55 protein-coding genes and 1 tRNA gene (2 of these 56 cut by a window edge) are annotated in these 55,968 nt (G+C 70.3%); 32 read left to right on the forward strand and 24 right to left on the reverse strand.

From position 1 onward, the window contains the following. Nucleotides 1–542, reverse strand: partial view of a magnesium transporter CorA family protein gene (locus ASF41_RS15630; RefSeq protein ID WP_056494761.1) — the 5' portion only. It extends 469 nt beyond the left edge of the window; the window shows 542 of its 1,011 coding nt (coding positions 1–542); it begins with the start codon at nt 540–542; its stop codon lies beyond the left edge, outside the window. A 213-nt stretch (nt 543–755) separates the two neighbouring features. On the opposite strand from ASF41_RS15630, the gene groES reads away from it, so the two are divergent. Both groES and groL read left to right on the forward strand, forming a co-directional pair. Further along, nucleotides 756–1,043 carry a co-chaperone GroES gene (gene groES, locus ASF41_RS15635; RefSeq protein WP_018042554.1) on the forward strand — a complete coding sequence of 96 codons (288 nt, stop codon included), beginning with the start codon at nt 756–758 and terminating at the stop codon, nt 1,041–1,043. Between the two features lie 85 nt (nt 1,044–1,128). Then, on the forward strand, nt 1,129–2,772 hold the full coding sequence (groL, locus tag ASF41_RS15640; protein WP_056273599.1) for a chaperonin GroEL: 1,644 nt from the start codon (nt 1,129–1,131) through the stop codon (nt 2,770–2,772). Nucleotides 2,773–2,911: 139 nt separating this feature from the next. On the opposite strand, the gene ASF41_RS15645 is transcribed toward groL, so the two are convergent. The 3 genes from ASF41_RS15645 to ASF41_RS15655 form a co-directional block, all read right to left on the reverse strand. After that, a complete protein-coding gene (locus ASF41_RS15645) occupies nt 2,912–3,169 on the reverse strand; it encodes a hypothetical protein (RefSeq protein WP_056494764.1) in 258 nt (85 codons plus the stop codon). A gap of 228 nt (nt 3,170–3,397) precedes the next feature. Next, the gene (locus ASF41_RS15650) at nt 3,398–4,423 is read right to left on the reverse strand and encodes an IS110 family transposase (protein ID WP_056494766.1); all 1,026 of its coding nucleotides are present in this window, start codon (nt 4,421–4,423) and stop codon (nt 3,398–3,400) included. A 634-nt stretch (nt 4,424–5,057) separates the two neighbouring features. Beyond that, the gene (locus ASF41_RS15655) at nt 5,058–5,690 is read right to left on the reverse strand and encodes a 2OG-Fe(II) oxygenase (protein WP_056494770.1); all 633 of its coding nucleotides are present in this window, start codon (nt 5,688–5,690) and stop codon (nt 5,058–5,060) included. 195 nt (nt 5,691–5,885) lie between these two features. Here ASF41_RS15655 and ASF41_RS15660 point away from each other — a divergent pair, with 195 nt between their 5' ends. Further along, complete coding sequence (locus ASF41_RS15660) at nt 5,886–6,179, forward strand: hypothetical protein (RefSeq protein WP_156389580.1); 294 nt, start codon at nt 5,886–5,888, stop codon at nt 6,177–6,179. Between the two features lie 138 nt (nt 6,180–6,317). Further along, nucleotides 6,318–8,429, forward strand: coding sequence for an ABC transporter ATP-binding protein/permease (locus ASF41_RS15665; protein ID WP_056494773.1), 2,112 nt, complete (start codon nt 6,318–6,320; stop codon nt 8,427–8,429). Between the two features lie 3 nt (nt 8,430–8,432). Here ASF41_RS15665 and ASF41_RS15670 read toward each other — a convergent pair whose 3' ends face one another. Genes ASF41_RS15670 through ASF41_RS15680 form a run of 3 tightly spaced genes read right to left on the reverse strand, consistent with a single transcriptional unit; the run spans nt 8,433 to nt 10,031 of the window. Beyond that, nucleotides 8,433–9,149 (reverse strand): LrgB family protein, encoded by a 717-nt coding sequence (locus ASF41_RS15670; RefSeq protein ID WP_056270712.1) that lies wholly within the window; start codon nt 9,147–9,149, stop codon nt 8,433–8,435. Beyond that, nucleotides 9,146–9,544 (reverse strand): CidA/LrgA family protein, encoded by a 399-nt coding sequence (locus ASF41_RS15675; protein ID WP_056494776.1) that lies wholly within the window; start codon nt 9,542–9,544, stop codon nt 9,146–9,148. Before ASF41_RS15675 ends, ASF41_RS15670 begins: the two co-directional genes overlap by 4 nt. 13 nt (nt 9,545–9,557) lie before the next feature. After that, entirely contained in the window at nt 9,558–10,031 is a 474-nt protein-coding gene (locus ASF41_RS15680; RefSeq protein ID WP_056218101.1) for a TerB family tellurite resistance protein, read from the reverse strand. A 225-nt stretch (nt 10,032–10,256) separates the two neighbouring features. Between ASF41_RS15680 and ASF41_RS15685 the strand changes: the two genes are divergently transcribed. Beyond that, nucleotides 10,257–10,332: transfer RNA gene (locus ASF41_RS15685), tRNA-Thr, on the forward strand. Between the two features lie 397 nt (nt 10,333–10,729). Here the strand turns inward: ASF41_RS15685 and msrA are convergent. Beyond that, the gene (gene msrA, locus ASF41_RS15690) at nt 10,730–11,248 is read right to left on the reverse strand and encodes a peptide-methionine (S)-S-oxide reductase MsrA (RefSeq protein ID WP_056494779.1); all 519 of its coding nucleotides are present in this window, start codon (nt 11,246–11,248) and stop codon (nt 10,730–10,732) included. Between the two features lie 736 nt (nt 11,249–11,984). On the opposite strand from msrA, the gene ASF41_RS24045 reads away from it, so the two are divergent. Then, entirely contained in the window at nt 11,985–12,419 is a 435-nt protein-coding gene (locus tag ASF41_RS24045) for a DUF3291 domain-containing protein (protein ID WP_082504581.1), read from the forward strand. Between the two features lie 254 nt (nt 12,420–12,673). Next, a complete protein-coding gene (locus ASF41_RS15695) occupies nt 12,674–13,054 on the forward strand; it encodes an energy transducer TonB (RefSeq protein WP_056494782.1) in 381 nt (126 codons plus the stop codon). Nucleotides 13,055–13,056: 2 nt separating this feature from the next. Here ASF41_RS15695 and ASF41_RS15700 read toward each other — a convergent pair whose 3' ends face one another. The 4 genes from ASF41_RS15700 to ASF41_RS15715 form a co-directional block, all read right to left on the reverse strand. Then, nucleotides 13,057–13,350 carry a hypothetical protein gene (locus tag ASF41_RS15700; protein ID WP_156649877.1) on the reverse strand — a complete coding sequence of 98 codons (294 nt, stop codon included), beginning with the start codon at nt 13,348–13,350 and terminating at the stop codon, nt 13,057–13,059. Between the two features lie 113 nt (nt 13,351–13,463). Continuing rightward, nucleotides 13,464–14,759 carry an arsenic transporter gene (locus ASF41_RS15705; protein ID WP_056494785.1) on the reverse strand — a complete coding sequence of 432 codons (1,296 nt, stop codon included), beginning with the start codon at nt 14,757–14,759 and terminating at the stop codon, nt 13,464–13,466. 94 nt (nt 14,760–14,853) lie between these two features. Beyond that, nucleotides 14,854–15,279, reverse strand: a complete 426-nt coding sequence (gene arsC, locus ASF41_RS15710; RefSeq protein ID WP_056494788.1) for an arsenate reductase (glutaredoxin) — start codon at nt 15,277–15,279, stop codon at nt 14,854–14,856. Beyond that, nucleotides 15,279–15,626, reverse strand: coding sequence for a helix-turn-helix transcriptional regulator (locus ASF41_RS15715; RefSeq protein ID WP_056494791.1), 348 nt, complete (start codon nt 15,624–15,626; stop codon nt 15,279–15,281). The genes arsC and ASF41_RS15715 overlap by 1 nt, the downstream gene beginning before the upstream one ends. Before the next feature lie 47 nt (nt 15,627–15,673). On the opposite strand from ASF41_RS15715, the gene arsH reads away from it, so the two are divergent. From arsH to ASF41_RS15730, 3 genes are all read left to right on the forward strand, one after another. Next, nucleotides 15,674–16,471: an arsenical resistance protein ArsH gene (gene arsH, locus ASF41_RS15720; protein ID WP_056494794.1), complete on the forward strand. Its 798-nt coding sequence runs from the start codon at nt 15,674–15,676 to the stop codon at nt 16,469–16,471. A gap of 84 nt (nt 16,472–16,555) precedes the next feature. Then, the gene (locus ASF41_RS15725) at nt 16,556–16,807 is read left to right on the forward strand and encodes a DUF2171 domain-containing protein (protein WP_056212438.1); all 252 of its coding nucleotides are present in this window, start codon (nt 16,556–16,558) and stop codon (nt 16,805–16,807) included. Between the two features lie 111 nt (nt 16,808–16,918). After that, entirely contained in the window at nt 16,919–17,800 is an 882-nt protein-coding gene (locus tag ASF41_RS15730; protein ID WP_056494797.1) for a triacylglycerol lipase, read from the forward strand. Nucleotides 17,801–17,988: 188 nt separating this feature from the next. On the opposite strand, the gene dps is transcribed toward ASF41_RS15730, so the two are convergent. After that, nucleotides 17,989–18,543, reverse strand: coding sequence for a DNA starvation/stationary phase protection protein Dps (gene dps, locus ASF41_RS15735; protein ID WP_056270740.1), 555 nt, complete (start codon nt 18,541–18,543; stop codon nt 17,989–17,991). 672 nt (nt 18,544–19,215) lie between these two features. On the opposite strand from dps, the gene ASF41_RS15740 reads away from it, so the two are divergent. Both ASF41_RS15740 and ASF41_RS15745 read left to right on the forward strand, forming a co-directional pair. Continuing rightward, the gene (locus ASF41_RS15740; RefSeq protein WP_244479674.1) at nt 19,216–20,481 is read left to right on the forward strand and encodes a glycosyltransferase family 4 protein; all 1,266 of its coding nucleotides are present in this window, start codon (nt 19,216–19,218) and stop codon (nt 20,479–20,481) included. 56 nt (nt 20,482–20,537) lie between these two features. After that, the gene (locus ASF41_RS15745) at nt 20,538–21,362 is read left to right on the forward strand and encodes a WecB/TagA/CpsF family glycosyltransferase (protein WP_056494799.1); all 825 of its coding nucleotides are present in this window, start codon (nt 20,538–20,540) and stop codon (nt 21,360–21,362) included. A gap of 13 nt (nt 21,363–21,375) precedes the next feature. On the opposite strand, the gene ASF41_RS15750 is transcribed toward ASF41_RS15745, so the two are convergent. Next, nucleotides 21,376–22,500 carry a glycosyltransferase family 4 protein gene (locus tag ASF41_RS15750; protein WP_056495040.1) on the reverse strand — a complete coding sequence of 375 codons (1,125 nt, stop codon included), beginning with the start codon at nt 22,498–22,500 and terminating at the stop codon, nt 21,376–21,378. Nucleotides 22,501–22,508: 8 nt separating this feature from the next. Then, nucleotides 22,509–23,288, reverse strand: a complete 780-nt coding sequence (locus ASF41_RS15755) for a polysaccharide deacetylase family protein (protein ID WP_056494803.1) — start codon at nt 23,286–23,288, stop codon at nt 22,509–22,511. A gap of 201 nt (nt 23,289–23,489) precedes the next feature. Between ASF41_RS15755 and ASF41_RS15760 the strand changes: the two genes are divergently transcribed. Both ASF41_RS15760 and ASF41_RS15765 read left to right on the forward strand, forming a co-directional pair. Beyond that, nucleotides 23,490–24,491, forward strand: a complete 1,002-nt coding sequence (locus ASF41_RS15760; RefSeq protein WP_056270742.1) for a GNAT family N-acetyltransferase — start codon at nt 23,490–23,492, stop codon at nt 24,489–24,491. 22 nt (nt 24,492–24,513) lie between these two features. Beyond that, nucleotides 24,514–25,818: a lipopolysaccharide biosynthesis protein gene (locus tag ASF41_RS15765; RefSeq protein ID WP_056494806.1), complete on the forward strand. Its 1,305-nt coding sequence runs from the start codon at nt 24,514–24,516 to the stop codon at nt 25,816–25,818. 40 nt (nt 25,819–25,858) lie between these two features. Here ASF41_RS15765 and ASF41_RS15770 read toward each other — a convergent pair whose 3' ends face one another. After that, nucleotides 25,859–26,920, reverse strand: a complete 1,062-nt coding sequence (locus ASF41_RS15770; protein WP_056494808.1) for a helix-turn-helix domain-containing protein — start codon at nt 26,918–26,920, stop codon at nt 25,859–25,861. A 427-nt stretch (nt 26,921–27,347) separates the two neighbouring features. Here ASF41_RS15770 and ASF41_RS15775 point away from each other — a divergent pair, with 427 nt between their 5' ends. Then, on the forward strand, nt 27,348–28,745 hold the full coding sequence (locus ASF41_RS15775) for an O-antigen ligase (RefSeq protein ID WP_056494812.1): 1,398 nt from the start codon (nt 27,348–27,350) through the stop codon (nt 28,743–28,745). Between the two features lie 155 nt (nt 28,746–28,900). Further along, on the forward strand, nt 28,901–31,012 hold the full coding sequence (locus ASF41_RS15780; protein ID WP_056494816.1) for an exopolysaccharide transport family protein: 2,112 nt from the start codon (nt 28,901–28,903) through the stop codon (nt 31,010–31,012). Between the two features lie 18 nt (nt 31,013–31,030). Here the strand turns inward: ASF41_RS15780 and ASF41_RS15785 are convergent, their stop codons facing one another. From ASF41_RS15785 to ASF41_RS15805, 4 genes are all read right to left on the reverse strand, one after another. Further along, nucleotides 31,031–31,996, reverse strand: coding sequence for a UDP-glucuronic acid decarboxylase family protein (locus tag ASF41_RS15785; RefSeq protein ID WP_056494819.1), 966 nt, complete (start codon nt 31,994–31,996; stop codon nt 31,031–31,033). A gap of 210 nt (nt 31,997–32,206) precedes the next feature. Continuing rightward, entirely contained in the window at nt 32,207–34,204 is a 1,998-nt protein-coding gene (locus ASF41_RS15790; protein ID WP_056494821.1) for a right-handed parallel beta-helix repeat-containing protein, read from the reverse strand. A gap of 192 nt (nt 34,205–34,396) precedes the next feature. Continuing rightward, nucleotides 34,397–34,606, reverse strand: a complete 210-nt coding sequence (locus ASF41_RS25450) for a hypothetical protein (RefSeq protein WP_056212464.1) — start codon at nt 34,604–34,606, stop codon at nt 34,397–34,399. Nucleotides 34,607–34,919: 313 nt separating this feature from the next. Next, nucleotides 34,920–36,791, reverse strand: coding sequence for an ABC transporter ATP-binding protein (locus ASF41_RS15805; protein WP_056494827.1), 1,872 nt, complete (start codon nt 36,789–36,791; stop codon nt 34,920–34,922). A 109-nt stretch (nt 36,792–36,900) separates the two neighbouring features. Here ASF41_RS15805 and ASF41_RS15810 point away from each other — a divergent pair, with 109 nt between their 5' ends. The 11 genes from ASF41_RS15810 (at nt 36,901) to hslU (ending at nt 46,740) form a co-directional block, all read left to right on the forward strand. Beyond that, entirely contained in the window at nt 36,901–37,368 is a 468-nt protein-coding gene (locus tag ASF41_RS15810) for a tRNA (cytidine(34)-2'-O)-methyltransferase (protein ID WP_056494830.1), read from the forward strand. 85 nt (nt 37,369–37,453) lie between these two features. Beyond that, entirely contained in the window at nt 37,454–38,143 is a 690-nt protein-coding gene (locus ASF41_RS15815) for a PspA/IM30 family protein (RefSeq protein WP_056212469.1), read from the forward strand. 236 nt (nt 38,144–38,379) lie between these two features. After that, on the forward strand, nt 38,380–38,649 hold the full coding sequence (locus ASF41_RS15820; protein WP_055948388.1) for a YiaA/YiaB family inner membrane protein: 270 nt from the start codon (nt 38,380–38,382) through the stop codon (nt 38,647–38,649). Between the two features lie 65 nt (nt 38,650–38,714). Beyond that, entirely contained in the window at nt 38,715–39,641 is a 927-nt protein-coding gene (hemF, locus tag ASF41_RS15825) for an oxygen-dependent coproporphyrinogen oxidase (protein ID WP_056212471.1), read from the forward strand. Continuing rightward, nucleotides 39,638–40,228: a suppressor of fused domain protein gene (locus ASF41_RS15830; RefSeq protein WP_056270778.1), complete on the forward strand. Its 591-nt coding sequence runs from the start codon at nt 39,638–39,640 to the stop codon at nt 40,226–40,228. Before hemF ends, ASF41_RS15830 begins: the two co-directional genes overlap by 4 nt. After that, nucleotides 40,228–41,349, forward strand: coding sequence for an ATP-dependent RecD-like DNA helicase (locus ASF41_RS15835; protein WP_056270781.1), 1,122 nt, complete (start codon nt 40,228–40,230; stop codon nt 41,347–41,349). The genes ASF41_RS15830 and ASF41_RS15835 overlap by 1 nt, the downstream gene beginning before the upstream one ends. A gap of 83 nt (nt 41,350–41,432) precedes the next feature. Further along, nucleotides 41,433–41,828 (forward strand): GFA family protein, encoded by a 396-nt coding sequence (locus ASF41_RS15840; protein WP_056494835.1) that lies wholly within the window; start codon nt 41,433–41,435, stop codon nt 41,826–41,828. 112 nt (nt 41,829–41,940) lie between these two features. Beyond that, on the forward strand, nt 41,941–42,477 hold the full coding sequence (gene hslV / locus ASF41_RS15845) for an ATP-dependent protease subunit HslV (protein WP_156389583.1): 537 nt from the start codon (nt 41,941–41,943) through the stop codon (nt 42,475–42,477). Between the two features lie 79 nt (nt 42,478–42,556). Further along, entirely contained in the window at nt 42,557–44,227 is a 1,671-nt protein-coding gene (locus tag ASF41_RS15850) for a methyl-accepting chemotaxis protein (RefSeq protein WP_056494838.1), read from the forward strand. A 129-nt stretch (nt 44,228–44,356) separates the two neighbouring features. Beyond that, complete coding sequence (locus ASF41_RS15855; protein WP_244479675.1) at nt 44,357–45,427, forward strand: hypothetical protein; 1,071 nt, start codon at nt 44,357–44,359, stop codon at nt 45,425–45,427. Beyond that, on the forward strand, nt 45,427–46,740 hold the full coding sequence (gene hslU / locus ASF41_RS15860; RefSeq protein WP_056212486.1) for an ATP-dependent protease ATPase subunit HslU: 1,314 nt from the start codon (nt 45,427–45,429) through the stop codon (nt 46,738–46,740). The genes ASF41_RS15855 and hslU overlap by 1 nt, the downstream gene beginning before the upstream one ends. 187 nt (nt 46,741–46,927) lie before the next feature. Here hslU and ASF41_RS15865 read toward each other — a convergent pair whose 3' ends face one another. The 3 genes from ASF41_RS15865 to ASF41_RS15875 form a co-directional block, all read right to left on the reverse strand. After that, entirely contained in the window at nt 46,928–48,004 is a 1,077-nt protein-coding gene (locus ASF41_RS15865) for an MBL fold metallo-hydrolase (RefSeq protein WP_056494843.1), read from the reverse strand. A gap of 79 nt (nt 48,005–48,083) precedes the next feature. Beyond that, nucleotides 48,084–49,169 (reverse strand): aromatic ring-hydroxylating dioxygenase subunit alpha, encoded by a 1,086-nt coding sequence (locus ASF41_RS15870; protein WP_056494847.1) that lies wholly within the window; start codon nt 49,167–49,169, stop codon nt 48,084–48,086. Between the two features lie 410 nt (nt 49,170–49,579). Beyond that, the gene (locus ASF41_RS15875) at nt 49,580–50,152 is read right to left on the reverse strand and encodes a hypothetical protein (protein ID WP_082487640.1); all 573 of its coding nucleotides are present in this window, start codon (nt 50,150–50,152) and stop codon (nt 49,580–49,582) included. Nucleotides 50,153–50,335: 183 nt separating this feature from the next. On the opposite strand from ASF41_RS15875, the gene pgeF reads away from it, so the two are divergent. The 3 genes from pgeF to ASF41_RS15890 all read left to right on the forward strand — a co-directional run bounded on the left by pgeF (nt 50,336) and on the right by ASF41_RS15890 (nt 53,240). Further along, on the forward strand, nt 50,336–51,124 hold the full coding sequence (gene pgeF / locus ASF41_RS15880; protein ID WP_056494850.1) for a peptidoglycan editing factor PgeF: 789 nt from the start codon (nt 50,336–50,338) through the stop codon (nt 51,122–51,124). A 264-nt stretch (nt 51,125–51,388) separates the two neighbouring features. Continuing rightward, the gene (locus ASF41_RS15885) at nt 51,389–52,264 is read left to right on the forward strand and encodes an outer membrane protein (RefSeq protein ID WP_056494852.1); all 876 of its coding nucleotides are present in this window, start codon (nt 51,389–51,391) and stop codon (nt 52,262–52,264) included. Between the two features lie 217 nt (nt 52,265–52,481). Beyond that, nucleotides 52,482–53,240 (forward strand): DUF2076 domain-containing protein, encoded by a 759-nt coding sequence (locus tag ASF41_RS15890; protein WP_056212494.1) that lies wholly within the window; start codon nt 52,482–52,484, stop codon nt 53,238–53,240. A gap of 97 nt (nt 53,241–53,337) precedes the next feature. Here the strand turns inward: ASF41_RS15890 and ASF41_RS15895 are convergent, their stop codons facing one another. After that, nucleotides 53,338–54,180, reverse strand: coding sequence for a L,D-transpeptidase (locus tag ASF41_RS15895; RefSeq protein WP_056494855.1), 843 nt, complete (start codon nt 54,178–54,180; stop codon nt 53,338–53,340). A 246-nt stretch (nt 54,181–54,426) separates the two neighbouring features. Between ASF41_RS15895 and ASF41_RS15900 the strand changes: the two genes are divergently transcribed. Both ASF41_RS15900 and uvrC read left to right on the forward strand, forming a co-directional pair. After that, nucleotides 54,427–55,161 carry a chemotaxis protein gene (locus ASF41_RS15900; protein WP_056212498.1) on the forward strand — a complete coding sequence of 245 codons (735 nt, stop codon included), beginning with the start codon at nt 54,427–54,429 and terminating at the stop codon, nt 55,159–55,161. Between the two features lie 78 nt (nt 55,162–55,239). Then, on the forward strand, nt 55,240–55,968 hold the beginning of the coding sequence (gene uvrC, locus ASF41_RS15905) for an excinuclease ABC subunit UvrC (RefSeq protein WP_056494859.1). It continues 1,365 nt past the right edge of the window; 729 of the gene's 2,094 nt are visible here — the first part of the coding sequence; the start codon lies at nt 55,240–55,242; its stop codon lies off the right edge, out of view.

A 55,968-nucleotide genomic window follows, 5' to 3' on the forward strand; every position in this document is an offset into this window, starting at 1 on the left:
GTGTGGTTGCGCAGCTTGGTGTCCCCGGCAGGCGCACCGCTGCGGACGTCGAAATCGAAGATCCGCGTGGACAACTCGTCGAGGTCGGCGCCCATGTCCTCGAGGGAATCGGCGAGGCTGTCGACGAGCTCCTCTATCAGGAGAAGGAAGATCTCGGTGGAGGTGGTGCCCGGCCCATCGCCGGTGTCGATGCGCTTCTTGACCTCCGCGAAAGCCCGCAATTCGTGGAAGCGCACGGTGACGAGGCGGTCCCGGGTCAGCACGAAGCCCAAGGGCTTCAACTGCGTATCGAGCTTGTCGAAGGTGACCATCGGGGTTGAGAGTGAGAACCCGGTCTTCAAACGCCTCAGGCGGCTCGAATTCTCCACCTCGCTAAGGGCCTTGCGCGAAGGGACCCGGATGCCGGTGCAGGCCTCGACCCGCTCGGCCTCCTCGGCGCTCGGATCATCGAGATCGATCCATACGACCTCCGACGGATAGGCTGTCGCGGGCGCCTGTGCCTCGGGCTCGACCGCGCCCTGCGGACCATGAAGCTTGATCATCCGCGAAGGACTTTCCGGCGGCTTGTGGGATCGGGGGATGATCCTGTCGCCGGATCGTCGTCGGAGCCTGCGACAGTCTTGACTCGAACGGCTTCCGCGCCTAACTCGACGCCATCGTTAGCACTCACCCAAGGCGAGTGCTAACGGCCTGGGTTGAGCGCGCTGCCGCGCCGCATCAACGCCATCCACGAATTTGAAGCAAGAGGGCAGCTCATGAAGTTCCGTCCGCTGCACGACCGTGTCGTCGTCCGCCGCATCGAAGGCGAAGAGAAGACCAAGGGCGGCATCATCATCCCGGATACCGCCAAGGAGAAGCCGCAAGAGGGCGAGATCGTCGCCGTCGGTCCCGGCGCCCGCGATGAGGCCGGCCGGGTGAACCCGCTCGACGTCAAGGCCGGCGACCGCGTCCTGTTCGGCAAGTGGTCCGGCACCGAGGTCAAGATCGACGGTCAGGACCTCCTGATCATGAAGGAATCCGACATCATGGGCGTCGTCGCCTAAGTCGGGTTTCGGTTCTCCTCCCGTTCACGAGCCCTTCGAGGGTGCCATCCGGCGCCTCGGGGCCCATCACTGACAAGGATCTGACATGGCAGCGAAAGAAGTCCGCTTCGCCTCCGACGCCCGCGAGAAGATGCTCCGTGGCGTCGACATCCTCGCCGACGCGGTGAAGGTCACGCTCGGCCCCAAGGGCCGCAACGTCGTCATCGAGAAGTCCTTCGGCGCCCCGCGCATCACCAAGGACGGCGTCACCGTCGCCAAGGAGATCGAGCTCGCCGACAAGTTCGAGAACATGGGCGCCCAGATGGTGCGCGAAGTGGCCTCGAAGACCAACGACATCGCGGGTGACGGCACCACCACGGCCACCGTTCTGGCGCAGGCCATCGTCCGCGAAGGCGCCAAGTACGTCGCCGCCGGCATGAACCCGATGGACCTGAAGCGCGGCATCGACCTCGCTACCACCGCCGCCGTGAAGGACATCACGAGCCGCGCCAAGAAGGTCGCCTCGTCCGAGGAAGTTGCCCAGGTCGGCACCATTTCGGCCAACGGCGACAAGGAAATCGGCGAGATGATCGCCCACGCCATGCAGAAGGTCGGCAACGAGGGTGTCATCACCGTCGAAGAGGCCAAGACGGCCGAGACCGAACTCGACGTCGTCGAGGGCATGCAGTTCGACCGCGGCTACCTCTCCCCGTACTTCATCACGAATGCGGAGAAGATGGTCGCCGAGCTCGAGGACCCCTACATCCTCATCCACGAGAAGAAGCTGTCTTCGCTCCAGGCGATGCTGCCGGTTCTCGAGGCCGTGGTGCAGACCGGCAAGCCGCTCGTCATCATCGCCGAGGACATCGAGGGCGAGGCGCTCGCTACGCTCGTGGTCAACAAGCTGCGCGGCGGCCTGAAGGTCGCGGCCGTCAAGGCTCCGGGCTTCGGCGATCGCCGTAAGGCCATGCTCGAGGACATCGCGATCCTGACCCAGGGTCAGATGATCGCCGAGGATCTCGGCATCAAGCTCGAGAACGTCACCCTCCCGATGCTCGGCCGCGCCAAGCGCATCCGCATCGAGAAGGAGACCACCACGATCATCGACGGTCTCGGCGAGAAGGCGGATATCGAAGCCCGCGTCGGCCAGATCAAGGCGCAGATCGAGGAGACCACCTCGGACTACGACCGTGAGAAGCTCCAGGAGCGTCTGGCCAAGCTCGCCGGCGGCGTCGCGGTCATCCGCGTCGGCGGCGCGACCGAGGTCGAGGTCAAGGAGAAGAAGGACCGCGTCGACGACGCGCTCAACGCCACCCGCGCTGCGGTGGAAGAGGGCATCGTCCCCGGCGGCGGCACCGCCCTCCTCCGTGCCCGTGAGGCCGTCCGTGCTCTCAAGAGCGACAACCCGGACGTCCAGGCCGGCATCAAGATCGTGCTGAAGGCCCTCGAGGCTCCGATCCGCCAGATCGCCGCGAATTCCGGCGTCGAGGGCTCGATCGTGGTCGGCAAGATCACCGACAACACGTCCTCGATCACCTTCGGCTTCAACGCCCAGACCGAAGAGTACGTCGACATGATCCAGGCCGGCATCGTCGACCCGGCCAAGGTCGTGCGCACCGCCCTGCAGGACGCCGCCTCCATCGCCGGCCTCCTCGTCACCACCGAAGCCATGATCGCCGATGCTCCGAAGAAGGACAGCGGCGCCCCGGCGATGCCAGGCGGCGGCGGTATGGGCGGCATGGACTTCTAAGGCGTCCGAACTGCACCTTATCGGAATGGGGGTCGCCGCGAGGCGGCCCCTTTTTTCATCCGCGGCACAGCCATCGGCGGCCTAATGGTCGGGACAGCAGCAGGCGCGTCAGGCGGCCTTGTCTATTGGGTGTTTCAGGTCAAGAGGGATTATCGCCAACCTGCTCTCGTCCGTGTTGGCGGATCAATTCGTTCAGGGCGTCTTGGTCGGATTCAAGGTCTTCCGTGCCTTTGAAGCGCGAGAACTCGACGTGACCATCCTCGAAGACATCGATCTCCAGGCGCTCGCCGACTAAAGTGACGGTGATCATCACAGTGTCGTCGCGCTGCCGGTCCACCCGGAACCATAGCCCCTGCTCTTCGAGGAGCCGCAAGATTCGGTAGAGCGGATGGGTCAAGGAGACCTCCTGTCCTTCAGGGCGATCTTAGCTCGACTGTCCCACCAAGTCTCTGGCTTCTCTCCGAAGTCGGCACGCCGGCCGCTTCATGGTTGGGTCCGACAGGAGGTGGATCAAGCTTTTTCGCGAAGTCGCCCGAAGGCCCTTCAACCCGCCCGCGATCTCACCGACCTTCGGTCCCTGGAGGGACACCGCTCCGCCTCGCGGCGGATTTCTACGACAGGTCGATTACGCCATCGCCGCCTCGATGCGGAACGGCGTTCCATCGACCCACATCCGGTGGAGGATCACCGCCAGCCGCCGTGCCACCGCGACCATGGCCTTGGCCGTCCCGCGACGCTTGGCGAGCTTCAGGCCCCATGCCTTCAGCGGCGAAGGCTTCGAGCCCAGCCGCAGCAGCAGCAGGGCTGCCTCGAACAGCGCGGCGCGTAGGGTCTCGTCGCCGTTCTTGGTGATGGGCCCGCGCCGGTCCAACTCGCCCGACTGGTGGGTTCGCGGCGCCAGTCCGAAGTGCGCGCCGACCGCGCGGGACTGGCGGAAGCGGGCCGGCTCGTCGACCGCCGCGCGATAGGTCAACGCGACGAACGGGCCGACACCGGGCGCACTCATCAGCAGGCGGCAGGGCTCGTCCGCGCGAGCCAGCGCCAGCATCCGCTTATGCAGGAGCACGTATTGCTCGCGCACCACGCGGCGCACGGTCAGCATCGGCTCGATCACGGCGATCAACCCGGCTCGGCCGTCCGTCAGTTCGCGGATGCGTTCCTCGTAGCGGGCGCGGGTCACGGTCCCGACCTTCAGGCCGAAGTTGCGCAGCAGCCCCCGGATGCTGTTCTCGATGTCCATGAGCTTGGCCTGCAAGGTCCGGCGCCCGCCGAGCAGGGCACGGATCTCCTGGCTGGCCAGGGTCTTCACGTGAACCGGCTTGTAGAGGCCGACCCGCATCATCTGGGCGATGCCGCGCGCGTCGTTGCGGTCGGTCTTGTTCACCTGGGCGCTCAGCACCGCCTTGGCGTGACGCTTCTCGATGCACACCACCGGCAGGCCCGCCTTCGCCAAGCCGGCATAGAGCAACTGGCAGAGCGGACCGGCCTCGATCCCGACCCGCCCGTAGGCCAGGCCGCGACCGCCCAGAAACGCCACGATGGTTTCCGGCTCGCTCTCCACCTTGCCCTCGCGCACGACCTGACCGGACGCGCTCAGGATGCAGATGCTCGTGCTGCGCACCGAGACATCGAGGCCGACATAGTGGTCCATCGCTCATCTCCCTGATCCGCCTGGGCTAGATCGGAGAACCGTAAGTCCCACTCCGGTCACCGTCACACCCGCTGCGTCGGACACGGCGGGAGCCCAATGACCCATCCTTTTTCGTGGTCCGCACCGCCTTCGCCGTAGTTGTAGGCGGTTCTCCCCCCAAAGTCGTTTCCCGTCGCTGTCGGTTGGGGCGGCAAGCCGCGGACCGGGGGGGCCAGGCGAACCGGACGCGCGAAACATGCGAGCGACGCAGATCGATGCGTCGCGCGTCGGCGTCCGGAAGGCATTTCCTGGCGGACACGGCAACACGCGATGTCAGGGCTGCGCAATGTCTGCAGAGCCGAGTGGAGAGAGTCTCCGATCCCGCTATCGTCAGGCTCACGCGCGTACCACCCGCGATCTTCGCCGCACATGTCGGGGCGGCCGACGGCGCGCGCAGAAATCCAGCCCCACTTCGGCGGAAACCGGGTCGACAGAGAGGGGTGTCAGTGAGGGGAAGCCGACCGGGACCTAAGGAATCTCCGAAGCGCGAACGGTTAGGCTTGTTGCCGGGATCGCACGGAAACGGATGCGCTGCCGATCGGGTGGGGGGCCCCGGTCCCTTGAAACCGGAGCTAAACAGGCCTTTGGCGCGGACCTACCGTCCGAAGATGCCCTTCAGGAATTGGGCGGTGCGGTTGCGCTTCTTCTTGCGCTCGAGTTCGTTGGCGTCCTTGACCCATGCCACCTGCACGACGCGGCGCTCGCCCTCGAAGGGCTCGTGGCCGTGCCAGGAATTGTCGGCGCGCAGGAAGGCGAACATCGTGCCCATGGTGGGCGGCACCTCGACCGCGAAGGGTTCGTAGTTCTTGCCGTCGTAGAGCACCCGCAGGCGGCCGGCGGCCGGAGCGTCCCAGGCATCGTTCATGTAGATCAGCATCGTCATCACTTTCGACGGGCCGTCGGTGTGGATCGAGCCGTATTTCAGCTGGCTGCGCTTCATGATGGTGGTGAGGCGCGGGCAAGAGACCAGGTCGATGCCGAACTTCTCGCCCATGATGCGGGAGAACGCATCGCTCTCAAGCTCTTCGATCAGCGCCTTGAAGCGACCCTTGAGGGCGACTTCGTCGACCGTGAGATAGCCGGGCTTGGCGATCGCGGGGAAATCCTGGCGGATCTCGTCGACGGCCTCGGGCTTGAGCACGTCATTGCCGAGAAAGAAACTGTAGGGCTCGCGCGAGACAGGGGCGGCCCGCACGGCATCAAGGTTGAGGATCGACAATCCCGTCATGGCTTCGACGTTCGTCCGTTCGGGCGCACCAGGCCCGGTTTGAGCGGGTGCACGCTGGGTTGGAGCGCCGCTGCGAGGGCGCAATCCCGGTGGATAGAGCGCCCGATTGCGGCAAGCGGACGGCAAGCCCTTTCCGCGCAACACGGAAACTGCCATGCTTGACCGTATCGAAACTGAAAAGTGGCGCCGAGTATCGTGACGAGACGCCTCGCACTCGCCTTCTGCGTCGCCCTGGCGACGCCGGCCAGTGCCCAGAGCCCCCTCTCGACGACCCAGCGCATGATCTGTGCCGATGCAATGGCTCTGGTGAAGACCCGAGGTTCCGTCGCGATCAGTTCCGGCGGAGCGCCCGAGCGCTTCGTACGGGACCGTAGCCAATGCAATCTAACCGAAATCGCCGAACTCCGCTTCGTGCCCACCCGGGACAACCCGGAATGCCCGATCGGCTATCGCTGCCGCGAGCCGGAATTCGGCGACTGGGACTGGTGAGACGGACCGGCGGTACGAGGATAGTCCGCCGCAGCGGTGCGCCACGATCTCGCCACGACCCGCCTGCAATGCCGATGCATGGGCGGTCCCCCCCGGGGCACGGCGCCGGACGATGACAAGAACTGAGGGGAGACGCGCGTGGCCGTATTGAGGACAGGCCTCGGCCTGCAAGCCGCCGTCACGGCGCTCTTCGCCCTCGCGCTCCTGGTTTCACCCGGCGTATCCGCACCGCTCTACGTCAGTCTCAGCGGCCTTGCCATGGCAGGCATCCTGTTCGCATCGGGGCGCCTCTCGTCATACCTAAAGGTCTTCGTCTCGGTCTACGGCGTCGGCTACCTGTTCCTGGCCGGAGCCACGCAACTTGCGGTCATGGGTTTCCTGCCCCCGACGCTCGCCGCCCTCCTGCCGCCGAGCTTCGCCGCAACCGGGGCCGTGGTGTTCGCCGGCATCGTCTTGGCGATCTCGTACCTCGAGCCGATCCGGGCGATCACGCTGATCGCGGATCCCTATTTCGCCACCACCGACAAGCCGACACGGGAGATCGGACCCTTCCGCCTGTTCGGCAGCACGGAGGGGAAGGTCGGCCAGCGCCTCGTCGCCCTGTCGATCTTCATCACCTTCGCACAGGTCGCCCTGCAGCTGCGGCTGAACTTCTGGTTCCGCGACCTATTCAACGCCCTCCAGGAATACAACGCCGACGCCTTCTGGTACCAGTTGGTCTGGGTGTTCACGCCGCTCGCCACCATCTGGGTCGTGGTCGGCATGTTCGACACCTTCGTGGATGCTACGCTTCACATCCGCTGGCGCACCTGGCTGACCCGCAGCTTCTACGGTCGCTGGCTGGATGCCGGGACGCATTACCGGGTCCCCTTCACCGGGGAGAGTGCGGACAACCCGGATCAGCGCATCCAGAGCGACATCAATCTCTTCATCTCCCAGACCACCACGCTGTCCATCCGGCTCCTGTCTCAGGCGGCGACCCTGGTGTCCTTCATGGTCATCCTGTGGGGCCTGTCGCGCGACTTCGTGCTGCCCTTCACCGATACGGTGGTGCCGGGCTTCCTCGTCTGGCTGGTGGTCGGTTACGCGGTGGTCGGAACCTGGCTGACGCACGTCATCGGACGCCCCCTCATCGGCCTCGACTTCCGCCAGGAGAAGGTGGAGGCGGATTTCCGCTTTTCCCTGGCCCGGACCCGCATCTACGGCGAGCAGATCGCCCTCCTGCGCGGCGAGCGTGCCGAAACGGTGCGCCTGGGTAGCCTGTTCCACGCGATCGTCGACAACTACCTCGACATCATCGTCCGGCGGATCAAGCTCGGCAGCTTCACGCTGTCCTACAGCCAGATCAGCGTGGTGTTTCCCTACATCCTCGCCGCGCCATCCTACTTCCTGAAGAAGATCACCCTAGGGCAGTTCCAACAGACCGGCGATGCCTTCAGCAGCGTGCAGTCTTCGCTGTCGTTCTTCATCAATTCCTACGTCACCATCGCAGCCTACCGCGCCAACACCAACCGCCTCTCCTCGTTCCGGCAGGCGATGACCAAGGCGGAGGCGATCGGAGGGACCGGCGAAGGCCTGTTCCAAGGCAACGACACCAAGGGCGACGTCACGGCTTCGAAGCTCAGCCTCGGTCTGCCGGACGGACGGGAGATCGTGGCCGCAGACGCTTTGACCATCACGAAGGGCGGCGCCACGCTGCTCACGGGTCCCTCAGGTTCCGGCAAGTCGACCCTGTTCCGTGCCATCGCGGGCATCTGGCCCTTCGCCAAGGGCCGGATCGACCTGCCCAGGGGACAGTCGGCCCTGGTCCTGCCGCAAAGACCCTACATCCCTCTGGGGACCCTGCGCGGCGCCGTCGTCTACCCGAACACCACGGACATGTTCCCGGACGAGGCGATCCGCGACGCCCTGGTGGCTGCCCAGTTGCCGGCGCTCGTCGACCGTCTTGATGAGGTCGATGCCTGGGATCAGCGCCTCTCCGGCGGCGAGCAGCAGCGGCTAGCGGTGGCCCGCGCTGTCCTTGCCAAGCCCGACTGGCTGTTTCTCGACGAATCCACCGCCGCCCTGGACGAGCCGAGCGAGGCTGCGATCTACCGGATGCTGCGCGAGCGCCTGCCCGGCACCACCATCGTCTCCATCGGCCATCGGTCGACCCTGCACGCCCTGCACGAACGCCGCCTCGACATGCAGCCTGCCAATGATGGCCGGTTCGTGCCCCGCGACGTGCCGTCGCCCGTCGCCGCCGAGTAAGGTTCAGCGCAGGAACGTCACCGCGATGGGTGCCAGGATCGCGGTGAGGAACGCGTTGAACCCAAGGGCGATGCCCGCGAAGGCGCCCGCCACCTCGTTCACTTGGAAGGCGCGTGCGGTGCCCACGCCGTGGGCGGCGAGACCGGCCGCGAAGCCGCGGGCCCGCATGTCCCGGATGCGCAGGACGTTCATCAGTGGTGTGACGAGGATGCCGCCGGTCATGCCGGTGAGCATGACGATGACGGCGGCGAGCGTCGGGTCTCCGCCCAGTGTCTGAGCGATGCCCATCGCGACGCCGGTTGTCACGGATTTCGGCGCCAGTGAGACGATGACGTCACGGGGAATACCGAAAGCTTGGCCCAACAGCAGGGCCGAGCTCAGCGCGACCACCGAACCAACAACGAGGGCCGCCAGCATCGGCGCGAGAGAGCGCAGCACCGTGGCACGATACTCATAGAGGGGAATCGCCAGTGCCACGGTGGCCGGCCCCAGTAGAAAGTGCACGAACTGGGCGCCCTCGAAATAGGTGGCGTAGGGCGTCTTCGTGAGTTCCAAGACGGCAGCGGTGAGCGCGATGGCGATAAGGACTGGGTTCGCGAGCGGATGGCGGCGAGTCGCCAGAGCAATCCGGTCGGCCACCACGTAAGCGAGCAGCGTCACGGTCAGCCACAGAAGCGGCGTCCGCGATAGATAGACCCAAACGGCGAAGTCGCCGGTCACGGCCGCGCCTTCGGCTTGGCGAGCCAGCGCGAGACTGCGACGAACGTCAAGGCCGTGGCGGCCAGAGTGGTGACTGTCGAGACCACGACCACCACCGCCAACGCGATGCCGTGGACCGCCAGAACGTCGAGGCGGCCGACGATACCGGCTCCGGCCGGCACGAACATCAGCGACAGATTGGCGAGAAGCCCCTTGCCGGTACATTCCAGGCGGCCGTCCACCAGGGGGGGCGCCAATATTCGGGGGGCCAGGTGGGTGGCTCGATCCCGCATGACCAGGAACAGCAGCAGCAACGCCATGCCGATCAGGGGTCCGGGCACAGGCAGGTGGCTCGACCGCGCCAGCGCCTCGCCGATGAGCTGTGCCAGGAGGATCAGAGTGAGGCTGAGAATCATCGTGGCAGCGCGCTCAACTAAGCGAGACCTGCCCTTCCGCGGCACTGCGCCGGGCCTCACCGATGGCAGCCTCATCGAGGCCGAGAAGGCCGCCGAGACGCCAAACAAGGGCCTCCTCAAACTCGTGAACGCTGCCGTCCGCTCCGGCCACAGACCAGGCCATGGCAAGGAGGCGGGCCCGCCGATCCGGCCCGACCTCGTGCCCGATCATCTCGACGAGTTGTGCCATGTCGCGGGTCTGGGCGTCGAACGCGGCGGCCCGCGCGATCAGCGCCTCAGCCTCCGCCCTGGTCTCTGTGAACCGGCCCTCGACCAGACGGCCGAGGCGCTCGGTCTCTTCGGGGGCGAGAATACCGTCGGCCCGCGCCACATGCACGAGGAGCGCGATCGCTGCCAAGCGCTCATCGGCCTCCTCGGCCGCCGTGGCATGGCTTCCGAGACCGAAGGATTCGGCGGCATAGGCGCGGAGTCGGGCAATCAGGGACATGGAGATCCTTGGAACGCCGCGAATCCTTTGAGGTCGACCACCGGGCCGTCAAGCAACCGGCGGCGTCGCCAGCACGATGCCCCGGCACCGTGGCCGTGCTGCATCGCTTTTCCCCGCGCATTCCACCGCCCGCAACGCCGGTCGAAGCTTGCCATTCCACGCCACGACCGATATGACCCTCCCCCGAACGGTCCCGTTGGACATCAGCGTCCGATCCGGAACCGCGCCGCAATAGCTCAGCTGGTAGAGCACCTCATTCGTAATGAGGGGGTCGGGGGTTCGAATCCCTCTTGCGGCACCACTTCCTCCTTTCGCAGCACCACAATCATGCCGGTCGGTCGATCGGCATCGCGAAGTCTCGACTCTCAGCGTGCCTCGAAAAGCGCATCGGCAAGGGAAGGCCCCTCCCGGTCACGACGCGATCGACCCGAAACCGAACCACCGCGCCGAGCGATCCTCGTCCGGAGGTCGACGGGATCGTCTGCGCGGCAGGGGGGCTGTCCTGCGATCTGGAGGTCCGGTTGGCCCGTCTTCGCAGCGCCGGAGCGTTCGCGAACGGCAGCAATTAGACCGATACCCGTGCTGACGTAGCCAATCCGGCCGAGTGATTCCAGAACCTCGCGGTCGGACAGACGTCCAGCCAGTCCACCAACCGATCCAACCGCCTCGGACAAGGCACTTCGCGGGATCCCCGACGGTCAGGCATTCTGCGAAGCGGGCGTCCTCACAGGAAGCCGCCAATTCGGACGGATGAAGTGACACGTATAGCCGTCGGGGCGGCGCTCGAGGTAATCCTGGTGCTCAGGCTCGGCCTCCCAGAAAGGCCCGACGGGAGCCAGTTCGGTGACGACCTTCCCGGGCCAGAGACCCGATGCATCGACATCGGCGATGGTCTCCGCGGCGACCCGGCGTTGGGCGTCATCAGTGTAATAGATCGCCGAGCGATAGCTCAGGCCACGATCGTTTCCCTGCCGATTCGGGGTTGTCGGATCGTGGATCTGAAAGAAAAATTCCAGCACCCGGCGAAAGCTCGTCCGCTCGGGATCGAGGATGATCTCGATCGCCTCCGCATGTGTGCCGTGGTTCGGGTAGGTTGCATTCGGAACATCGCCCCCCGTATAGCCGACACGGGTCGACACGACGCCCTCCTGCCGCCGGATCAGATCCTGCATTCCCCAGAAGCATCCTCCTGCGAGGACTGCGCGTTCATGGCTCATGGTTCCCTCTCTCCCGGATCGACGCCTGACTTCGCTGGTGAATAGATAGGGTGCCGCAGCGCCTTTTGCCGCCGTTCGATGATGTCGCGGGACACCGTCGCGATGAATTTGGGCTGCCGCCGCGTCGCGCGGTGCGGCGGGCAGGTGCAGTCAGGGTGCTTCGATATCCCCTACCCCGATGTGCGGGGTGACCGAGACGTCCCCCCAGAGGTACGGCCGGACTGCCAGACTGGGAAGCTGTCCTGCTCGGCATTCTCCTCCGGTGCAAAGCGGGTTGGCGGCCATACCCGCTGGAGACGCGGGTGATGTCGCCGCCGGGGGCTTGATGTCCACAGGGTGCTGCGTCGGCAGCGACGCCCGCCAAATGCCTTATCGCACCGCATAAGCGTAGGCGAAGCAACGGCTTCAGCGAGCATAACAAGTGCAGCCAAAAGGAAGCAACACGCGGATCCGTAGCGCCGTCCAACCGGGTTTGCATGGTCTCCATTAAGTGGCGGCTAGCTGCGGCTTGTCGCGCGATGTCGAACCGGCATCTCACAACCGGAAAAACCGTGCCGTTCGGCACGTCGCCAGCGTTTGATCATTGGCATATCGGATGCGACAACGGCATGGAAGCCCGGATCGGTTCGCGACCACAGGAAGGGACCATGCGGCGGACGAGTTCCCGCTCGGTCGGCTGATGGTCTAATCTGCCTGCAGAACCGTCGCAACGAGAGGCGACCGGGGACTGCATGACGTGCCCTTCGTAAGTATCACGCGCCTGAGAATCCGCTCGGTACGGTTCCTGCCGGGCTTTGCCGTCCACGCACTCCGCACACAGAGACAGGCGCGAAAGGCAGCCGGGTTCCGGGCGGGATCAATCCTGGCCGACCATGCCTGGACCTTCTGGACCATGACGGTGTGGGACGACGAGGCTGCCATGCGCCGGTACATGATGGCCGGCGCGCATCGGCAGGCGATGCCGAAGCTGATCCATTGGTGTGACGAAGCCTCCTTGGCCCACTGGACGCAGCCCGGGGCCGGCCCACCATCCTGGGCCGAAGCGGATCAGCGGATGCGCGCGGACGGACGCCCGTCCCAGGTGCGGCACCCCAGTCCGCATCACGCAACTCTGGACTATCGTCCACCGCGCCTGACGCGGAGCGGGCCGATCAAACCCTCGGCACCGTGAGGGACAGGCCCGCAAGCCGCCGTGGATGCAACCGCAACCGGCCACGTCGCATTGGGCGTGTTTCGGCGCACATCCGCGCGGGCGATCCGGGCGCATCACACCTGCGGCCGCCTTCGCCCCCTCGGCGGCCAGAACCAGCGGCGCAGCGGCCTCAAGGCCCTGCGCCGTTTGTGTTTAATCGGCGCCGCGGGGTGGATGGCCCGGCGGGCCGGACCGGTCGAACGTTCTGACGGCAGCGTGCTGGAGTACCCACGATGAGACTGCGCTCGGTCGTCGGATGGATCAGCGTTGGCGCGACGCTCTTGAGCGGCGCGGGGCTCGAGGCACGGGAGCGCCCCTCGTCGGAGGTGACGGGCTGGGTGTCGGCGGTCCTCGCGAAGATCGATATGGTCAAGCGGAGCCCAGCCCCCGCCGGGCGCAAGCGCGGGCGCCGAACGGTGGGGGTGCGGGTCCAGATCGCGGCCGACGGCTTCGTCAATCGGGTGGAGGTCGAGCGGAGTTCCGGCGTGCCGGATCTCGATGAGCGGGCACGGAGCCTGGTCCGGGCAGCCGGGCCGTTCGGCCCGCCGCCCGCGCCGCTTCTGACCCCGGCCGGCACCACGGAACTCAGCTTCCCGCTCCAGGTGCAGCGGTGAGATTACAGGCGTGCGGCGCGGTCAGGCGCCGGACCGGACAGGACCGCCGCGAGGGAGGCATCGACTTGCCCGACGGGGTCGGTTGGCACCGGATGGACACCGATCAGCAGGGTCCGTTGCGTCCGCATGATCTTGAGGAGGCGCTCGGTCCGGCGCAATGCGTCCTGCGCGTCGGTCGGGTCCTGTTCCTCGGCGAGGAGAACGGCGATCCGGATCATCTGGTCGACCCGGCGCTCCTCGGCCGTGGCGATGATCCGCTCCAGGGCCGCCAGCCCCTCCTCCAACGCCGCTCTCATGGGACACCCTCGGAGCCTCGGTGAGCGGACAGGGTCCGGCATCGGGCCGGAGCGCGCATTCACGATTGTTGGTCGCCGAGCGATTTCGCGCCGCGGCGCAGGCCGCGGGCGGCTCACGGCGTCCCGAGATGCGGGAGCCAGAGGGCCAGGGCGAGGAGACTCGCCAGCAGGACCGGCGGCGTGATGAGGAGGCCGACCCGCATGTACTGGCCCCAGGTGATGCGGTGGCCCTTGGCGTCGAGGACGTGCAGCCACAGCAGGGTCGCGAGACTGCCGATCGGCGTGAATTTCGGGCCGAGATCGCAGCCTATGACGTTGGCGTAGATCATCAATTCGCGGGTCAGGGGCGACAGGTCGGGGGCCTGCTGGATCGCCAGCGCCCCCACCAGGACGCTCGGCATGTTGTTCATCACGGAGGACAGCAGGGCGGCGGCGACGCCCGTGCCGAGGGTGGCGACTACCGGGCCGGCCTGGGCGAGCCGGACCAGGCCCTGGGCGAGGAGTTCGGTGAGGCCGGCATTCTTCAGGCCGTAGACCACGAGGTACATGCCGAGGCTGAACAGCACGATCTGCCAGGGGGCCCCGGCGAGGACCTTCCGCAGGGGAATCACGCCGCTGCGATTCGCGAGGGCGAGCAGAAGGAGCGCGCCGGCACCGGTGACGGCGGAGACCGGGACGCCGAACGGGGCGGTGACGAAGTAGGCGCCGAGGAGCACGGCGAGAAGCGGGAAGGCCGCCCGGAACACGCGGGCGTCGCGGATGGCGGAGGCCGGCGGGTCCAGACGGTATACCGCGTAGGTCGTGTCGAGGTCGCGCCGGTAGAACAGCCACAGCACCGCGAGGGTCGCGGCCAGGGACACGAGGTTAACCGGCCCCATCACGGCGGCGTAGCGGCCGAAGGAAATGCCGAAGACATTCGCCGAAACGATGTTGACGAGATTCGAGATAACCAGCGGCAGGCTGGTCGAATCGGCGACGAACCCGCAGCCGACGATCAATGCCATCGCGGCCGTCGGCGGGAAATCCAGCCGGAGCAGGATCGCCAGCACGATCGGGGTGAGCAGCAGGGCGGCCCCGTCATTGGCGAAGACCGCCGCGATGGCGGCGCCGAGCAGGATCACCAGGGGGAACAGCCGGCGACCGCGACCGCCGCCCCAGCGGGCGACGTGCAGGGCGGCCCATTGGAAGAAGCCCGCCGCGTCGAGGAGGAGGGAGATCACGATCAGCGCCACGAAGGTGAAGGTGGCGTCCCAGACGATGTGCCAGACCACCGGGATGTCGCCGGGCTGGATCACGCCGGTGGCCAGGGCGACGGCGGCCCCCGCGAGGGCGCTCCATCCGATCCCGAGCCCTCGCGGCTGGACGATGACGAGGACCAGGGTGACGACGAAGATGGCGAGGGCGAGCATCGGCGTTTCTTGTTGGTGTCGCGACGAAATCTTGCGAGTTCTTTCACCCGGGCGAGTTCTTTCAGCCGGGGCGAGGTCTTGCTCCCCGGCGGGATCAGAGGCTCGTGGCCGGCCGCCCCTGGGCATCGACGACGGGGGCGCCATCCTCCTTGGCGAAGGCCACGCGCTGCGGCGGAAGCAGGGCGAGCACGGTCTCGGAGGGTCGGCACAGGGCGACGCCCAGGGGGCTCACCACCAGGGGCCGGTTGAGGAGGATCGGGTGCGCCGCGATGGCGTCGAGGAGTTGGTCGTCGCTGAGGGTCGGGTCGTCGAGGCCGAGTTCGGCATAGGGCGTCCCCTTCTCGCGCAGGAGATCGCGGAGGGTGAGGCCCGCCCGCTCCGCGAGGCGGCGCAGCAGCGCGCCGGTCGGGGGCGATTTGAGGTACTCGACGACGTGCGGCTCGACGCCGGCGTTGCGGATGAGGCCGAGGGTGTTGCGGGACGTGCCGCAGTCCGGGTTGTGGTAGATGACGACGTCCATCAGGCGGGCTCCGGGCAGCAGGTCGAGAGGGAGGCGACGGCGGGGGCGCAGACCTCGGGGCGGCCCTGACAGCAATCGCGCATCAGGAACTGGATCAGCGCCGACAGGTCCGGGTAGGCGGCGCGGTAGCGGATCGAGCGGCCTTCGCGCTGCGCGGTGACGAGGCCGGCGCGGCTCAGTTCCTTGAGGTGGAACGACAGGTTGGTCGCAGAGACCCCGACCGCCTCCGCGAGCAGCCCCGCCGCCAGGCCGTCCGGCCCGGCGGTGACGAGGCGGCGCACGATGCGCAGGCGGTGCTCCTGGCCGAGGGCCGCGAAGGCGGCGACGGCTTGCCCCTCGTCCATCATGATGTCAATGTTTCAAACATCATTGAAACGTAGAGGATGCCGAGCCCTTGGACAAGACCGATCCGAACACGACCGATGGGGACAGGACCGATCGCGCCGGGCCCCCGCGGCCCTTCGCCGATGGCCTGCCGGCCCTGAGCGCGACGCATTTCGCGGTCCCGACCTCCGCCGACCTCGGGATCCGCGAAGCCTTCACCCACGCGCCGCGCTTCCTCATCCTCTACGGGTCCCTGCGGGAGCGCTCGTTCAGCCGGTTCCTGGCCTACGAGGCGGCGCGCCTCCTAGAGGCCATGGGCGGCGAGGTGCGGATCTACCACGCGCACGGCCTGCCGCTGCCGGACGACGCGACCGCCGACCATCCCAAGGTGCAGGAACTGCGCGCCCTCTCGATCTGGTCCGAGGGCCAGGTCTGGGTCAGCCCCGAGCGCCACGGGGCCATGACCGGCGTGATGAAGGCCCAGGTCGACTGGCTACCCCTGTCGGAGGGCTCGGTGCGCCCGACCCAGGGGCGGACCCTGGCGGTGATGCAGGTGTCCGGCGGCTCGCAATCCTTCAACGCGGTCAACGGCCTGCGCGTCCTGGGGCGCTGGATGCGGATGATCACCATCCCGAACCAGTCCTCGGTGCCGATGGCCTACCGGGAGTTCGACGCCGCCGGCCGGATGAATCCGGGGCCGCTCTACGACCGGGTGGTCGATGTCTGCGAGGAACTCGTGAAGTTCACGCTCCTGACCCGCGAGCGGGCCGATTACCTCGTCGACCGCTACTCGGAGCGCAAGGAGCGGGAGCCGGAGCGGCTCCGGGCGGTGGCGGCGGATATCGGCTTCACGAAGCGGCCCGCCTGAGGCCCCGTGGCGAAGCGCCCGCGGGGTCGAACCAGGGCGGCGCTTGGCCGTTGTGGCACGAAGGGTCCAAGGCGGAAAGGCGACATGGCAGAGCCATCGGAGATCACGGCGCAGGCGATCGCGGCGCACATGGAGGTGCGATCGTCGGACGGACTGCATGTCGGGACGGTCGACCACATGGAGGGCGACACCCTCATCAAGCTGACGCGGTCCGATCCGGCGGCCCATGGCCGCCACCACCTGCTGCCGCTGTCCTGGGTCGAGCGGGTTGACGAGCAGGTCCACCTCACCGCCACGGCGGCCGATGTCCGGGGCTACTGGGAAGATGCCGGCTGAGCGCCCTCCCGCCGGGCGACCTTTCGCCCGGTCGCCGGCCGCGCCATCGACCCTAGTTCCCCGGTGAGCGCGGCAGAACCGCCCCCCACGATCAGGACGCCCTCGGACATCATGGAACGGCCCAGCGTCATCGTCGGCATCCACGGCTTGGCCAACAAGCCGCCGGTCGATGAGAAGACGCGCTGGTGGCGGGACGCGATCGCCGAGGGCCTGGCGCGCAACGAGGGCGTCGACGGCGTCGCGTTCACCTTCGCCTTCGTCTACTGGGCCGACCTGCGCTACGAGACGCCGCTGGCCAGTGACGACCTCGCCGAGCCCTACCGCCCCCAGGCGACCTCCGACCCCCTCCCCGCCGAGGAGGATGCACCGAGGCTGACGGGTCAGGACGTGCTGGCCACCCTGTATGCCGGGATCGACCGCATCGAGGCGCTGACGGGGGTCACCCTCGTCGACGACGTCATCCTGGAGCACCGCTTCGACGATCTCTGGCACTACCACGGCGAACGCGCCTTCGCGGCGGAGGTCCGGACCCGCCTGAGCGAGCGCCTCGCCGCATTTCGCGACCACCGCATCCTGCTGGTCGCCCATTCCATGGGCTCGGTGATCGCCTACGACGTCCTGCGGCAGCTGGAGCGCGACGCGCCGGACCTGCGCGTCGACCACCTGATCACGGTCGGCTCGCCCCTCGGTCTCGCGAAGGTGAAGATGAAGATCGCGAGCGAATTCGGCGCCACCCGGGTGCCGAACAACCTGAAGCATTGGACCAACCTCGCCGACGGCAACGACATCGCCACCGTCACCGGCACCCTGGCGGAGGATTACGCTCCCAGCGACACCGGGGTCGCCATCGCCGATCACCGGGTGGTGAACGATTACCGGCGGCCCACGGGCGAGGCGAACCACCACAAATCCTACGGCTACCTGCGCACGCCGGAGTTTTCGCGGATCGCGAGCGGGTTTCTGGAGACCGGGGCGGTCGGACGGCGTCGGTGACCGGCCGCCCCTGCGAGACGCAACGAGCTCCCTCTCCCAGAAGGAGACGAGACCCGCACAGGACGCCGGACGGTGGTTGGGAGGTCTTGCGACCACCGAAGGGAATCGGTCGTCCGTCCACGGCACTCCGTCCACGAAAAAGGGGACGCCGCGCGGCGTCCCCCGATCCGTCGGTTCTTGGCTGGCGCTCAGCGCTGGCCGGCGTGGTCGCCGTCGCGCAGGGCGCCGGTCGGCTCCTGCACGTGGGCCTCGAGGAACCAGAGCTGCTTGTCGACGCCGCGCGACACCTCGGTGAGGAGGTCGGCGGTGCCGGCGTCACCGGCCTCGTCGGTGTCGTCGATGTTCTGACGCACCGCGTTGGCGTAGACGCCGTAGCGGTCGATCAGTGCGGCCAGGTGGTCGGCGATCGCGTAGGCGTCGAGGGGGTAGGCCTTCAGCTGCGAGGCCGATGCGACCGCCTGGGCGGTGCCGCGGGCGGTGCCGCCGAGCTGGGTGATGCGCTCCGCGACCTTGTCGTTGTAGTCGTCGAGCTCGGTCCGGAATCCGTCGAGCATCTCATGGATGCCGATGAACTGCGGCCCCTTCAGGTTCCAGTGCGCCTGCTTCACGTCGAGGGCGAGGTCGATCCCGTCCGACAGGCGCGCGTTGAGCACCTCGATCGAAACCTTCTTCGCGTTGGACTTCGTGCCGTTCTGGGTCTCGTGGAGACGCTGGTTTCCGGCTTGGGTCTTGGAATCGGCCATTCGGTTCGTCCTTCAAGTCTCATGGAGGGCGCGTCGCTCATCCCGCAGCCTGCGCGGTCGCGACGCCGAGCCTCCGATGTCGGCGGAACATGATCTCGGGCAGGCGGGATGCGCCGCCCGTGCGATCAGTCTGCCCCATCAACGACAGGCCCCGGCCCATGTTCCTGGCCCTGTGGTCGCGCATCCCTGATCTGCGGGGATCACACCCCGCCGCATGCGATTCCCGCATGGGCCGGCCGATCCGATCCGGCCCGAATCCCTCACGACCGGGCCGGCGCGGCACGGGCGGGCGATCGTCAACCATAAATTGGCTTTCACGCCGCCGACGCGAACGGCCACGCTGAAACGGCGTTGGCCCCGGAGAGGCCGGACTGACAGTCCAAGGCGCTCCCCTGATCTTGAACGACGACTCTTTGTCGCTGGCCCGACCGCGAAACGACTCGCCGAGGGGCCCACAATTCGGGGCGATGCATGGTGGTCGACGGGTTCTGCCGCAACGCAATCGAACTTGGTAAGATCTTGGTGAACGGCAGTTTACAATGCTTGTCGTTCCGCGGTGTGAAATCTTAAAGGACACGCTGTTATTCTTGCAAAACACCGACGATCACATCACGATCGTCTCGCTCTTCGCCGGCAGCCCCGCTGCCATTCTCCGTGGCTTGGCATCCTGCGATGATGGAACCAGAAGTCGCACAGCGTCGTCCGACCACAGCGCTTCCGGACCGGCGGGATACGCCCGCGGGCCCCGTCACGGCCGCGCCCCTGCGCATCCTCGTGGTTCACAACCGCTATCAGGTGCGCGGTGGCGAGGATTCGGTGGTGGCCCAGGAGGTGTCGAGCCTGCGCCGCGCCGGGCAGGTCGTGGAGACCCTGTTCTTCGACAATGCCGCGATCCGGACGGGCTGGGACCGGCTGCGCACCGCCTACGAGGCGCCGCACGCCCCGCGCGGGATCGCCGCCGTGGTGGAGGCCGTCCGCGCCTTCCGCCCCGACGTGGTGCACGCGCACAACGTCTTCCCGCAGGTGTCGCCGGGCATGCACGCCGCGGTCCGGGCCGAGGGGGTCGCCACCGTCCAGACCCTGCACAACTTCCGCGTGACCTGCGCCAACGGCATCCTCATGCGCGAGTCCCGCCCCTGCGAGGATTGCGTGACCGGCTCGCCCTACCAGGCGGTGCGTCACGCCTGCTATCGCGGATCGCGCCTGGGGTCCCTGGCCGTGGCGCGGTTGATCGACGTGCACCGGCGCGCCGGCACCTGGGAACGGGACGTCGACCGCTTCATCGCGCTGACGCCCTTCGCCCGTACCCGGTTCCTCGCCGCCGGGCTGCCGGAGAGCCGCATCCGCATCAAGCCCAACGGTTTGGCCGATCCGGGCCTCGACGCGCGCGGCCCCCGGGCCGGCATCCTGTTCGTCGGACGGCTCGTGCCCGAGAAGGGCGTCGGCACCCTGAGGGCGGCCGCGCGCCTGACCCGGGCCCCGATCACCGTCATCGGCGAAGGGCCCGAGGCGGACGCCCTCGCCCGCGAGCCCGGCCTGACCCTGCTCGGCCCGCAGGACCCCACGGCCGTGCAGGCCGCGATGGCGCGGGCGGCCGCCCTGGTGGTGCCCTCGCACTGGTACGAGGGCCTGCCGATGGTGATCGCCGAGGCGTTCAGCCTCGGCACGCCGGTGGTCGCCGCGCGCATCGGCGCCCTCGCCGACCTCGTGACGGAGGGCCGCACCGGCCTCCTCGTCCCGCCCCGCGATCCCGACGCCCTCGCCCAGGCCCTCGACCGGATCGTCGACGACCCGGACGCCGCGCGGGCGATGGGGCGCCACGCCCGCCTCGCCTACGAGCGCGACTGGACCGAGGACGCCGTCACCGCGCGCGCCCTCGCGATCTACCGCGAAGCCATCGCCACCCGTTCCGCCGCCATGCCCCGGGCTGCCGCATGACGCGCCCCCTGACTTCGCGCCCTCTGACTTCGCGCCCTCTCACTCTGGACCATGACATGCCCGTGCGCGCCTGGGGCCACGACCCGGACGTCCCCCACTTCCTCCTCGGCGGCGTTCCGATCTCGATCACCGACATGGCCGGCCTGGTCGCCGCGCTCCGGCGCCGCCTGAACCGGCAGGCTCCGGCTCCCGGGACCTTCGTGGTCTTCCGCGACGCCCACGGCATCGTACGGGCGCAGGACGAGCCGGAGGTGCGCGCCGCCCACGACGCCGCCCTGCTGGTCTGCGCCGACGGGCGGCCCCTCGCCTGGGTCGGGCGCCTGCGCGGCCACACGGCCATCGCGCAGGTGCCGGGCATCGAATCCGTCGAGGCGGTGTGCCGCGCGGGACTCGAGGCGGGCTGGCGCCACTACTTCCTCGGCGGCGGGCCGGGGGTCGCCGAGAAGCTCGCCGCCGAGATGGCCCGGCGCGCGCCGGGCCTCGCCGTGGCGGGGGCCGAGACCCTGCCCTACCGGCCGCTCACGGAGCCCGAGGCCCAGGACCTCTACGCGCGCCTGCGCGCCAACGGCACTCAGATCCTCTGGATCGGCCTGAGCACGCCCAAGCAGGAACTCTTCATGCAGGCGCACACGCCCGCCCTGCCCGGCGTCATCGCCATGGGGGTCGGGGCCGCCTTCGACGTGAACATCGGCACGATCCCGCGCGCGCCCCGGCTGATGACCTGGTGCGGCCTCGAATGGCTCTACCGGCTGATCCAGGAGCCCCGGCGCCTGCGCGCCCGCTACGCCCAGGTGGTGCCGCGCTTCCTCGCCATCGTGGCCCTCGACCGGGCCCGCTGCGCCAAGCGCGCCCCGCGCCCGGGCGGGGTCCGGCCGGTCTGAGACCGGGCGCCCCTCAGCCGACGACGGGGACCAAAGCCGCGCGATAGGCCCCCGTCGCGGCCTCGAGGGAGAACCGCGCCAGGGCCGGGACGGCCCGGGTGCGATAGGTCGCGCGCCGGGCGGGATCGTCGAGGAGCGCCAGGGCCGCCTCGGCCCAGCCCGCCACCGTCAGGGGGCGGACCTCGCCGCAATCCCAGGCCGCCACGAGCTCGCGCGCCGCGCCCGAATGCGGCGAGGCCAACACCGCCGCGCCGCTCTGCAGGGCCTCCTGCAGCACGATGCCCCAGACGTCGCCGCGGCTCGGGAACAGGAAGAGGCGCGCCGAGGCGTAGACGGCCCCGAGGTCGGCCTGCTGCACGAAGCCGTCGAACTGGGCCGCGATCCCGGCCGCCGCCAGCCGCGACTCCATCTCCGCCCGCAGGGGGCCGTCGCCCGCGACCCGGACCCGCAGGGTCCGGCCCCGGGCCTGGCAGGCGAGGACGACGTCGGTGAAGAAGCGCGCGCCCTTCACGTCCTCGTTCAGGATGCCGCAGAACAGAAGGTCGTAGGGGCGCTCCGTCTCCGGCGTCGTGGCGGCCGGGCCGGGCTCCCAGGCGGGGAAGAGGGGCGCCAGGGCGAGGCGGTCGGCGGGGAGGCCGTAGCCTTCGAGGAGCGCGAGGCTGCCGGCGCTCGCTCCGAGGCCGAAGCGCGCCCCCGGCACCAGCAGGCGCCGCATCGCCCGGTGCGGCCGCGAGCGCCGGCCCGGATCGGTCTCCGGCACCCCGTCGGTGCGCAGGCCGTAGGGCACCCCGAGCCACCGCGCCGCGGCGGCGGCCATCAGCATGGTGGGGGCGAAGTCGTTGACGACGACGAGGCTGGGCCGCAGGGCCGCGAGACGCGGCACGATGGCGGGGTTGATGTAGAGGTTGCTCACGGCGCTGCGGTACCAGCGCAGCCCCGGCACCACCGCGAAGCGATAGGCCTCGGGCTCGGGCATCTCCCAGTGCCGGGCCGCCTCCCGGGCGCTGCAGGCGAGGACGTGGAGCGGCCGGTCCAGGGTCGCGCCCAGGCGTTCGTAGAGACGGTGCATGTAGGGCGCGCGGGCGCCGATCACGATGACGACGGGTCCGTCGCATCGCCCGGATGCGCGGCGGCTCATCGCGCGGATCATCGGGCGGCGCGCGTCGGCCCGCCCACGAGGGCATCGATCTGGTAGAGCCCCCAGGCGGGTTCGAGGACGTGGCGGGGCATCAGCAGCAGATCCTCCGGGCCCCGGGCCACGCCCCGGCGGGTGGTGTGGAAGCTGTGGTAGCCGGCGTCGCGGGCGAGGGCCGGGTCGCGGCCCGGGTCGAAGTCGGTGCCGGCCACGCCCCAGGGGCAGGCGAAGTGCCGGACCGGACGGCCGGTCATCGCCTCCAAGTCCCGGCGCGACCGACCCAGTTCCCCGGCGACCTCCGTCGCCGCGAGACGCCCGAGGTTGCGGTGGCTCGCCGAATGCGACCCGACGTCGAGCCCGGCGGCGAGCCAGTCGGCCACGGCGGCACGGTCCATGTAGCCGGCCCGGTCGCCGCCGGGGGGCGCGTCGACCCAGTCGCTGACCAGGAACACAATCGCGGGGATCGACAGCGCCCGCAGCACGGGGAGCGCCACCCCGTGGGTGTCGGCGTAGCCGTCGTCGAAGCTGACGAGGAAGTGGCGGCCCTGCCCGGCCGTGCCGCTCGCGACGAGGTCGGCGGCCCGGTCCGCCGTGACGAACGTGCCGTAGCGGCCGAGGAAGCACATCTGTCGGGCGAATCCTGCCTGCTCGCCCGGCGCGACATGATGGTAGCACAGGGTGTAGAGACCCGCCGGCGCCGCCGCCATCGACCGGGACAGCGCCCGCACCCGCAGGGCCGCCTCGCGCAGGACGGGCGTGTCGCGGATGAAGTGTTCGAGCGTCCTCGGCATCCCGGGACGTTAGCAGCTTCGCGGCCGAGCGGCACGGATGGGACACGGATCCCCGGCAGCATTCGCCAACAGCGTTAAATTAAGGATCTTCACAGTCTGGGCGGGAGATCTCCGGTCCGCAGGAAGGGATGACAAGCGTTTCACCGTAGGAAGGCCCGTCCCCGCGAGGGATGCGTCGAGGACACGAGGCATGAAGCTCCGATGAGCGCGGCACTGAGCATCCGTCCCTGCCTGGATCCGGCCGTCTGGGACGAAGCGATCTGGGCTCTGCCGAACGGCAACGTCTTCGCCTCGTGGATGTGGGGCGCGTACAAGTCTCAGGTCGGCTGGGCCGTGACGCGTCTCATCGTGCGCGACGCCAGCGAGGCGCCGGTGGGGCTGATCCAGGTTCAGGTGAAGCGCCGGGGCTTCGTGCGGTTCGTCCTGCTCCAGGGCTGCCCGCTCCTCACCGAGAAGGGCGAGAAGCACGCCGAGGCGGTGGTCGCCCTCCTGCTGGAGCACCTCGCCCTCGGGCGCCTCGATCTCCTGGCGGTGAGCTTCGAGCACTTCCAGTCCGACGCCATCCTCCTCGCCCTGCTGGGCCACGGCTTCGTGCCGGCGCAGTCGGCCAAGTACTTCACCCTGGAACTCGACCTCACGGGGGGCACCGCGCCGCTCCTGCAGGCGATGGACCAGCGCTGGCGCAAGGCCCTGCGCAAGGCCGAGCGCAACCCGGATCTCACCACCCGCTTTCTCACCGACCTCGACGAGCGCCTCGCGGCCTTCGACGCGTTCTGGACGATGTACGGCGCGCTGCAGGCCCAGAAGGGATTCCGCGACAGCCTCGACGGGCCGCTCTTCCGCGACCTCGTCGCGCGCGATCCCCATCACCGCATCCTGGAGGTGCGGGAGAAGGGCGAGCGCGTCCTGGTGCGGATCGCCCACGTCTCGGGCCGGCGCTTCACCGATTTCTACACGGCCTCGAACGACCGGGCCCGGGCCTGCGCCGCGCCCACCCTGGCGGTCTGGCGCTTCGTCGAGCAGGCCCATGCGGAGGGCCGCGAGACCTTCGACTTCGGCGGCATCGACCCGGCGGGCAACCGCGGCGTGTTCGAGTTCAAGCACGGCCTGAGCAAGCGGCCGGCCCTGAGCGGCCCGCGCTGGATCTATGGCCGCACCCCCCGCCTGCGGGATGCCGCGGCGGCGTTCCTGTCCTATCGCTGAGCGAGGCATCCCCCGGAGGTCGATGGTCCCGCAAGCTCCCGTGATCCAGCCCCTCGGCGACGAGGCCGGGCTCGCCGCCCGCGCGCGGCGCTTCGCCCGGCGTCCGGCCCTGGCCTCCCTGCTCGACCAGGCCGTCGTCAGCGGCTTCGGCTTCGTCAGCGGCATCGTCACCGCACGCCTCGTCGGCATCGAGGAATTCGGCCTCTTCGTCCTGATCCTGATCGTCACCGCCTTCGCGCAGGGGCTGCACAACGCCCTGGTGACCGCCCCCATGATGACGCTCGCGGCGCAGGGGCGCCGGTCGGCCCCGACCTACGACGCCACCGTCCTGGCCGCGGCCCTCCTGGCCGCCCTCGCCGCCGCCGCCGGGGTGGCCCTCGCCCTCGTGGGCATCTTCGCCCTGCGCCACCACGCCGTGGAGTGGGGCGTGGTCCTCGCCGGTGCCGGGCTCGCGCTGGCGCAGAACCTCCAGCTCACCGTCCGCCGGACGCTGTTCGCCCGGGAGCGCGGCCTCGTCGCCGTGGCGATGGACACCGCCCGGGCCGTCGCCTTCCCCCTGGTGCTCGGGGCGGCCTGGGGGGCGGGCCTGCCCCTCGACGCCGCCCTCGCCACCGCGGCCCTGGCGGGGACCGCCCTCGTCACCGCCGCCCCCCTCGCCTACGGGATCTGGCGCGCCCCCCGGCGCGCCCTGCGCCTCGGGCCGGTGGCGCGCCGGCACTGGGGCATCGGCCGCTGGATGTTCCCCCTGGTCTTCGTCACCTTCGGGCAGGAGCAGATGGCCTGGATCCTCGCCGGGATCATGCTCGGCGACGAGGCGATCGGCGGCCTGCGCGCGGCGCAGTACCTCGTGGGCTTCGTCATCATTTTGCTCACCGCCACGGAGAACATCCTGCCCACGGCGGCGGCGCGGGCCTACGAGACCGGCGGCGAGGGAGCCCTGCGCGCCTATCTCGAGAAGGCGACGCTGACCCTCGGCCCGGTCGTCGCCCTGCTCCTCCTCGCCATCGCGCTTCCGGCGGGGACCTGGCTCACCCTCGTCTTCGGACCGGCCTTCGCGGACTACGCCGCCAGCGTGCGGATCCTGGCGCTGGCGGTCGCCTGCATCTTCCTGCGCGATATGGTGACCCAGTATTTCCGGGCGATCCAGGAGACCGGCCCGGTCTTCCGCGCCTTCGTCGTCAGCCTGGTCGTCTCCCTGGCGATCATGGTGCCGCTCATCGCCTATGACGGCATTACCGGCGCGGCCCTCGTCATCACGATCGGGCACGCGGTGTCGGCGACCCACCTGATCCTGACCCTGCGCCGACGCTCGGCCCGGGGCGGCTGAGCCCCCGGCCGGACCCGTCGGAGACCCGCATCCGTCGGCGTCAGGCCGCCAGGGTCTTCATCCAGGAGAACAGGGGCGGCTGGGCCTCGCGGCCCATGCCGGACAAGGCCTCGCCCAGGCCCGTCTCCCGCGGCAGGACGCCGAAGCGCCGGCTGAAGGCGCGGCTGAACGCGCTCTGGCTGGAGAACCCGGTGGCGAAGGCGACGGACGAGACGCGCGGCGTCCCGCCGGGGGCGGTGAGCAGGCGCATGGCGCGCAACAGGCGCCGCTCGCGGATGTAGGCGGCGACCCCGCCCTCGGCCTCGAACAGGCGGTAGAGCTTCGAGCGGGAGAGGCCGAACCGGGCGAGGATCGCCTGGGCATCCAGGGCCTCCGAGCCCAGTTCCGCCTCGATGAAGCGCCGGATCGCGATGCCGGTGAGCTGGTCCGCGGCACGGGCGGCGCCCTCCTCCGGCTGGAAGCAGGCGCTGCACAGGTGCGCGGCCGAACGGGCGAGGTGGTGGGCCTCGTGGGCGCTCAAACCCCCGGCACAGGCGGCGAGCCCGGACAGGAAGGTGTGGAACAGCCGGCGCACCGGCGTGCCGCCGTAATCGAGGGACTGGCCGTGCAGGCCCTCGATCGTCGCGCCGTGCTCGGCCAGGAGCGCGCGGGGCAGCATGATGTTGGTGGCGCAGACGGCCTCCGCCTCGGTCACCACCGGCTGGGCCATGTCGAGGACGACCAGCTGCCACGGCTTCACCGCGGCGGCCCGGCGCCCATTCGCCACCCTGCTCTGCCCGACCGTGTAGAACTGCAGGAGGATGTGGTCGATGCCCTGCTGCGCGATCATGCGGGCGTTGCGCTCCAGGCGCTGGACCGGCGCCGAGACGCTGCCGAGCAGCACGGACCCGAAATGGTAGGTCGTCAGGCCGAAGCCCGCCGACAGGTCGGCATCGCGGGCGACCGTCACCGCGTAGATCGACGCCAGATGCTCCTCCCAGGCGCGCGCCCACCGGTCCGGATCGGCGGGAAAGCGGAACCGGTCGCACGGGATCGCGGCGGCCTGATCGTCGGACGCGGGATTTTCGGATGCGGGACCTCCCGGAGCGGAATTCTCGGACATCGCATCTCGTTCGAGGGTCGGCGCCGCGTCGAGGGCCGTCGTGGACTGGGGACGCCCGCCGGACTCGCCCAGCCCCGGCCTGTGTTGTGTCCGTACTTTCAAAGGGCAGGCTTAGACAAGCACAAGTTCGTCGAGAGGCCCGGCTCGTCGCGTCGCCATTGGAGGACATGGCCTCTTTGCTAGGATTCGCCGGCCGGCCGGGCCCTCCGTGTCGAGGTCGATGCCGGGCAAGCGGGCCGGGGCCGGTCGTCCACAAGCTTTTCCCCGCCTGAGTCTTCTGCGACCGAGAGTCGTCGAGACCGTTCGGCCGGCATTTACGATATTGTCGAAGTCCGGTCGCGTTTCGGGAGCAATTCACATCGATGAAACGCTTCACACCGGAAGTGTCGTCAGCGTCGGACCCGCAGGCCACCAGGGAGGAACACGCGTGCTGAACCTGTTTCTCGTCCTGGCGATCCCCGCCTGGTTCACGATGCTCTATCCCGTGGTCCGGCGCAGGCTCGCGGCGGCGGTTCGCCCGCTGGATGCCCGGCTCGTGCTGCCGATGGTGCTGGTCTGCACCTTCGCGTTCATGCCCCTGGTCTTCACGGTGCCGCGCGAAGACGGAAACGCGGTGCTGGAGGAAGGACTGAGCGCCTCCAACATCATCACCCTGGTGCTCACCGGACTGACCGGCCTCTACCTGTTCGGAAAGATCGCCCTCGACCGGCGGGTGGCGCTGCTGCCCTTCGCGATGCCCTACCTGCCCTTCACCGTGATGATCGGCGTGAACACGCTGAGCGCCGCCTGGTCGATCGTGCCGCCCTACACCCTCTATCGCAGCGCCGAACTGTTCATCTTCTATCACGCCTCGATCGTGATCTTCGACCGGACCGACATCGAGCGGCGCTTCGCCGACCTCCTGGCGATCATCACCGTGGCCTGGCTCGTCGCCGTGCTGCCGATCATCCTGGACAGCCTGGCGCACGGCATCGTGTTCTCGGCCGCCAAGAACAACATGATGCCCTTCGTCTGCGCGATGCTGGGCTTCCTGGTGATCTTCCGGCCGCCCGAGCGCCGGCGCCGGACCTACCTCGCCCTCGCCCTCGCGGGCTTCGTCATCGCGGGCTCGGCGGCCAGCACCGGCGCCCTCGTCGCGGTGGGCCCGGCCCTGCTGATGTCCTCGCGCCACGCCGTCCTGCGCCGCCTCGGCATCGCGGGCGCCCTCCTGGCCATCGTGGGCTTCGTCCTGCTGATGCTCGACCTCGCGGCCTTCCCGGCGCTCCTCGACCTCCTGGCCACCATCCTGCAGAAGCCCGCCATCGAGCTCGCCAACGGCACCGGGCGCTCGACCTTCTGGCCGACCTTCATCGCGGCGACCCAGGACCGGCTGGCCGGATCGGGCTTCTCGGCGGGCGACCGCTTCATCCAGCTCCTGATCCCCACCACCGCCCTGGCCGAGACCCTGGGGCGGGAGGACGTCTTCATCACCAGCTCGCACAACATGTTTCTCAGCGCCTGGGCCGGCACCGGGCTGATCGGGCTCGGCTTCGCCCTCGTGGTCCTGCTCACCACCCTGTCCTGGGGCATGAAGCTCGACCTCGGCGGGCGCCGCTTCGTGGCCGCCTCCGTGCTGATGCTGGTGCTCAACGGCATGACGACGCCGGGGATCTTCCAGGACTGGAACGTCAACGTCCTGGCGCTCGCGGGCCTGCTCGCCTTCATCCGCGTCCAGCTGCCGCCGGACGGGCGCGTGCCGGCCTATCCCCGCGCCCCGGCGCCCGCGCCGGTTGCGCGCCCGCCCGCCCCCGAGGCCGGCCTCCCGAGCACGTGGCGCATTTCATGAAACGCGCCCTCCACCCGGCGGCCTTCGGCGCGCGACGTGCCGAAATCAGCCGGATCGACCGACCGGGACGGGACTCGGCGGACCGCGGTGTCCCAGGGCGGGACACGGGCGGCCCCGGGCCCCAGCCCTCGCCGATTGCGTAACGGAAAGCGTCCATGGCTGTCATCGAACGCGCCCCCCCGGCGATCCTGCAGCACCTCGGTGCCGGCACCGAGCCGTCGCGCGAGTCGCTGCCCTGGTTCCTGGACATGGGCGAGGTCTGCCGCATCCTGCGCCGGCGCTGGCCGACCGTGATCCTGCCGATCCTCGTCCTCCTGGGCCTGGCGGCGGGCTACCTCGCCCTGCCCGCCCAGTACGCCGCGACGGTCCAGCTCCTCATCGACCCGCGCGGCCTCGCCGTGCTGAAGGACGAGGCCAACCCGCAGGGCCAGGCCAACGAATCCACCCTGCTCCTCGTGGACAGCCAGCTCCGGGTGCTGCAGTCGGACGACGTCCTGCGCAAGGTCGTGGCCACGCAGCACCTCGCCACCGACCCGGACTTCGTGGAGCCCGGCGCCCTCGACCGCTTCCGCGCCTGGGTGGGGCACCTCCTCGGGCGCCCCGCCGAGCCCGAGGCCGACCCCGCCCTGACCGCCCTGCGGGCCCTGCGCGACCGGATGTCGGCCCGGCGCCTGGAGCGCAGCTTCGCGGTCGACGTCTCGGTCTCGTCCAACGACCGCGAGAAATCCGCCCGCCTCGCCCAGAGCATCGCCGAGACCTACCTCGCCACCGAGATCGGCACCCGCTCAGAGGCGATCCGCCGGGCGCGGGAGGGGCTGAACAGCCGCCTCGGCGAATTGCGCGACGGCGTCCAGCAGGCCGAGACCGCGGCCCAGGCCTTCCGCACGAAGAACAACCTCGTGGGCACGCGCACCCAGCTCGTCAGCGAGCAGCAGCTCGGCCAGCTCAGCGACCAGCTCGGCGCCGCCCGCGCCAAGGCCGCCGAGCAGCAGGCGAAGCTGCGCCAGATCGAGGGCGCCGCCGGCGGCGACCCGGCCAAGCTCGACTCGATCCAGGAGGTGCTGCAGTCCCAGACCATCGGGCAGCTGCGGAGCCAGCTCGCCCAGGCCGAGCGCCAGCGCGCCGACGCGGCCCTCAGCCTCGGCGAGCGTCACCCGGCGATGAACGCCTCCGACGTGCAGGTGCGCAGCGCCCGCAACCAGATCGACGCCGAGGTGAAGCGCATCGGCGCCGCTATCCGCAACGAGTACCGCGCCAGCCTCGCCAACGTCACCGAGCTCTCGCAGGCCCTGGAGAAGCGCAAGGCCGAGGCCCTGAAGGTCGGCGACAGCTTCGTGAAGCTGCGCGAGCTGGAGCGCCAGGTCGAGGCCCGGCGCGGGGTCTACGAGGCCTTCCTGGTGCGCACCCGCGAATTGCAGGAGCAGCAGCAGCTCGACACCTCCACCTCGCGCATCATCTCGCCGGCCCTACCGCCGACCCGGCGCCAGGGGCCGCCCGCCGCCCTCGTCCTCGCGGCCGCCCTCGTGGCGGGCCTCGGTCTCGGGATCGGCGGCAGCCTGATGGCCGAGCAGTTCAGCGGGCGCATCCGGTCGCGCACCCGCCTGGAGGCGCGGACCCAGCGCCTCGTCCTCGGGCTCCTGCCGACCCTGCCGCGCGGGGCCCGCAACGGGACGGACCGCCTGGGCAGCGGGCCCTACGAGGTCGCCATCACCCGCCTGCGCAACCGCCTGCGACGCGACCTGCCGGCCAAGCGCCCGCACGTGATCGTGGTCACCTCCGCCGACGACGTCGCCGGCCGCTCGATGCTCGCCCTCGACTACGCCGCCTCGGCCGCCCAGGAGAACGAGCGCGTCCTCCTGGTCGACGCCTCCGCCGACGGCACCGTGACCCGCGAGGTCGGGCTGCCGCCCCGGCGGGGCGGGGCCCCGGTTCCGGGCCGATCCGACCTCTCCGACGTGCTGGTGCGCCACCGCTCGGGCCTCGCTCTCATCCCGCAGGACGGCCAGACCGCGCGCAGCGACCTGCGCCACTACGTCGACAGCATCCTGGGCACCCAGGACGCTTACGACCTCGTGGTGATCCATGTGGGCCTGATCGGGGCCGACGCCATCGCCGAGCGCCTGGCGGCCGATCCCCGGGTCACGGCGGTGCTCGTCACCGTCCGGCACGGACAGAGCCGCTATTCCACCCTCGACCGGGCGCTCGCGGCCATCGGCCCGCGCCCCTTCGTGGGCCTCGTGCTCACCGGGGCCGAGGCGCTCGACTGAGGCGCCGGAACACCCCCGTCAGGCGGGGGTGTCGGCGCCGAGGTGCCGGTCGAAATAGCCGATCGTGTGCATCAGCCCCTCGCGCAGCGACACGGTCGGCTCCCAGTCGAGGAGCGCCTTGGCCTGGGCGATGTCGGGCCGGCGCTGGCGCGGATCGTCGGCGGGCAGCGGGCGGGCGACGATGCGCGAGCGCGAGCCCGTCAGCGCGATCACCAGCTCGGCGAGCGCGCGGATCGAGAACTCGCCCGGATTGCCGAGGTTGATCGGGCCCGTCACGGAGGGGCCGGTCGCCATCAGGCGCAGGACGCCGTCGATGAGGTCGTCGACGTAGCAGAAGGCCCGGGTCTGCGAGCCGTCGCCGTAGAGCGTGATGTCCTCGTTGCGCAGGGCCTGGACCACGAGGTTCGACACCACCCGCCCGTCGTTCGGGTGCATGCGCGGGCCGTAGGTGTTGAAGATCCGCGCCACCTTGATCGAGAGCTTGTGCTGTCGGTGGTAGTCGAAGAACAGCGTCTCGGCGCAGCGCTTGCCCTCGTCGTAGCAGGAGCGATGCCCGATCGGATTGACCCGGCCCCAATACTCCTCCGGCTGCGGATGCACCTCGGGGTCGCCGTAGACCTCGCTGGTCGAGGCCTGGAAGATCTTGATCTTCAGGCGCTTGGCCAGCCCCAGCATGTTGATCGCCCCGATGACGCTGGTCTTGGCCGTCTGCACCGGATCGAACTGGTAGTGCACAGGCGAGGCGGGACAGGCGAGATTGTAGATCTCGTCCACCTCGACGTAGAGCGGAAAGGTCACGTCGTGGCGCATGAACTCGAAGCGGGGATTGTCGAGCAGCGGCGCGATGTTGCGGCGGGACCCGGTGAAGAGGTTGTCGACGCAGAGCACCTCGTGGCCCTGCTCCAGCAGGCGCTCGCAGAGGTGGGAGCCCAGGAAGCCCGCCCCGCCGGTGACCAGCACCGTCTTCGTCTCGCCGTATCGCATGCCGGATCCGAACCGCCTCGCATTGCAGGATGATGCCGTCGTGGTCGCCGGGGTTCGGCGCGCGCGACCCGAAGGCGCAGCGGGGCCGCGATCATGGGGCGTCCGCCACCGTATCGACCCGCGCGACCGATGTCTCCGCGGCGAACGCGGCCGCGCAGGACCCGATGCGTCCCGGCCGGAGACCGACCGGGGGCCGCCCGCGGTTCGGGGCTATCGTTCCGCCGGGGACGGAGGAGAGGGGGCGAGCCGCGCGTCGCGGTCCAGCCGCGTGAGATCCGCCTGCCGCACCACCGCGCCCGCCGCGTCGAGCACCGTGCCGAAGCGCGCCGCGCCCTGTGCGGGGGCGTCGGCGGGCAGGCGCAGGCCGTCCGGGCCGCGATTGCCGGACCGGACCTGCTCGTCGGCGCGGGCGCCGTCGCCGAACCGGAACGGGTCGCTGTCCAGGAAGACGTTCCCGGTCAGGCTGTTGCGCGCCGCCGCCGGATCGTCCTGGAGGATCGTGGCCAGGCCGGGATAGCGGGCGCGCCAGAGCTTGGAGCCGACCGGCATCGCCGCGAAGGCCGCCCGCAGCTCCGATTGCGGGTCGGCGATCGCGTCCCGGGCCCAGGTCCGGCCGCGGGCATCGACGTGGATGGCCGGGCTCGAGTCCACGAACAGGTTGTCGACGATGCGGTTGTCGCGGCCGCCGCCGAGGAAGACGGGCTGGTCGACGCGGACGAACAGGTTGTCCCGCACGGTGACGCCGCTCGCCATGTCGTCGAGATAGACGCCCTTGATCTCGAAGCCCGGCGCGGCGCGGATGTCGTGCAGGTAGTTGTGCTCGATCACCGTGCCGCGGGCGGTCCAGTCCCGGCCGGAATAGATCGCGCCGCTGTCCGTCGAGCCGGACAGGACCCGGGCGATCTCGTTCCAGGCGACCCGGTGGTCGTTGCCGCGCAAGTGGATGGCGTACTCGTCGGTGTCGTGGATGTAGTTGCCCTCCACCACCTGGCCCACGCCCTCGAGGGTGATCGCCGGGCTCTGGGTCCGCGCCACCTGGGCGTAGTCGCGGATCCGGCAATCCCGCACGAAGAGCCTGGCCGGGGTCAGGCTGGCCCGGTCCCCACCCGACAGGCGCAGGGCGCCGATGCCCGTTTCCGCCACGTTGCTGCGCTCGAGGCCGCTGGCGGTCGCGCGCGCGATCGACAGGGCCCGGCCGGGGGTCCGGCGCAGATTCACGCCGGACAGGACGACGTCGGTCGCGTCCGCGACCTGGACGAGGTCGCCGCGCGCCTGTTCGAGGGTCAGCCCTTCGAGACGCAGGTGCGACGCGCCCTCCACCGCCAGCAGGGTGTCGGTCACCGCCACCTCCGGCGCGGCGGCGGGATCGCGCGGCCAGACCAGGAGGACGCCCCAGCCCACGTCCCGCCACCATTCGCCGGGCGCGTCGAGCTCGGCGAGCGCGTGGACGATGCGGTAGCGGGCGCCCCGGGCGATGCCCTCATAGGGCCGATCCCCGAGGGTCAGGCGCTTGGCGGCTCCATCGAGGCCGACCACCGGAAAGGCCTCGAGCAGCCAGTCCCAGTGCCAGTAGCCCTCGGCCCACAGGTCGGGCTCGCCGCGCCAGCCGGCCGCGCGGCCGTCCGAGATGGTGAAGCCGGCCGCGTCGTCGGAGGCGGCCGCCACCTTCGCCCAGCCGGCATTCGGCCAGCGCGCCGGCCAGAGCGCCCCGGCCCCGTCGAAGACGGCGAGGTTCACCCGGGCGTCGCGCTGCGCGAGGGTGCGGGGTTCCTGGATACGGGATTCGAGGCCGGCCGCCGCCGGCAGCCGATAGGCGCGGACCTGGGCCCGGGCGGATGGGGGCAGGCGCGCGAGGAGATCGGCGGGAATGCCGCCGGGGGCGGGCTGCAGGGGAATGGAGCCGACGAGGCGGCTGGTGCCGTCCGGGCTGCCGCGCACCACCAGGGGGGCGGCGGCCGTGCCGCCATCCTCGGGACCGAACCGGACGGGCTCGGCGAGGCGGTGCAGGCCCGGTGCGAGGGCGATCTCGATCGCGATCGCGATCGCGCGACGCGGATCGGATCGGCGCCAAGCCTTCTGCCAAGTGCGGCGCAGGGCCAGGGCTTCCGGCAGGGTGGCGACGACGGCGTGACCGACGGCGCGCTTCGGAGCGGCTGCGCCGGACTGGGGATCGACCGTGATGACGACGGGCTCGGCCGCGTGGGCCACGCCCGGGGTCGCCGAGAGGAGGACAGCCGCGAGGCCGGCCCGGAGACGGGACGAGACGGCGTTCCGTCGCTTGCCCGCGTTCCGACGGGTCCACGTGCGCTTGGCCGAAGTCCGATTGCCTCGCTCCAAGCGGCGCCCCTTGATTCACCGGCACCCCAACGACGGGATGTCGGTCAGGGCGCCTCGGTGATCTTAGGCGGTCGGGTAGGAGAACACACCCACCGACTTGTGGAACTGCACGGTCTCGCGCACCCGGTGGCGGCGGGCCTTGTCGAGCAGGCGGCTGTCCAGGCGGTCGCCGCCGATATCGGCGAACTGCTGGTCGGTCAGGTCGGCGATCTGGCGCGCCGAGGCGTTCTCCTTCCAGGAGGAACGGATGTGGTTGAGGATCGCGTGTACCATGGGAGTCTGGGTCCGAAACGGTTCGTGCCACGGGGTCTGTCGCCCCGTCGCCATGGCCCTGATGTAGGCGTCGCCGCAGCGCAGCACGAGGGCTGAGGCGGCCGGTCTGCTATGCAGGGTGGACATGAAACGGGCAGGGATTGCCTAAGCCCTGGGCAAACCGATCCTAAATCCCTCTTGACGCTGGGTTTCTTCGGCCTGACGCTAAACCCGCCCAACGCCTCCTGCCCAAGGCTCCGGCAAAGCCAGCACCGCCCGTGTGCGGTGCAGCACGGATGTCCCGGAACCGGACACCGTCTGCCGGCGAGCCCCCCTACTCGGCGGCCGCCTCGTAGGGCTGCGCGGCCAGGCCGTCGGCGAGGAAGCCGCCGGACTGGCGCTGCCACAGGCGCGCATAGAGTCCCCCACCGGCGATCAGCTCGGCATGGGTGCCCTCCTCGATGACCCGTCCGGCATCGAGGACGATGAGGCGGTCGAGGGCCGCGATGGTCGAGAGACGGTGGGCGATGGCCAGCACCGTCTTGCCCTCCATCAGGGTGTCGAGGCTCTCCTGGATCGCCGCCTCCACCTGGCTGTCGAGGGCCGAGGTCGCCTCGTCGAGGATCAGGATCGGCGCATCCTTGAGGATCACCCGCGCGATGGCGATGCGCTGGCGCTGGCCGCCCGAGAGCTTCACGCCGCGCTCGCCCACCTGGGCGTCGTAGCCGGTGCGGCCCTTGTGGTCGACGAGATCGCGGATGAACGTGTCGGCCTGGGCCAGCCGCGCGGCGCGCTCGACCTCGGCCTGGGTGGCGTCGGGGCGGCCATACGCGATGTTGTCCCGGATGGAGCGGTGCAGCAGCGAGGTGTCCTGGGTCACCATGGCGACGGCGCTGCGCAGGGACCCCTGGGTCACGCCGGCGATGTCCTGGCCGTCCACCAAGATACGCCCGCTTTCGAGGTCGTGCAGGCGCAGCAGGAGGGCGGTGATCGTGGTCTTGCCGGCGCCGCTGACGCCGACGAGGCCGACCTTCTCGCCCGGCCGGATGTGCAGGTTCAGGCCCTCGATGATCGCGGCGTCGTCGCGGCCGTAATGGAAGCTGACGTTCTCGAAGCGGATATCGCCGCCCGTCACCGCCAGGGTCCCGGCATCGGGCCGGTCGGTGATGGCGTGCGGACGGGCGATCGTCTGCATGCTCTCCTGGATGACGCCGACATTCTCGAAGATGCCCCGCACGGTCTGCATCACCCAGCCCGACATCGCCATCAGGCGCAGGACCAGGGCGAGCCCGGCGGAGGCCTCGCCGGTGGTCATGCCGCCGCGCTGCCACAGGATCACGCAGACGCCGGCGGTGGCGAGGATCAGCACGCTGTTGAGGAGGCCGAGCAGGGTCGTGGTGCTGCTCACCAGGCGGAACTGGTGCAGGTAGGCCTTGGTGTGGACGTCGACGGCGTCGCGCACCGCCGCACGCTCCTCGCGGTCGCGGGCGAAGAGCTTCACCGTCAGGATGTTGGTGTAGCTGTCGACGATGCGCCCGATCAGGGCCGAGCGGGTGTCGGCGGTGAGCAGCGAGCGGGACCGGGCCCGGGGCACGAACCAGCGGGTCAGGGCGGCGTAGGCCGCGATCCAGAGCACCACCGGCAGGGCGAGCCACAGGGAGATCGAGCCGAACAGGCCGACCGCCGTGACCGCGTAGATCGCGACGTAGAGCAGCGTGTCGATGAAGACGACGGCGAGCTCGCGTACCGCCGGGCCCACCTGCACCACCCGGTTGGCGAGGCGCCCGGCGAAATCCGCCTGGAAGTACGAGAGCGAGTGACCGAGGGTGTAGAGGTGCGTGCGCCAGCGGATCTGGTTCGTCGCCTGCGGCACGATGAGCTGGTTCGAGAGGATCTCGTGCAGCCAGATCGTGATGGGGCGCACCACCAGCAGGAGGCCGGCCGCCAGCATCAGGCCGGTGCCGTGCTCCTGCCACAGGGTGGCGCGGTCGGCCTTGTTCAGGAGGTCGATGAACCAGCCCATGAGCAGGTAGAGGGAGGCCTCCACCGACCCGGCCAGCACCGCCACCACGAACAGGATCGCCAGGGCGCCGCGGATCGGCCGGAGGTAGAAGCCCGCAAAGCCGAGGACGGATTTCGGCGGCATGCGGCCGTCGTCGAACGGCGCGAAGGTGTCGATCCGGCGCTCGAGCCAATCGAAAAACATGAGACCATCCGGTTGCTGCAGCGCACGCTTAACTATGCCGCCTTGACCGCCTGCCAACCGGGGGGCGATGCCGCACGGACCCGCCCGCCCCCATCCTGAGACGCCGCCGATGCTCCGCCTCGCCCTCTACCAGCCCGACATCCCGCAGAACACCGGCACCCTCCTGCGTCTCGCCGCCTGCCTCGGAGCCGCCGTCGAGATCATCGAGCCCGCCGGCTTCGACGTTTCCGACCGGCACCTGCGCCGCGCGGGCCTCGACTACCTCGACCGCGTCGCCGTCACCCGCCACCGCTCCTGGGACGCGTTCTCGGAGTGGCGCCGGGCGGAGACCATCCGCCTCGTCCTCGCCACCACGCAGGGCGCCCTGCCCTACACCGACTTCGCCTACCGGGACGGCGACTGCCTGCTGATGGGCCGGGAATCGGCCGGCGTACCCGAGGCCGTCCACGCCGCGGCGGATGCCCGGGTGGTGGTGCCGATCCGGGCCGACCTGCGCTCGCTGAACGTCGCGGTCTGCGCCGCGATGATCCTGGGCGAGGCCCTGCGTCAGACCGGCGGCTTCCCACGGTCGTATTGAACGCTGTGCAATTGCGCACTTGAACAGTGTTCAAAAACTACGACAACCGGGGGGTGGACCGCAACCACCGACCCGGAGCCCGACGATGCTCAGACTGTTTCGCACCCTCGCCCGCGGCGCCGCCGCCCGCGCCGAAGAAGACCTGTTCGACCGCAACGCCCTCCTCATCCTCGACCAGCAGATCCGCGAGACCCGCGCCGCCCTGGAGCGCAGCCGCCAGGCGCTGGCGGCTTCGGTGGCCGGCGACCGGGCCGAGGAGCGCCGCCTCGCCGAGGTCGAGGCCCGCGCCACCGACCTCGAGACTCGCGCCGTGGCGGCACTCCAGTCCGGGCGCGACGACCTGGCGTCGGAGGCCGCCGAGGCGATCGCCGAACTGGAGGCCGAGCGCGACGCCATCCGCGCCGCCCGCGGCCGTTTCGCCGCCGAACTCGTCCGCATCCGCGCGGCGGTCGCCGACGCCACCCGGCGCCAGGCGGACCTCGAACGGGGCCGGCGCCTCGCCGCCGCAGCCGAGACGGCCCGCCGCCTGCGGGTGAGCCCGGCGCCGCAGGACCGGGCGACCCTCAAGGAAGCCGAGGCGACGCTGGCGCGACTGCGCAGTCTCCAGGCCGAGGCCGACGACACCGAGGCGGCCCTGCGCGAGGCCGAGCCCGGCGCCGACCTCGCCGAGCGGATGGCGCGCGCCGGCTTCGGCCCGAGCTCCCGCCCGGCCCCGTCCGCGATCCTCGACCGCCTGCGCGCCCGGGCCGAGGCGCCCCGCCAGCCGGCCGCCTGATTGCCGCGCTGCGGCTGCGCAAGCGGGCCCCTCCCCCCTCTGCGGGGAAGGGTGCCTGCGGAGCAGGCGGGAGAGGGGACGACCTCTCCGAACAGCGCGCTCCCCTCTCGCGGGAAATCGTCCCGGCCTGACCCGCTTCACGGGCCACCCTCTCCCGCAAGGGGGAGAGGGAATGCGCGGCGAGCTTCATCGCCAGGCCCACCTTCCGAAATCACCCCAACCCGAGGAGAATCCCCATGACCAACGAGACCACGCAGCATTCCGGCGCCTGGGTCGCCTTCACCTACGCCTCGTTCCTCGGCTCCGCCGCCATGGTGGGCCTCGGTATCCTGTTCATGCCCATCGACATCTGGATCAAGGGCTACCTCGCCATGGGCACGATCATGCTCGTGCAGTCCTGCATCACCGCCACCAAGACCATCCGCGACGTCCACGAGGGCCGGCGCATGGTCAACCGGATCGAGGACGCCAAGACCGAGCGGCTCCTGATGTCCGTCAAGGATTGAGCGCCGCACCCCGACCGCCGCCCGGCGAATTGACGGCCGGGCGGCGGGATGGGACATCCCCCGGCATGACCATGCCCGAATCCTCCGTCCCCCCGCTGCCCGAGGCCGAGCGCGACGCCGTGAAGGCCGAGGCGACGGCCTGGTTCACCACCCTGCGCGACCGGATCGTCGCCGCTTTCGAAACCCTCGAGGCGGAGGCGACCGGGCCGTTCCATCCCGACGCCCCGGCCGAGCCCGGCACCTTCGTGAAGACGCCCTGGCAGCGCACCGACCACACCGGCGCGCCCGGCGGCGGCGGCACCATGGCGATGATCAAGGGCCGGGTCTTCGAGAAGGCGGGCGTCCACGTCTCGGCCGTGCACGGCGAGTTCGCGCCGGAGTTCCGCGCCCAGATGCCGGGGGCGGCCGAGGACCCGCGCTTCTTCGCCACCGGGATCTCGCTGATCGCGCATCCCTGGAACCCGAACGTGCCGACCGTGCACATGAACACCCGCTTCGTGGTGACCACGAAGACGTGGTTCGGCGGCGGCGCCGACCTGACCCCCGTGCTCGACCGGCGCCGCACCCAGGACGACCCGGATTCTCTGACCTTCCACGCGGCCATGCGGGAGGCCTGCGACGCCCACGCGCCCGCCGCCGACTACGCCCGCTACAAGGCCTGGTGCGAGGAGTACTTCCACCTCAAGCACCGCAACGAGCCGCGCGGTATCGGCGGGATCTTCTACGACTATCACTGGACCGGCGACCCCAAGGCCGACCTCGCCTTCACCCGCGACGTGGGCGGGGCCTTCCTCAAGGCCTACCCGGCCATCGTGCGCGCCAACCTGGCCACGCCCTGGACCGAGGAGGACCGGCTGGAGCAGCAGGTCCGGCGCGGACGCTACGTGGAATTCAACCTGCTCTACGACCGCGGCACGATCTTCGGCCTGAAGACCGGCGGCAACGTCGCCTCGATCCTGTCGTCGCTGCCCCCCACGGTGCGCTGGCCGTGAGCGCTCCGGCCGCCCCTCCGGCGGACATCACCGAGACCAACCGGGCGGTGGCGCGCATGCTGGCGGCGGCCCTGGGCGGCGTGCCCTCCGTCGCCCGGCACGCCGACGAGACGGGTCGCAGCCACGTCGACATCCTAACCTGCCGCGACGCCCCGCGCCCCGGCCTCACCGCCTGCGCCACGGTGACCCTGGCCAACCACCCGCTCTACCAGGACGGCGTCGAATTCCCCGGGCGCTGCGAGATCCTGGGCGTGAGCACCGACCCGGACGTGGCGCGGATGGTGGCGGCCTGCGCCTTCCAAGTCATCGACGGGCGCTGGTTCCTGGCCCCCGGTATCGTCTTTCCCGGCCTGCTCACGGGCCTCTCGGCGAGCCTCGCGCACGTCCTGTTCGTGCCGCCGGCCCTGTTCGAGGCCCGGCTGGAGACACCGGCCACCGCAGACGCGGCGCTGGCCTTCCTCCAGGCGGTGCCGATCTCGGAGGCCGAGTACGCCTTCGCGCAGGAATCCGGGGGCGATGCCCTGGAGGACCTGTTCGCCGCGCGCGGTACCGACCTCTTCGACCTGCAGCGGCCCTCGGTGCTCTGATGGCCGATGCCCCCCTGCCGACCCGCTTCGCCCCGCAGCAGGACGCGGCCCTGAAGGCGATTTCCGACTGGCGCAAGTCCGGCGGCCAGCAGGTCTTCCGCCTCTTCGGCTACGCCGGCACCGGCAAGACCACCCTCGCCCGGCGCATCGCCGACGACGTCGAGGGCACGGTGGTGTTCGGCGCCTTCACGGGCAAGGCCGCCTCGGTGATGCGCCAGAAGGGCTGCCACGACGCCGCGACGATCCACAGCCTGATCTACCGCACCAAGGAGACCGAGGACGGCGGCCCGGCCTTCACCCTGAACCGCACCGGGCCGGTCTCGAAGGCCGAGCTCATCGTCATCGACGAGTGCTCGATGGTCGATTCGGATCTGGGCAACGACCTCCTCTCCTTCGACCGGCCGGTGCTGGTGCTCGGCGACCCGGCGCAGTTGCCGCCGGTGCGCGGGGGCGGCTTCTTCACCGAGGCCGAGCCCGACGTGATGCTCACCGACGTCCACCGGCAGGCGGCCGACGACCCCATCGTCCGCATGGCGATGACGGTACGCGAAGGCGGGCGCCTCACCCTCGGCGACTACGGCGAGAGCCGCATCGTCTCGCGCCGGTCCATCGACCCGGCCGTGGTGCTGCAGGCCGACCAGGTGCTGGTGGGCATGAACAAGACCCGGCGGCTCTACAACAACCGCCTGCGGGAGCTCGCCGGCCACACCGACCCGATGCCGGCGGTGGGCGAGAAGCTCGTCTGCCTGCGCAACGACCGGACCAAGGGCCTCCTCAACGGCTCCACCTGGACGGTGCATGCGCAGCGTTCGTCACCGCGCTCCGACACGGTGCGCCTCGACGTCGTGCCCGAGGACGACCCGGCCCTGCGCCGCCGCCCGGTGGACATCAAGGTCCTCAAGGCCGTGATGTCGGGCTCCGAGGAGGAGATCCCGGCCTTCCTGAAGCGCGAGACCGACGAGTTCACCTACGGCTACGCCCTCACGGTCCACAAGGCGCAGGGCTCGCAATGGGACGACGTCGTGCTGTTCGACGAGTCCTTCGCCTTCCGCGAGCACCGGGCGCGCTGGCTCTATACCGGCCTGACCCGGGCGGCGAAGCGGATCACCGTCGTGGTCTAGGGGGGCTTGCGTGGCCCCCGGCGGCTTGCGCGTTGCCGGCCCCTCAGGGACAACGGAGGCGTGCGCGGGGGGAAGAGATTCGCATGGCCTTGACCGGACGATGCCGCTGCGGCGCCATCCAATACGTGGCCGCGGGCGAGCCGAGCCACGGCGCCCTGTGCCACTGCACCGATTGCCGGCGGTCCGCGGGTGCACCCGCGGTGGGGTTCGCGCTGTTCTCGGACGAGCGGATCACGATCACCGGCACCCCGACCGCCTACGAATCCTCGCCCGGCGTGCTCCGCGAATTCTGCGGGACCTGCGGCACCAACCTGTTCTACCGCAACGCGGCGGTCTTCCCGGGCCAGGTCGACCTCCACACCGCGACCCTGGACGATCCCGACGCCCTGCCCCCGTCGATCCGCATCCAGGTCGCGGACGCGCCCGAATGGTTCGGCCGGTTCGACGCGCTGCCGGCCTTTCCGCGCTATCCCGGATAGGCCGAGACCCCGGCGGCGCTTGGAGCGAACCCCGTGAGCACCTACGTGAGCGGTTCTCCCACCCGAACCGGAGCCTGTCTTGTCCCATTCCGAAGCGAGCGGTCCGCCGCAGATGCACGCCACCACGATCCTCATGGTCCGCAAGGGCGGCCGGGTGGTGATCGGCGGCGACGGGCAGGTCAGCCTCGGCCAGACCATCGTCAAGGGCAATGCCCGCAAGGTCCGGCGCCTGGCCAAGGGCACGGTGATCGGCGGCTTCGCGGGAGCCACCGCCGACGCCTTCACGCTGTTCGAACGGCTGGAGGCCAAGCTCGAACAGTATCCGGGGCAGCTGACCCGGGCCTGCGTCGAGCTGACCAAGGACTGGCGCACCGACCGCTACCTGCGCCGCCTGGAGGCGATGATGCTGGTGGCCGACAAGGAGGTCAGCCTGCTGCTCTCGGGCGCGGGCGACGTGCTGGAGCCGGAAAGCGGCGTGATGGCGATCGGCTCGGGCGGGAACTACGCCCTGTCGGCTGCCCGCGCCCTCGAAGACAGCAGTCATGACGCAGAAGAGATCGTTCGCCGGGCCATGCGGATCGCCGCCGAGATCTGCGTCTACACGAATGACAGCCTCGTGATCGAGACCTTGGAAACGTCTGAAAGCTGACCGAGCTCCGATCCGTTAACCGAAGTTTTCGAGACACTGCTTACGAGCTTGAATGAAAGCTCGTGACGGGATCTCGGACATGACGATCAAGGCGAAGATACTGATGTTCGTCCTGGCCTGCGGGGCGATCACCCTGGTGGTCGCGGGCGTCGGGATCGGCACCCTTTCGGCCTTCAACGCCGCGATGGTCGAGTCCCGGCAGGCGGCCCGCCGGGCCCTCGACGCGGCCAACGTCAACCGGCTCGTGAGCAACGTCGTCCTCGAATCCCGCGGCGTCTACGCCGCCAAGGACACGGCCGACGCGCAGAAATACGCCGACCGGATGCGGCAGAACCTGACGGCGATGAACGACCTCCTCGCCGCCCTGGGCCGGCGGGTGCCCGAGGCGGAGCGCGCGCAGTTCGAGCGGGTCGTGCAGGGGGCCGCCACCTTCACCAGCCTGCGCCAGGAGATCGCCCGGGCGGGAACCGCGGTCGCCCCGAAGGCGGCGGCGGATCTCGGCTTCAACGAGGCCAACCGCGCCAACCGACAGGCCTTCCAGGATTCCATCGACGCCCTGGTGGCCGGCGGCCAGGCCCAGGTCACCGCCATCGATGCCGCGACCGACGCCCTCTACGACAGCCGCCTGACCCTGCTGATCGCCCTGGCGGCCGGCGGCACCCTGGCGAGCCTCGTGCTCGGCATCCTGATCGGGCACCGGCAGATCGCCGCGCCCCTCGCCCGGGTCGCCGCGGCGATCCGGCGTCTGTCGGAGGGCCAGCTCGACCTGCCGGCCGTCAAGCCGGGGCGCGACGAGATCGGCGCCATCTGGGCCAGCATGCAGGTCTTCGCCCGCTCCATGCGGGAGGCCGAGACCCTGCGGGCGACGCAGGACGAGGCCGCCGGGCTCGCCTCGACCCGCCGCCGCACCGAGCGGACCGAGCTGGCCGACCGCTTCCAGGGCAGCGTGGGCGCCCTCGTGGGCGACCTCTCCGATGCCGCCGCCGCCATGGAGGAGACCGCCCGCTCGATGTCGGCCCAGGCCGAGCGCACCAACCGGCAATCGGCCGCGGTGATGCGCGCCGCCCAGGAGACGGCGCAGAACGTCCAGGCCGTGGCCGCCGCCACGGAGGAACTCGCCGCCACCGCCAACGAGATCGGGCAGCAGGTCGGCCAGACCTCGGCGGCAGCGGCCAATGCCGTCGAGAGCAGCCGCCAGACCAACGCCCGCGTCGAGGCCCTCGCCGAGGGCGCCGCCCGCATCGGCGACGTCGTCGCCCTGATCTCGAACATCGCCGGCCAGACCAACCTGCTGGCGCTCAACGCCACGATCGAGGCGGCGCGGGCCGGCGAGGCGGGCCGGGGCTTCGCCGTGGTCGCCACCGAGGTGAAGACCCTCGCGGCCCAGACCGCCAAGGCCACCGACGAGATCACGGCGCAGATCGGCATGATCCAGGCCGCCACCCGCGAGACCGTCGAGGCGATCCGCGAGATCGGCACGACCATCGGCAGCGTGCACAGCATCGCCCTCGGCGTCGCGGCGGCGGTGGAGGAGCAGCAGGTCGCCACGCAGGAGATCGCCCGCAGCGTCAGCGACGCCGCCCGCGGCACCCATGACGTCACCGAGACGATGGCCGAGGTCCAGGGCGCGGCGGTGGAGGTGGGCGCCGGGGCGACGCAGGTTCTCGCCTCGGCGGCGGAGCTCGCCCGCCGCTCCAGCGCTCTCGACGGCGAGGTCACGCACTTCGTGGGGTCGATCCGCGCCGCCTGAGACACGGGACCGTCTGGAAAGGGCGGGGCGGCGCGCTTAAGTCGGGGACGTGCGTCGCCCAGCCCCCTGTCCCGCCCGACGCGGCATCGCCCTCGCCCTGTGCGGGGCGACCCACCGCGAGGTTCCGTCGTGATCACCGCCGACCACCTCCGCCGCGCCGTGGCCGAGGGCATCATCACCGAGATCCAGGCCGCCTCCCTCGATCGCCTGGCGCGGGTGAACCCGGGGCCGGACACCGGCCTCGACGCGCCGCGCGACGACGAGCGCCTGCGCTTCGTCTCGGGCTTCGCCGACATCTTCGTCACCCTCGGGCTGTTCTTGTTCCTCGGCGCCTGCGCGCATTTCGGCCTGTCGGCCCTCGGCCCTGCGCCCGGCTACGCCCTGATCGCCGCCCTCGCCTGGGGGCTCGCCGAATTCTTCACCCGCCGGCGCCGCATGGCTCTGCCCAGCATCGTTCTGCTGGTCCTCTTCGCCCTCGCGGTGCAGTCGTCGGCGGCCTTCGGACTCGCCGGCGCGGGGACGACAGGGGCGAGCTGGCCGACCCTGTTCGACCTGATGGCGACCGACCGCCTGGGCCCAGGCCCGCTGATCGGCAGCGGGCTGGCGACCCTCGGGCTGGTGACCCTGCATTACCGACGCTTCGCCGTGCCGATCACCGTGGCGGCGGGCGCGGCCGCCCTCTGCGCCGTGCTGCTCGGCCTCCTGCTCGTCGTGGCGCCGGACCTGACCCTGGCGGCGCGCAACGCCCTGTTCATCGCCGCTGGCCTCGGTGTCTTCGCCCTGGCGATGCGCTTCGACCTGTCCGACCCGGCCCGCGTCACCCGGCGCACCGACATCGCCTTCTGGCTGCATCTCCTGGCCGCCCCCCTGATCGTGCATCCGATCCTCGGCACCCTGACGGCCGGCGGCGGACAGGCCGCGACCCTCGGCGTGCTGGCGATCGTGCTCGGCCTCGCGGGCATCGCGCTCGCGGTGGACCGGCGCGCGCTGCTGGTCTCGGGCCTCGTCTATGCCGGGATCGCCCTCGGCTCCCTGGTCCGGGAGGCCGGGTTCGCCGGCAGCACGATCCCGCTGAGCCTCCTCACCCTCGGGGCCTTCATCCTGGCGCTCAGCGCCGGGTGGCACCCGTTGCGCGCCGCCCTGCTGCGCGCCATCCCCCGCCCCCTGGCAGCCCGGCTGCCGCATCCGATCGGAGCGTGATGACCACCTTCTCTCCCCGCGAGATCGTCTCGGAACTCGACCGCTTCATCGTCGGGCAGGCCGACGCCAAGCGCGCGGTCGCCATCGCGCTGCGCAACCGCTGGCGCCGGCAGCAGCTCACCGGCCCCTTGCGCGAGGAGGTCGCGCCGAAGAACATCCTCATGATCGGGCCGACGGGCTGCGGGAAGACGGAGATCGCCCGCCGCCTCGCACGCCTCGCCGGAGCGCCGTTCCTTAAGATCGAGGCCACCAAGTTCACCGAGGTCGGCTATGTCGGCCGCGACGTGGAGCAGATCGTGCGCGACCTCGTGGAGGTCGGCATCGGCCTCAAGCGCGAGGAGAAGCGCCGCTCGGTGAAGGCCAAGGCCGAGGCGGCGGCGGAAGCCCGCATCCTCGACGCCCTGGTGGGCCCGACCGCGGGCCAGGCCACCCGCGACAGCTTCCGCAAGAAGCTGCGGGCGGGCGAGCTCGACGACAAGGAGGTCGAACTCGAGCTCTCCGGCGGGGCGCCGGGCGGCCTGCCGATGTTCGACATCCCCGGCATGCCGGGCGCGTCCATGGGCGCGGTGAATCTCGGCGACATGCTGGGCAAGGCCCTCGGCGGCCAGAAGGGCAAGCCGCGCCGGATGACGGTGACGGACGCCTACGCCCCCCTGCTGGCGGAGGAATCCGACAAGCTGGTCGACGCCGAATCCCTGACGCAGGAGGCGATCCGCGAGGTCGAGGACAACGGCATCGTCTTCCTCGACGAGATCGACAAGATCTGCGCCCGCGAGGGCCGCTCCTCGGCCGACGTCTCGCGCGAGGGCGTGCAGCGCGACCTGCTGCCCCTGATCGAGGGCACCACCGTGGCGACGAAGCACGGGCCGGTGAAGACCGACCACATCCTGTTCATCGCCAGCGGCGCCTTCCACGTCTCGAAGCCCTCCGACCTGCTGCCGGAGCTGCAGGGCCGCCTGCCGATCCGCGTCGAGCTGCAGCCGCTCACCGTCGAGGATTTCCGCCAGATCCTGACCTCGACGGAGGCGAGCCTGCTGAAGCAGACCGTGGCGCTGATGCAGACCGAGGGCGTCACCCTCGAATTCAGCGAGGACGCGGTGGACGCCCTGGCCCGCGTCGCCGTGGACGTGAACAACTCGGTGGAGAACATCGGCGCCCGCCGGCTCCAGACCGTGCTGGAGCGCGTCATCGACGAGATCTCCTTCACAGCCACCGACCGGTCGGGCGAGACCGTGCCGATCGACGCCGCCTACGTCCGGTCGCGGGTGGAGAGCCTGGCGGCGAACGCGGATCTGAGCCGGTTCATTCTGTAGGTCGGGTCGCCGGCCGGACCGCAGACGCGGCCCGGCGGCGCCGGAGGGTCCCGGACCTGCCCCGGGGTGCGTTGCGCCTGTGGACCGGGCCGGCTGGTGGGGCGCCCGTCACGGGATGGCCGGCGCCCTTCGTCTCCCCAAGGCGCCGTCACGGAGTGCCCAGCCGCGTCGGAGATTCCAAACCGCGTCAGGCTTCCCAGACCTGGCCCGGCCGCATGGCGAGGAAGCGCTCCGGGGCGAGGCCCTGCGCGGCGCAGGCTTCCGCCAAGGCGTCCACCGGCTGCTCGATGCCCTCGTCGGTGAGCTGGAAGGTCCCCCAGTGGTGGCCGAGCATCTGGTCGGCCCCGAGGAGCAGCCCCGCCGCGACGGCCTCGCCCGGGTCCATGTGCTGGTCCTTCATGAACCAGCGCGGCTCGTAGGCCCCGATCGGCAGGGTGGCGAGGCGCGGCGGCCCGAAGCGGGCGCGGGCTTCCCGGAAGGTCGCCCCGTCGCGGAGGCCCGTGTCGCCCGAATGGTAATGCACGCCCGCCGGGGTCGTGAGGACGAAGGAGCACCACAGGGCCATGCGCCGGTCGTTGAGGCCGCGGGCCGACCAGTGATGGGCGGGTGTGACGTGGAGGGTCAGGCCGCCGCCGAGATCCACCGACTCGCCCCAGTCGCGGGTCTCCACGTGCATGGTGTCGTCGTAGGCGCGCAGGATCGCCTCGTTGCCGAGCGGCGCCAGGACCAGCGGCTGATGCGCCTGCCAGATCCGCGCGACCGTCGCCCCGTCGAGATGGTCGTAGTGGTTGTGGGTGATCAGAACCGCGTCGATCGGGGGCAGGTCGGCGAAGGCGATCCCCGGCGGGTTTACCCGCTTGGGGCCGGCGAATGCCACCGGGCTCGCCCGGCGGGCATAGACGGGATCCACCAAGATGTTGCGGCCGGCGACCTGGAACAGGTAGCTCGCATGCCCGATCAGGGTGACGCGCAGGCCAGAGACCCGCTCCGGCGGCACCTCGGCGGCGTAGGGGCTCGGGTGGAAGGCCGGCCAGGCCTGGCGCAGGGGGCTGTCGACCCCGCGCCGGGAGCGCCAGCGGGCGATGTCGCCGAGGGTCTTGTCCGGCGGCTGGTCCGGGCTGTGGAAGCGGACCCCGTCGAAATGGTCGCTGCGCGGCCCGCGATAGTAGGGATTGCGCCCGCGCTTGTGGGCGGCATAGCCGACCCCGCCGAGCGTCATCACCGTGGCGGCGCTCAACGCCTTGATCAGACTGTGCCGTTTCATGGATCCGAGATGGCGGCTGCGGCGCGCCGATCAAGCGCCGCGGCCACGCATCGCAGGTCGATGCGCGGGTGCCGGCCGATCACGAGCGCCAGCGCAGCTCCTGCGTGGCCAGGGGATTGGCGAAGGGCCGCCCCTCCCGGGCCGCCTGCAGGGCCTCGCGCTTGAGGCGGAAATACCATTGGGACGGCAGGTCGCCCTGGCCGAACAGCACCATGGTGGGCTTGCGGTCGAGGCCGGCCTGGGCGTGCTGGAGCACCTGCTGGTCCTGGGTGAGGAACTGGCGCATCAGCGGCCGCGCCACGGGCTTGAGGAGATTCAGCGCCGGCATGTTCCAGTAGAGGGCGTTGGTGAGCATCGTCCGGTTCTGGGTCAGGGGCGTGGCGAAGGTGTAGTTCGCCACCCGCTTCGTCCCGGCCTCGATCCGCTCCAGCCGCACCCCCGGCAGGCGGAACTCGATCTCCACCGCGGGCACGCCGCCCAGGAGCCGGTAGACCGGCGAGCTCGTCGTGGTGGCGTGGCTCGTCATGGTGAAGCCGTGCGGGGTCGGCGTGAAGGTCTTCACCTTCTCCCGCAGCTCCTTCGAGGGCCGGAACCACAAGGAATCGTGCACGAAGGCGACGTGGCCGGGATCGACGAGACTGAGCGTCGTCAGGTCGAAGGAGGCCTCGACCACGAGTTCGACCACCAGGGAGCCGGCCGCCGTGAAGCCGAGGTCCGGCAGCGCCGCCGGGGGCGAGCCGGTCTCCGGCCCGAGATACGGATTGACCCAGGCGAAGCCCGCGCTCTCGCGGATGGGAAAGCGCTGCACCGCGATGCGCGTGAAATCGGCCGTGTCCGAGGCCGAGAGGGTCGGCACGTCGCGGCAGCGCCCGTCGGTGCCGAAGCGCCAGCCGTGGAACGGACAGGTCAGTTCGCCGCCGTCGAAGCGGCCCTTCGACAGGGCCATGCCGCGATGGGGACAGCGGTCGCGCAGGGCGAAGGGGGCGCCGGAGGCCTCGCGGCCCAGGACGATCTGCTCGCCGTTGAGCTCCACGGCGCGCAGGGCTCCCGCCTTCAGGGACTCGGACCGGCCGACGCAGTACCAGGCGTCGGGCAAGGGCTGGCGCATGGCGTCCGGGTCGAGCGCCGCCTCGTCGGGCGCCGGCATCCGCAGGGCTGTGGACATGGAGGGGAGCGGGTCCGTGGCCGGTGGGCGCGGACACGAGGTCGGTGCCGCGCCGCGCGAGGGGAAGGCCGGAACCTTTAGACCGCCGGCGGGGCCGAGACCAGCCGACCCCTGCGGCTTCGGGGACCCTTACCCAGGGGAGCGGCGGATGGGCGCGGGCGCAGGCCTTTTCAAACCGAAAGGGGCTGACTAACTTCGGCTCACCCGCAACGAACGAAAGGAGGTGATCCAGTGTCTCATTGTCATCAGCCGCTCACCCCGGCCACCCGGACCTGGACCGTCGCCTCCGGCGCAGCCTTCTAGCGCTCGACGCGAACGTGAGAGTTCCGGCCGGACAAGAGCGGTTCGGCAATGGAAGGGCCGCCCCTCACGGGGCGGCCCTTCGCTGTTTCAGGGTGGGGGCGCAGGCCTCAGAGGCCGTTGCGCTTCTGGAAGATGGGCTGCGCCAGCGCCTCGGCCCGGGCGGCCCAGAGGTCGCGCTCGCTGCGCATCTCTGAGAGCTGCGCGGCCTCGTCCGCGCTCCTGGCCCGGAGGTCGCGGACCTCCTTCTCGAGTTCGCCCTGGGACGCGCTGAGCCGGTCGCGCTCGCGGCGCGCCTCTTCGAACTCCTGCATCTCGGCTTCGACATGGGCGCGCAGGTTGCGCAGCTCGCGGGCGATGACGCCCTGGAGCGCGTCGTAGCGGTCGTTCTCGACCTTGAGCTTGGCCTTCAGCATGATGTTCTCGGCCATGAGGTCCGAGAGGTCGCCCTCGGCGGCCTCCGCCGGGGCGGGGGCCGGCGTCACGACCCGCGGCGTCCAGGTCTTGGTCGGCTCGGCGGCCCGGGCCTCGTCCGCCAGCGGAGCCGGAGCGACGGTCGGCTGCGGCTCGGCGCCCGCCGGATGGGTCGCGGCTTTCATCGCCGCCAGCCAATCGCGCAGCGGACCGGGCTGCGGACGGGTTGCCGTTTCGTACGGGGCGGGGTGACGGGCTGCTTCGGACATCGGCTGATCCTCGACTCTTGAGACGCATCCGATCAAAACATGCTTAACGAACCGTAAAGAGCCGCGACGTCAGGGTGTCGCCGGGGTCTCTGGAGGCCCCGCACGCAGACCTCGCCGTCGCGAAGGCCGTGCCCACGCAGTCCCTGTCCAGAAACGACGTCCTCCTCAAGGATCGGAGTGCCTATGACGCGCGAACATCCCGAAGCCCTCGAGTCCCCGCATCTCGCCGGCCTCCCGGGCATTCGGCACGCCTTCTTCACCCGGCGCGGCGGCGTCTCGGAGGGCATCTACGCCGCGCTCAACGGCGGCCTCGGCTCGAACGATGCGCCCGACCACGTGGGCGAGAACCGCCGCCGCATGAGCCGTCACCTGGACGTCCCGGCGGACGCCCTCGTCAGCCTGTACCAGGTCCACTCGCCCGACGTGGTGGTGGTGGAGGGTCCGATCGCCCCGGCCGATCGCCCCAAGGCCGACGGGATGGTGACACGGGTCCCCGGCCTCGCCCTCGGGATCGCCACGGCCGATTGCGGGCCGATCCTGTTCGCCGATCCGGAGAACCGCGTCGTGGGGGCGGCGCATGCGGGCTGGAAGGGCGCCCTGGGCGGCGTGATCGACCGGACCCTCGCGGCGATGGAGGGCCTCGGCGCCGCGCGCGACCGCATCGTCGCGGTCCTCGGCCCGACGATCGCGCAGGCCTCCTACGAGGTCGGGCCCGACTTCATCGCACGATTCCGGGCGGACGCCCCCGGCTTCGAGCGCTTCCTCGGTCCCGGAGCACGGGAGGCTCATGCTCAGTTCGACCTGCCGGGCTTCATCCTGGCGCGCCTCGCGCAGGCTGGGGTCACCCGGGCGAGCGATCTCGGGTGCTGCACCTACGCGGATCCCGACCGATTCTACAGCTATCGCCGGACCACCCATCGCGGCGAAGGGGATTATGGCCGCCTGATCTCCGCGATCGCGCTGTCCCCATAGGCTGCCCAGCCCCTGCGACACTTTGTCAAAGAGGGGTGAGGAAAAAAGCGTGGCCGTACGCGAACCTTGGCCATTGATGCGCGTTCGTTGTTCACGGAGCGGGTGAGAATAAGACGAGTACCGCCACAAAGGGGCCGCGTTCGCTGCGGCTGGCGTGATCGTAACGCAACAGCTTCTCGCACGCTGCTGGCTTAAAGACGGGGAACTGCAGCGGACGCCACCCGTAAGAGTGGCGCCGGTGCGTAACGGTTAGAGGACCAGATCATGAAATCCTTCCTTCGCAGCGCCACCGCGCTCGCCGGCATCGCGATCGCCGGCTCTGCCTTCGCCGCCGACCTTCCGCGTCGTCAGGCTCCCCCGCCGGTGTTCGTGCCGGTGCCGGTGTTCACCTGGACCGGCTTCTACGCCGGTTTCAACGCCGGTTACGGCTTCGACGCTTCCAGCAACAACCAGCCGACCGTCATCGGCGTGAACGGCGCCAGCACCCTGGTCCTGCCGGGCACCACCGCCGCCATCGCCTTCAGCAACGGCCAGAGCAACGACGGCTTCGTCGGCGGTGGTCAGGTCGGCTACAACTACCAGTTCACCCCGGGCTCCGGTGTCGTGATCGGTGTCGAGGCCGACGCCCAGTACGTCGACTTCGGTCGTGAGCGGAACCGCTTCTCGGCCACCGGCCCGCTGGCCGCCCAGCAGGTGTTCAACCCGGCCGGCGTCTCGGGCCTCGACTACTTCGGCACCGTCCGCGGTCGCCTCGGCTACGCCTTCGACCGCACCCTCGTGTACGGCACCGGCGGCTTCGCCTACGGTTCGGGCGGCGGTCGCGACTTCGGTCTGACCAACCGCAGCCGTGACGACTTCCAGACCGGCTGGGCTGCCGGCGGCGGTATCGAGTACGCGCTCCCCACCGACTCGTTCCTGAACTTCTTCAAGTCCTCGGCCGTCACGCTGAAGATCGAAGGTCTGTACGTGAACCTCGACCGCGGCAACCGCAACAACGGTGTCTTCGCCGTCAACAATGCCGGCCAGGAAGTCAGCGTCACCAGCCCGGGCGTCGTGCTCGCCAGCGGCGGCCGCCAGGTGCGCGACACCGAGTTCGCCGTCGTCCGCGCCGGCCTGAACTACAAGTTCGGCTCCTACTAGGATCCGCTCCGGTCGCGCCCCTCGCGGGGCGCGCCTCGACAGGAAAGCCCGGTCCGCAAGGCCGGGCTTTTCCGCGTTCTGCGCAGATTCGGATTCGGCGCATGCATCCGGGACGGCAAAGTTTGCGTTGAACCCCTGACAAAGGCCGGCGGCACCCCCATCTCTGACCGGCCCGTGCGGGTGGTCACCCGCCGGCTTGCCCCAGGAGGACGACTCCATGAACAGCGAAGAACGCGACGTCATCGGCGGCATTTTCCAGCGCCTGGAGCAGGCTTCGAGCCAGCCCCGTGACGCGGAAGCCGAGCGCTTCATTGCCGACAAGATCCGGGCACAGCCCTACGCGCCCTACGCCATGGCGCAGCTCATCTACGTGCAGGAAGAGGCGATCAAGAGCCTGAACGAGCAGCTGGAGCAGCTGCGCCGTGCGGGCCAGCAGCAGCCCCAGGGCGGCGGCGGCTTCCTGTCCAGCATCTTCGGCGGCGGCTCCTCCGCCCGCCAGCCCGAGCCGCCACGCCAGGGCGGCGCCTGGGGCAACCAGGGCGGCCAACCGGGCTACGGACAGCCGCAGCAGCCGGGCTATGGTCAGCCGCAGCCCGGCTACGGGCAGCAGCCGGGCTACGGCGGTCCGCAGCAGGGAGGCCCCTGGGCCGGCCAGCAGGCGGCGCCGGCGCGCGGCGGCGGCTTCATGGCGACGGCGCTGCCCATGGCGGCGGGTGCCGCCGGTGGCATGCTCCTCGGCAGCGCCCTCTCCAACGCCTTCGCGGGCGGCCATTCCCAGCTCGGCAGCGCGGCGGCGGCCGGTCTCGGCGGCACCCCGAACATCACCGAGAACAACTTCTTCGGCGGCAGCGGCAACGAGGATCTCGGCTCGGCCCTCGGCGGCGGCAACGACCTTCAGGATGCGTCCTTCACGGAGGATTCCGGCGGCGATTTCGGGGGCGACCTCGGCGGCGGCGGGGACGACGACTGGGTCTGATCCAGGATGACGAAGAGCCGGCGCCTCGAACAGGCGCCGGCTCTTCCGTTTCAGGGATCAGGTCTTCTCCAGGGGTCAGATCTTCGGGGCTCGGACTTCAGAGGACCTCGACGCGCGTGCCGACCGGCGTACGCTCGTAGAGATCGATGACATCCTCGTTCATCATGCGGATGCAGCCGGACGAGACGTTCTGCCCGATCGTGTGCGGCTCGTTGGTGCCGTGGATCCGATAGAGCGACGAGCCGAGATAGAGAGCCCGGGCGCCGAGCGGATTACCGGGGCCGCCGGCCATGTGGCGCGGCAGGTCCGGACGGCGGCGGATCATCTCCTGGGGCGGCGTCCAGTCCGGCCATTCCCGCTTCTGGCTGATCGTCTTCAGGCCCGACCAGGCGAAGCCCGGTCGGCCGACGCCGATGCCGTAGCGGATCGCCTGGTGCCCGGGCTGCACCAGATAGAGAACCTTCCCCGGCGTATCGACCACGATGGTGCCGGGACGCTGCGGCCCGTCGAAGGCGACCACCTGCCGCGCGTAGCGGGCATCCGGGGCACGGGCGATGCTCTCGACCGCCGGTTCCCGCGCCGGCGCCGTCGGCAGGGCGGCGAGGCGGACCGGGACGCGCTGCGGCGCGATCTGCGCCTGCGGCTCCCATTCCGGCTCCGGGGGAACCCGATCGCCCGAATGCAGCTGGCGCGGCACGGCGGCGGCATAGGCCGCCGGCGCGCGCGCCTCCGCGCGCTCCTCCGGCAGGCGCCGGCCGGGGATCGGGCGCTCCGCCATGGCCCGTGGCGCCTGCGCGCCCGGCCGATCGCTCATCAGGAGTTCGAGGAAGCCGCCGCCATAGGCGCCCGGCCGCGGCGCGCCCTGCGCCTGCGCCCCACTCCCCTGCCCCGCCAATCCCGCCGTCAGGCAGGCGATGGCCACGCACCAATCGAACCGCATGCTCGTCAACGCTCCAAGCCCGATCGACCCCGCTCAGGGGGGCGACACGGGGCCAGGATCGCGGTCCGGGGCGGACACCCGGTGAAGGAACATGGTGAATCGTTCAGGCCGACGCGGCGGCGAACAGGGGAATGGATTCAGCGTGAACGCGCCGTAAAGGTTGCCGATGAGTTGTGACGTTCAAGAAATCGCAATCAGTTGGGCGCAGGATGACCCGGCTTCACTCTTGTTGGCTGATCGCGACCGATGACTCTCAAACGTTACCGCATCGAAGACAGTCTCGGCCTCGCGAGCGCCCCCGTGGCGATGGAATCCGCCGTCTCGTCGGAGGCGGTCACCTTGAACAACAAGCGCCTGGACGAGATCCTGTCCGCGATCCAGGACCTGCGCAAGGTCACGCAGACCAGCACGGTGGAGACCATCGAGGCGTGCCGGAAGGAGCTGAACGAAGCCTTCGCCATGCGCTCCGAGCTCGACATCATGAAGGATGCGATCACCCGCACCAAGCAGGAGATCGCGACGCTCTACCGTTCCGAGAACACCGGCAAGGGCATGCGCCGCGTGGCGGGCGAGCTCGATGCCGTCGTCGACTCCACCGAGCGCGCCACCAGCACGATCCTGGGCGCGATCGAGGAGATCGAGACCAACGCCAGCATGCTGCGCGCCATGACCACCACCATGGCGGGACGCGAGAACATCGACGCGATCCTCGACCGCGTCGTGGTCGCCTTCGAAGCCTGCAACTTTCAGGACCTCACCGGCCAGCGCATCAACAAGATCGTGGGCGTGCTGAAGTTCATCGAGGAACACCTCGACCGGATGATCGAGGCCTGGGGCGGCCTCGACACCTTCAGCGAGCTGCTGGGCGCCCATCCCGCCAAGGTGGACATCGACGACGAGAGCTCGCTCCTCAACGGGCCGAAGCTCGCCGACGATATCGGCCACGTCGACCAGGGCGACATCGACGCGCTGTTCGATTGAGGCGACGGGGCCGGGTCGCCCGGCGCGCCTCCTCCGTCGCCCCTTCCCTCGCCTTCCCCCGAGGCTTAAGTCAGCGGCATGAGCCGCGCGCCCGCGAAAGACCCCGCCTCGAACGATCTGCCGCCTGACGGCTTCGACGATCAGGACGGCTTCCCGCAGGACGGCTTCCGGGAGGACGCCTCCGAGGAGGCGCAGGACCTCGCACAGGCCGACGACGCCCCCGAGATCGACTTCGATTTCGAGGAGGGCGCGGTCAAGGCCGGCACCGAGGTGATCCGGAGGTTCTGGACGACCCTGCCGACCTCGCCCGGCGTCTACCGGATGTTCGACGAGAAGGGCGACGTCCTCTACGTCGGCAAGGCCAAGAACCTGAAGGCGCGGGTCGGCTCCTATGCCCGGGGCCAGGCGCATTCCAACCGCATCGCCCGCATGATCTCGCAGACGGCGGCGATGGAGTTCGTCACCACCGCCACCGAGACCGAGGCGCTGCTCCTTGAGGCCAACCTCATCAAGCAGCTGAAGCCCCGCTTCAACGTGCTGATGCGGGACGACAAGTCGTTTCCCTACATCCTCGTCACGGCGGATTCGGAAGCGCCGCAGATCATCAAGCATCGCGGCGCCCGGCGCCGGAAGGGCAGCTATTACGGCCCCTTCGCCAGCGTCTGGGCGGTGAACCGCACGGTGAACGCCCTGCAGCGCGCCTTCCTCCTGCGCACCTGCACGGACAGCTACTACGAGAACCGCACCCGGCCCTGCCTGCTCTACCAGATCAAGCGCTGCTCCGGCCCCTGCACCGGCGAGATCGAC

The sequence above is a fragment of the Methylobacterium sp. Leaf111 genome (genome assembly GCF_001423285.1).
Classification (GTDB): Bacteria; Pseudomonadota; Alphaproteobacteria; order Rhizobiales; family Beijerinckiaceae; genus Methylobacterium.

Coding starts and splice junctions, on each gene's coding strand:
- groES (WP_018042554.1), top strand. CDS start 756: ATGAAGTTCCGTCCGCTGCACGACCGTGTCGTCGTCCGCCGCATCGAA.
- groL (WP_056273599.1), top strand. CDS start 1,129: ATGGCAGCGAAAGAAGTCCGCTTCGCCTCCGACGCCCGCGAGAAGATG.
- ASF41_RS15650 (WP_056494766.1), bottom strand. CDS start 4,423: ATGGACCACTATGTCGGCCTCGATGTCTCGGTGCGCAGCACGAGCATC.
- ASF41_RS15655 (WP_056494770.1), bottom strand. CDS start 5,690: ATGACGGGATTGTCGATCCTCAACCTTGATGCCGTGCGGGCCGCCCCT.
- ASF41_RS15675 (WP_056494776.1), bottom strand. CDS start 9,544: ATGATTCTCAGCCTCACTCTGATCCTCCTGGCACAGCTCATCGGCGAG.
- ASF41_RS15680 (WP_056218101.1), bottom strand. CDS start 10,031: ATGTCCCTGATTGCCCGACTCCGCGCCTATGCCGCCGAATCCTTCGGT.
- msrA (WP_056494779.1), bottom strand. CDS start 11,248: ATGAGCCATGAACGCGCAGTCCTCGCAGGAGGATGCTTCTGGGGAATG.
- ASF41_RS15695 (WP_056494782.1), top strand. CDS start 12,674: ATGAGACTGCGCTCGGTCGTCGGATGGATCAGCGTTGGCGCGACGCTC.
- ASF41_RS15700 (WP_156649877.1), bottom strand. CDS start 13,350: ATGAGAGCGGCGTTGGAGGAGGGGCTGGCGGCCCTGGAGCGGATCATC.
- ASF41_RS15705 (WP_056494785.1), bottom strand. CDS start 14,759: ATGCTCGCCCTCGCCATCTTCGTCGTCACCCTGGTCCTCGTCATCGTC.
- arsC (WP_056494788.1), bottom strand. CDS start 15,279: ATGGACGTCGTCATCTACCACAACCCGGACTGCGGCACGTCCCGCAAC.
- ASF41_RS15715 (WP_056494791.1), bottom strand. CDS start 15,626: ATGATGGACGAGGGGCAAGCCGTCGCCGCCTTCGCGGCCCTCGGCCAG.
- ASF41_RS15725 (WP_056212438.1), top strand. CDS start 16,556: ATGGCAGAGCCATCGGAGATCACGGCGCAGGCGATCGCGGCGCACATG.
- ASF41_RS15730 (WP_056494797.1), top strand. CDS start 16,919: ATGGAACGGCCCAGCGTCATCGTCGGCATCCACGGCTTGGCCAACAAG.
- dps (WP_056270740.1), bottom strand. CDS start 18,543: ATGGCCGATTCCAAGACCCAAGCCGGAAACCAGCGTCTCCACGAGACC.
- ASF41_RS15740 (WP_244479674.1), top strand. CDS start 19,216: ATGATGGAACCAGAAGTCGCACAGCGTCGTCCGACCACAGCGCTTCCG.
- ASF41_RS15745 (WP_056494799.1), top strand. CDS start 20,538: ATGCCCGTGCGCGCCTGGGGCCACGACCCGGACGTCCCCCACTTCCTC.
- ASF41_RS15750 (WP_056495040.1), bottom strand. CDS start 22,500: ATGAGCCGCCGCGCATCCGGGCGATGCGACGGACCCGTCGTCATCGTG.
- ASF41_RS15755 (WP_056494803.1), bottom strand. CDS start 23,288: ATGCCGAGGACGCTCGAACACTTCATCCGCGACACGCCCGTCCTGCGC.
- ASF41_RS15760 (WP_056270742.1), top strand. CDS start 23,490: ATGAGCGCGGCACTGAGCATCCGTCCCTGCCTGGATCCGGCCGTCTGG.
- ASF41_RS15765 (WP_056494806.1), top strand. CDS start 24,514: ATGGTCCCGCAAGCTCCCGTGATCCAGCCCCTCGGCGACGAGGCCGGG.
- ASF41_RS15770 (WP_056494808.1), bottom strand. CDS start 26,920: ATGTCCGAGAATTCCGCTCCGGGAGGTCCCGCATCCGAAAATCCCGCG.
- ASF41_RS15780 (WP_056494816.1), top strand. CDS start 28,901: ATGGCTGTCATCGAACGCGCCCCCCCGGCGATCCTGCAGCACCTCGGT.
- ASF41_RS15785 (WP_056494819.1), bottom strand. CDS start 31,996: ATGCGATACGGCGAGACGAAGACGGTGCTGGTCACCGGCGGGGCGGGC.
- ASF41_RS25450 (WP_056212464.1), bottom strand. CDS start 34,606: ATGGTACACGCGATCCTCAACCACATCCGTTCCTCCTGGAAGGAGAAC.
- ASF41_RS15805 (WP_056494827.1), bottom strand. CDS start 36,791: ATGTTTTTCGATTGGCTCGAGCGCCGGATCGACACCTTCGCGCCGTTC.
- ASF41_RS15810 (WP_056494830.1), top strand. CDS start 36,901: ATGCTCCGCCTCGCCCTCTACCAGCCCGACATCCCGCAGAACACCGGC.
- ASF41_RS15815 (WP_056212469.1), top strand. CDS start 37,454: ATGCTCAGACTGTTTCGCACCCTCGCCCGCGGCGCCGCCGCCCGCGCC.
- ASF41_RS15820 (WP_055948388.1), top strand. CDS start 38,380: ATGACCAACGAGACCACGCAGCATTCCGGCGCCTGGGTCGCCTTCACC.
- hemF (WP_056212471.1), top strand. CDS start 38,715: ATGACCATGCCCGAATCCTCCGTCCCCCCGCTGCCCGAGGCCGAGCGC.
- ASF41_RS15835 (WP_056270781.1), top strand. CDS start 40,228: ATGGCCGATGCCCCCCTGCCGACCCGCTTCGCCCCGCAGCAGGACGCG.
- ASF41_RS15840 (WP_056494835.1), top strand. CDS start 41,433: ATGGCCTTGACCGGACGATGCCGCTGCGGCGCCATCCAATACGTGGCC.
- hslV (WP_156389583.1), top strand. CDS start 41,941: ATGCACGCCACCACGATCCTCATGGTCCGCAAGGGCGGCCGGGTGGTG.
- ASF41_RS15850 (WP_056494838.1), top strand. CDS start 42,557: ATGACGATCAAGGCGAAGATACTGATGTTCGTCCTGGCCTGCGGGGCG.
- hslU (WP_056212486.1), top strand. CDS start 45,427: ATGACCACCTTCTCTCCCCGCGAGATCGTCTCGGAACTCGACCGCTTC.
- ASF41_RS15865 (WP_056494843.1), bottom strand. CDS start 48,004: ATGAAACGGCACAGTCTGATCAAGGCGTTGAGCGCCGCCACGGTGATG.
- ASF41_RS15870 (WP_056494847.1), bottom strand. CDS start 49,169: ATGTCCACAGCCCTGCGGATGCCGGCGCCCGACGAGGCGGCGCTCGAC.
- ASF41_RS15875 (WP_082487640.1), bottom strand. CDS start 50,152: ATGTCCGAAGCAGCCCGTCACCCCGCCCCGTACGAAACGGCAACCCGT.
- pgeF (WP_056494850.1), top strand. CDS start 50,336: ATGACGCGCGAACATCCCGAAGCCCTCGAGTCCCCGCATCTCGCCGGC.
- ASF41_RS15885 (WP_056494852.1), top strand. CDS start 51,389: ATGAAATCCTTCCTTCGCAGCGCCACCGCGCTCGCCGGCATCGCGATC.
- ASF41_RS15890 (WP_056212494.1), top strand. CDS start 52,482: ATGAACAGCGAAGAACGCGACGTCATCGGCGGCATTTTCCAGCGCCTG.
- ASF41_RS15895 (WP_056494855.1), bottom strand. CDS start 54,180: ATGCGGTTCGATTGGTGCGTGGCCATCGCCTGCCTGACGGCGGGATTG.
- ASF41_RS15900 (WP_056212498.1), top strand. CDS start 54,427: ATGACTCTCAAACGTTACCGCATCGAAGACAGTCTCGGCCTCGCGAGC.